The following is a 56,606-nucleotide window of genomic DNA, read 5'->3' on the forward strand; positions in this document are numbered from 1 at the left end:
GATTGGCGTTTCCTCGGCATAGTCGATCTTGCCCAGACGTGCGGCCTTGCGGGCGGCCAGATGGCTGGTGGCGATGACCAGAAACACCGGCTGGCCGATATAGTGGACTGTTCCGTCCGACAGCAGCGGTTCATCATGGATCGAAGGCGATACGTCGTTGGCGAAGGGCAGATCATCCGCAGCCATAACCATCACGACGCCCTCGGCAGCCTTCACCGCAGACAGGTCCATTGCGGTGATCTTGCCTTTGGCAATCGGGCTGAGGCCAAAAGCCAGATGCAAACTGTCCCTGGGTATCGGGATATCGTCCACATACCGCGCGGTTCCTGAAACGTGCAGCGGTGCTGCGTCGTGGGGGAGGGGTGTGGTCACGCTCATGCCGATACCTCCAGCACATTGGTCACTTCGCTCTGATCTTCCAAGAAGTATCTTTCGAGCATCGCTTTGGCGGTTTCCAGTCGATAGGTGGCCGAGGCGCGCATGTCCGTGAGTGGTGAATAATCGTCGGCAAAGGCAGGCAGCGCGGCGTCAATCGTCTCGCGCGCCCAAGGTTTACCGACCAATGCGGCCTCGACATGGGTTGCCCGTTTCGGGATGCCGGCCATGCCGCCGAACGCGATGCGCGCCTGCGTGACGATGCCGCCCGAGACGGTGATGTTGAAACACCCGCAGACGGCCGAGATGTCCTGATCGAACCGCTTGCTGAGTTTATAGGCCTTCAGGCGATCCAGCTGACGGGGGAAACTGACAGCTTCGACGAATTCACCGGGAACGCGGTCCTGTTTGCCATAGTCGATAAAGAACTCTTCCAGCGGAAGGGACCGGCGGGTGTCGCCTTTGCGCAGATGAAGGGTTGCGTCCAGAGCAATCAGCGCAGGCGGGTTGTCACCAATGGGCGAGCCATTGGCGATGTTGCCGCCCACCGTTGCAGCATGGCGCACCTGAACACTGGCATAGCGACGGATCATTTCGGCGTAAGAGGGGTGAAGATCGGCCAGAGCCTCACCCATCCGATTCATGTCGACCATTGCGCCAAAGCGAATTTCATCGTCGGTGATGGTGATTTGTTTGAGATCATCGCAACGGTTGAGGAAGATTACTGGATCCAGGTCGCGCAGTTGCTTTGTCACCCACAGGCCGACATCTGTTGCTCCGGCAACCAGCGTGGCATCCGGGTTTTCAACATATACAGCTGCCAGTTCATCGGAAGATTCAGGCAGCATGCGCGACGCAGCAGAAGATGCGAGTGACTTGTCTTTGACCCAGACTGGCACGGGACGGTCCTCGACCGCTTTCGCGGCGCGAATAATCGGTGCATAGCCAGTGCAGCGGCACAGGTTTCCGGCAAGCTGGGTGTCATGATCCGTGGCGCCCGTCGCATGACTGGCGACCATCGACATGACAAAACCCGGAGTGCAAAAACCGCATTGCGAACCGTGCAGGTCAACCATTGCCTGTTGAACGGGATGTGCTTCGCCATCCGGGCCGCTTGCCCCTTCGACTGTACGAACCGCTTTGCCATGCAGCTGGGGCAAGAACAGGATGCAGGAGTTCAGAGCTTTTGCACCGTCTTCGTCCGTCACCATGACCGTGCACGCGCCGCAATCGCCTTCGTTGCAGCCTTCTTTGGTGCCTGTCAGACCGCGATCTTCACGCAGCCAGTCCAGTAGGGTGGCCGTCGGATCGACATCCGGCAGCTCCACTGTCTCTCCGTTCAGAAGAAACGTGATGTTCATTCGAGAAACCCGTCGCGTTACCCGGTTGCGCCCGTTCGGCCCTCCTTCGATGCGACGTAGAAAGAGTGGCGGGCGGTAGCTTGCCGTCAGATGTTAGAAACAGCGTACCTTATCTGGCAAGAAAAACTGCCTATATGATACACCATTGCACCCGAGCGGCCCATGATTGTCGTGTATGTGTGAAGCTTAATAAATTGAAAATAAACACTTTTTGGGAAGGTGTGCGTTCCTGCGCCCGAAGCACCTTCTGAAAAAGCCGAATAATCACCGATGATTTTTTCGGCATTCGATGGTGCCGGTTCCCGCTTTTGCAACGTCGCTGGCTGAGATAGCTTAGCCTGCATGAGCAGTTCCCCCCGATTCATTCACCTCCGCGTTCACACTGAATATTCGTTGCTGGAAGGTGCCGTGCGGCTGAAGAAGCTGCCGGACCTGTGCCAGAAGATGGAGATGCCCGCCGTCGCAGTGACGGATACCAATTCAATGTTCTCGGCCTTAGAGTTTTCGGTCACCGCCAGCGGGGCGGGTGTGCAACCGATCATGGGCTGTCAGGTCGATCTCAGTTACGTTCAGGCGCAGCCGGGAGAAAAGCCAAAATCACCCGCGCCGCTGGTGCTGCTGGCACAATCCGAGGTGGGATATGAGAATCTGATGAAGCTCAGTTCCTGCCTGTATGTAGACAAAAGCGGGCAGTTGCCGCAGGTCACTTTGGACGAATTGGCGGAACGATCAGATGATTTGATCTGCTTAACCGGCGGTCCAGACGGGCCCGTAGGGTTGCTGTTACAGCAAGGTCAGCGCCCTGCTGCCGAGGCTTTGGTGGATCGTTTGTCCGCGATTTTCCCGGATCGCCTTTATGTTGAGTTGCAGCGTCACCCAGGCGAAGGAGGCCAACCTGAGGCCGAGCGCTTGACCGAGCGCGGTCATGTCGAGATGGCCTATGAAAAGAACTTGCCGCTGGTGGCCACCAATGACGTCTATTTTCCGACTTCGGACATGTACGAGGCCCACGACGCGCTGATCTGTATCGCCGAGGGGGCTTATGTCGACCAGCAGGACGGTCGCCGACGTCTGACCGCGCAGCACTATTTCAAGTCTCAGCAGGAGATGGTGACGCTGTTCGCCGATCTGCCCGAAGCCGTCGAGAATACGGTTGAAATCGCGCAACGCTGCGCCTTCATGGCCTATCGCCGCGACCCGATCCTGCCGAAGTTTGCAGATGATGAGGTCGCCGAACTGCGTCGCATCGCCAACGAGGGTCTGCAAAAACGTCTGGCCGTGATCCCGCACGCCGTGACACCTGAAGAATATCAGGAACGACTGGATTTCGAACTTGGCATCATCGAAGGGATGGGCTTCCCCGGCTATTTCCTGATCGTTGCCGACTTTATCCAATGGGCCAAGGATCATGACATTCCGGTGGGTCCGGGGCGAGGCTCGGGTGCGGGATCACTGGTGGCTTATGCGTTGACGATTACCGACCTTGATCCGCTGCGGTATTCGCTTCTGTTTGAACGGTTTCTGAACCCCGAGCGGGTTTCTATGCCCGACTTCGATATCGACTTCTGCATGGATCGCCGCGAAGAGGTTATCCGCTACGTGCAGCAGAAATACGGGCGCGACAAAGTGGGGCAGATCATCACCTTCGGTGCCTTGCTGTCGAAGGCGGCTGTGCGCGATATTGGGCGTGTATTGCAGATGCCATACGGACAGGTTGATCGCCTGTCCAAGATGATCCCGGTCGAAGGCGTCAAACCCGTTTCCATCGAAAAGGCGCTGAAGGATGAGCCGCGCCTGCGGGAAGAGGCACGCAATGAAGAGGTCGTGGACCGTCTGCTCACATATGGCCAGCAAGTCGAGGGGCTGCTGCGCAACGCCTCGACACACGCTGCCGGCGTGGTGATCGGAGATCGGCCGCTGGATGCACTGGTTCCAATATACCAGGACCCGCGTTCGGACATGCCTGCGACCCAATTCAACATGAAATGGGTTGAACAGGCCGGGCTTGTAAAGTTCGATTTTCTGGGTCTGAAAACACTGACCGTGATCCAGAACGCGATGGATTTGATCTTTAAGTCAGGGCGTGACCTTCACATAGCTCCCGATGGCACGGAACTCTATGAACCCGCCGAAGGGGCAATAAATCAGATCAACGCCATCCCGCTGGATGACGAGGCGACGTACAAACTCTATTCGGCGGCCAAGACGGTGGCGGTGTTCCAGGTTGAATCCTCTGGCATGATGGATGCGCTCAAGCGGATGAAGCCGGATTGTATCGAGGACATCATCGCCCTCGTCGCGCTTTATCGACCCGGCCCAATGGAGAACATCCCCAAGTTCTGCGAGGTCAAGAACAAGCTTAGCGAACGCGACACGCTGCACCCGTCCATCGACCATATCTTGGATGAGACACAGGGCATCATCGTCTATCAGGAACAGGTGATGCAGATCGCGCAGGAAATGGCGGGTTACAGCCTTGGGGGCGCGGACTTGCTGCGCCGCGCGATGGGTAAGAAAATTCAGGAGGCGATGGATGCAGAGCGGCCCAAGTTCCTCAAAGGTGCTGCCGAAAACAATGTGGATGAGGCCAAGGCGACCGAAGTCTGGAACCTGCTGGACAAGTTCGCCAACTATGGCTTCAACAAATCCCACGCCGCCGCCTATGCGGTGGTCAGCTATCAAACCGGCTGGCTAAAGGCGAACCACCCGGTCGAGTTCATGGCAGGTGTCATGAACTGCGATATCCATCTGACCGACAAGCTCGCGATCTATTTTGAGGAAGTCCGCAAGGGGCTGCAGCTGCCCTATGTTCCGCCGTGCGTAAATCGATCCCAAGCGACCTTTGATGTGGCCGATGGGCATTTGGTCTATGCGCTGGGCGCGCTCAAGAACGTAGGCGTCGAGGCAATGAATCTTGTGGTTGAGGGGCGTGGCGAAAAGCCTTTCGTAAACCTGTTCGACTTCGCCCGCCGTGTTGACCTGAAGAAGGTCGGCAAACGCCCGCTTGAGATGCTGGCTCGCGCCGGTGCCTTTGACGAGCTCGATAAAAATCGTCGCCGTGTGTTTGAAAGCCTTGATCCGTTGGTTCAGTATTCGGCGGCGATTCACGAGCAGAAGAATTCCAACCAAGTTTCCCTGTTTGGCGAGGCAGGCGATGACCTGCCCGAACCGCGTCTGTCCCCTTCGCCTGATTGGCTACCTGCCGAACGCCTAAGCGAGGAATTCAAGGCCATCGGATTCTACCTGTCTGGCCATCCGCTGGATGACTATATGCCGGCCCTGAAGCGCAAACAGGTGCTGACACTGGACCAGGTGACTGAAAAGGCGCGCTCTGGACCATTTATCGCTAAGATGGCCGGAGTCGTTGCAGGTCGGCAGGAAAGGAAATCAGCGCGTGGCAATCGGTTTGCTTTTGCGCAGCTCTCTGATCCGACTGGGGCATTCGAGGTCACGTTATTCTCGGAAACACTGGAGAAATCCCGAGAGTTTCTGGAAACCGGCGCACAGGTGGTACTGACGGCCGAAGCGACCATGGAGGCCGATCAGCTGAAACTGCTGGGCCGTTCCGTTGGTCCGGTTGATACAGTTGTGGCCGATGCGGGTGCGACGGGTTTGCGTGTGTTTGTCGAGGATTCGAAGGTTTTGCCGAACATGGCCACGGTACTGGAAGGCGCAGAGGCTTCAGCCAAAAGGGTGGCCAAGGGACCTGTTTATGTTTGCCTATTCGATCCCGGACTGCCAGGCGAGGTCGAGATGGATCTGGGCCGGGAATTTCCGATCAACCCAGAAATCAAAGGCGCGCTGAAATCGCTCGAGGGGATATCGGAGATCGAAGAAATCTGATCCCGAACCGTAATGTTGCCACACGCGATGGACCCCGCTAGGCTGGGTGAACATCCTCAAAGGTCATTTCACAGGAGGGTTCCGAAATGGCAAGTTCAGGCAATGTTTTCAGGATATTTACACTCGCCGCGGCATGTTCACTGGCATTGGCCACCGCGGTACATGCAGACGACAAAAAGAAGAAAAACACTCTTACCGGGGCCTTGGTCGGCGCGGGCGTTGGCGCGCTGGTCGGCGATGGTAAAGGGGCTGCGGTCGGTGGGGTGGCCGGTGCGATTATCGGACATAACTGGAAGTGAAGCTGATGCAGTCAATTCTCGTAAAATCTACTTTCTGTGCCACGCTCTTTGTCGTACCCACATTCGCGCTGGCTGACGATTCAGCAGAGCAGATGGTACAGGATGCCTTGCCTGTGATGCACTACACATGTGCGTCGATCGCAGAGGAGGCTGATGGCGACGAAGAATTTGTCGTGGCCGTTGTTGGAAAAATGACGGCCCTGTCACTCTATAACCGCCAGATCAATATCGAAGATCATGCGGCCACTGACGAGGAAAAGACCCAACTGCGCGAAGCCTTCATTGCTGCTCTGTCAGAGGGTTGTGCCGCCGACAAGAATGCCCTTCTGGGCGGTGTGGTCGATAACGCGGTGAAGTCGACGCTGGGGTTGTAACCCCTCAGTAATGCGGCGGGCGTTCGTCGCCGAACACAACGCCGCCTGAGCCTTCCTGCGCGCGTTCCGCCTCGCGTTGCAACAGCATCTCGACGCGGCGGGTCAGGCGGTCGATCTCGTTCTGTTGGTTTGTGACGACCGAGTTCAGCTCTTCGACCGTGCGGGTCAGATGGGCGATCTGCTCTTCCAGATGCTGCATGGGGCTCTCCTTATAGGCGTCTCATAGCGACCCTGTGACGCCCTGGCCAGAGAAACCCCGCCTTGCCCCGAAACAGACCATGGGATAGACCGCGCGCGGAACACTAAATCCCAAGGACGCCCCACATGGCCAAGCCCAAGAAACAGCCCCGCCCCAAGGCCGTAACGCCGAAAGGGTTCCGTGACTATTTCGGCGAGGAAGTCACGCAGCGCACCGAGATGCTGCGGACGATTGCAGGCGTCTATCATCGTTACGGGTTCGATGCCTTGGAGAGCAGCGCGGTTGAAACGGTTGAGGCGTTGGGCAAGTTCCTGCCCGACGTGGACCGCCCGAACGAGGGCGTATTTGCATGGCAGGAATTTGACGAAGGCGGCAATGGCGACTGGATGGCGCTGCGCTATGACCTGACTGCGCCTCTGGCCCGTGTCTATGCGCAGCACCGCAACGATCTGCCGACGCCTTATCGCCGCTATGCGATGGGTCCGGTCTGGCGGAACGAGAAGCCGGGGCCGGGGCGGTATCGCCAGTTTTATCAGTGCGATGCGGATACGGTGGGCACGGCCTCAATGGCTGCGGATGCCGAGATTTGCGCCATGCTGTCGGACACGCTGGAAACCGTTGGAATCCCGCGCGGTGACTATCTGGTGCGGGTCAACAACCGTAAGGTTCTGAATGGCGTGCTCGAAGCGATGGGTTTGGGTGAAGACGCCGCCGCCCGAGATAACGTTCTGCGCACGATCGACAAGTTCGACAAGGTGGGCGAGGCTGGTGTGCGTGAGCTTTTGACCAACGGCCGATTGGATGCCTCTGGCGCTTTTATCGATGGTGTTGGTCTTAGCGGTGATCAGGCCGAGCCGGTGATTGCCTTCCTGACTTCTAAAGCTGCAGATACCGCTGGAACGCTGGCCAACCTGCGCGCGGCTGTGGGTGACAGCAAGATCGGTGCGGACGGGATCGCTGAGTTGGAGCAGATTGGTGCGCTGCTGGATGCAGGCGGGTATGGTTCGGACCGGATCGAGATTGATCCTTCGGTCGTGCGTGGCCTCGGCTATTACACCGGGCCGGTCTATGAGGCCGAACTGACCTTCGAAATATACGACGAGAAGGGTCGCAAGCGGCAATTCGGGTCGGTCTCGGGTGGTGGTCGCTATGATGATCTGGTCAAGCGGTTTACCGGACAGGAAGTACCCGCGACCGGCATCTCCATCGGTGTTGACCGATTATTGGCCGCTTTGCGTGAAAAGGGGCGGATCGCGGCGCAGGCCACCGGCCCAGTGGTTGTGACCGTGATGGACCGCGATCGCATGGCGGACTATCAGGCGATGGTGGCAGAACTGCGCAATGCCGGTATCCGAGCCGAGGTCTACTTGGGCAACCCCAAGAACTTTGGCAACCAACTGAAATATGCGGACAAGCGGAACTCTCCAATTGCGGTGATCGAAGGCGGTGACGAAAAGGCAAATGGGATCGTGCAGATCAAGGACCTGATTCTTGGCGCCAAGATTGCCGAGAGCGCCACGCTTGAGGAATGGAAAGAACGGCCCAGCCAGTTCGAAGTGCCCCGCGGCGATCTGGTCGCTAAGGTGCGCGAGATTCTGGACAATCAGGACTGACCCATGCCGAACCGTTCCCAAATACAGGCCCGCGCCGCCATGATGCGTGTCCGGTTCGAGGCGGCGGGCGCGCAGGTGGTTGATACGCCTCTGCTGCAGCCAGCCGGGACGCTGTTGGACCTCTATGGAGAAGATATCCGCGCCCGTGCTTACGTGACCTCGGACGCGCTGCGGGGTGAGCAGATGCTGCGCCCGGATTTCACCCTGCCGGTGGTACAGATGCACATGTCCGATGGGGCTGAACCAGCAAGATACACCTATTCCGGCGAAGTGTTCCGCCGTCAGGAACACGATCCGGATCGTGCTAATGAGTATATCCAAGTCGGCTACGAAGTATTTGATCGCGAAGACCCCGCCGGAGCCGATGCCGAGGTATTTTCGTTATTTGCCCTGCAATTGCGCGGGCTGCCCTTGCGGGCAGCGACAGGTGATATCGGTATTCTGATCGCCGCTGTTGAGGGTCTCAAGACCACTAGTCGTCGTAAGGCTGCACTGATGCGGCATCTCTGGCGGCCTCGCCGGTTCCGCGTTTTGCTGGACCGATATGCCGGACGCAAAGCAAGTCTCGAGGGGCGCGATGCTCTGCTTGACGCGGTCGACCCATTGGCGATTGACGTGCCCATGATAGGCAAGCGCCGCACGCCCGAAATTCTCGAACGGATTGATGCCCTGCGCGAAGACCGCGCTGCGCCGCCGATCTCGGACAATGAACTGGCCGGTTTGGAGACGCTGCTTAATGTGCGCGAAACCATGCCTTTCGCGCTGGAACAACTGCGTGACATTGCGGTTGATCTGCCACAGATCACATCTGCTTTGGATCGTTTGGAAGCTCGTATCGCAGCCCTGCAGGCGCGTGGCGTGGATGTGGATACACTGGATTTTGAGGCGTCTTATGGCAGGACCTCGATGGAGTATTACGACGGGTTTGTATTCGGCTTTTACGCCGAAGGCCGCCCTGATCTGCCACCGGTTGCGACCGGCGGGCGCTATGATGCGCTGACCAGGCAATTGGGTGGTGGGGCCGAGATTCCGGCAATTGGCGGCGTGATCCGCCCGGACCTGATGCTCGAAATCGAGGAGGCTGCGCAATGAGCCTGAAACTCGGTGTGCCCTCGAAGGGCCGGTTGATGGACAAGACCTTTGCATGGTTTGAAAAGCGCGGCATTACACTGTCGCGCAGCGGATCAGACCGGGAATACGCGGGCAAGGTTGATGGGATTGGTGGCGTCTCGCTGATCCTATTGTCTGCAGGAGAGATTCCGCGCGAGCTGGCGGCGGGACGCATTCATTTGGGCGTGACCGGCATCGATCTTGTGCATGAAAAGCTGCCACGCTGGGAACAGCAGGTGGAAGAGGTTGCACCTTTGGGGTTCGGCAAGGCGGACCTTATCATTGCAACCCCAGCCTGCTGGGTCGACGTGGACACTCTGGATGATCTGGATGCGGCGGCGGCGGGTTTTCGTAGGGCGCATGGCCACCGGCTGCGGATCGCTACCAAGTACCACCGTCTGGTCCGCGAATTCCTGACCGAAGCGGGAGTGGCCGATTACACGCTGGTCGACAGCCAGGGCGCAACCGAGGGGACGGTGGTGAATGAGACAGCCGAGGCGATTGCCGATATCACCTCGACCGGGGAAACACTGCGGGCGAACCACCTGAAAATCCTGTCGGATGGGTTGATCCTGCAATCGCAGGCCACGCTGTGGCGCAGCCGCGTGGCCAAATACGATGCGGCTGAAAAGACGGCTTTGAATGAGCTGTTGGACAGGTTGGCCTAAAGCACCCCAATTTCCGCTAATGCGCGGTTCAGATCGTCGGGCAGGGCATCGTCCTGCTCGCGATTTTTAGGCAAGTCGGCAGGGGTGTCCTGAGGCTTGAGATACCGCCAGCCCTGGAATGGACGCTTCAGGGCGTTCTGCGTTCTGTGTACTTCGGGGTCCAGGACGATGGCGCAGCGGCGGATGCCATCCTCGCCTCGGACTTCATCCAGCCGCAGGATGCGCTGGCGGCACTGGACCACACCTTTGATCACCCAATAGATCGACCCGCCATTCAGAATTTCAGCGTCGCGCTTGGGCCACATGCGGGTGACGTGGCGCGGGTATCCGTCCTCATAGAGTGGTTTGCGGCTGTCTTGCCACGCCATCAGCGTGTCGACGCTTTCTGACCCAACCGAAAGTTTGATGAGGTTTACGTACTTATCCACAGCTTTCCCACAGAGTCGTCCCAAGGGTGATCCCTATATTGTAGCCCTCATGCGCTTGTCATCAAGGTGTTGTGGTTTAGATGTGATCTGGGCTAATCTGAATGCCTCTTTCAGCACAGGGAATCACCAATGAGCCGCTTTGCCGCCCCCATCGCCGAGCAGATCTGGGATATGAAATACCGCTTTAAACAGGCGGATGGTACGCCCATCGATCAGACAGTCGAGGACAGCTGGCGGCGCATAGCTCGTGATCTGGCGCGTGTGGAAGAAGACCCGGCGCATTGGGAAGAAAAATTCTATGAGGCGCTAGAGGATTTCAAATACCTTCCTGCTGGCCGCATCACCGCCGGGGCGGGCACCGCGCGACAGGTAACCCTGTTCAACTGCTTTGTGATGGGGACGATCCCCGACAGCATGGGCGGTATCTTCGACATGCTGAAAGAGGCCGCGCTGACCATGCAGCAGGGCGGGGGGATCGGTTACGATTTCTCAACCATCCGTCCGCGCGGCGCGGATGTGAAAGGGGTCGCAGCGGATGCCTCGGGCCCGCTAAGCTTTATGGACGTCTGGGACGCCATGTGCCGCACGATCATGTCTGCAGGCTCGCGTCGTGGTGCGATGATGGCGACCATGCGCTGCGACCATCCGGATATCGAACAGTTCATCACCGCGAAATCCGACCCGGCGCGTTTGCGCATGTTCAACATGTCGGTTCTGGTCACCGATCCATTCATGGAGGCCGTCAAGGCCGATGGACCGTGGGATCTGGTATTTGACGGAAAGGTCTATCACACCGTTCAGGCGCGCGATCTTTGGAACAAGATCATGCAGGCCACCTATGATTATGCCGAGCCGGGCGTGATCTTTATCGACCGGATCAATCAGGCGAACAATCTGAATTACGTCGAGACGATCTCGGCGACCAACCCGTGCGGAGAACAACCTCTACCGCCTTATGGTGCCTGTCTGCTTGGTTCGATCAATCTGGCACGGTTGGTTGCCGAGCCGTTCGAGGATGCCGCGCATCTGGACGAGGAGGCCTTGCAAGAGCTGGTGGCCACCGCCGTTCGCATGATGGACAACGTGGTGGACGCGTCGAAATTCCCGCTGGCCGAACAAGAAGCCGAGGCGCAGGACAAGCGCCGCATCGGGCTGGGCGTGACTGGTCTGGCCGATGCGCTGTTGATGTTGGGTCTGCGCTACGGCTCGGACGAGGCGGCGCGTCAGACCGAACGCTGGTTGCACGCGATCGCGCGCGCCGCGTATCTGGCGTCGGTCGATTTGGCGAGGGAAAAGGGCGCTTTCCCACTGTTTGACGCCGAGAAATATCTGGCCAGCGGCACCATGCAACAGATGGATGACGATGTGCGCGACGCAATCCGCGAACACGGCATCCGCAACGCGCTGCTGACCTCAATCGCGCCGACGGGTACGATTTCGCTGTATGCGGGCAACGTGTCTTCGGGGATCGAGCCGGTTTTTGCCTATGCCTACACGCGCAAGGTGCTGCAAAAGGACGGTTCGCGCACCGAAGAAGAGGTTGTGGACTATGCGGTGCAGATGTGGCGCGACAAGTTTGGTGACGCCGAATTGCCCGAGTATTTCGTGAATGCGCAAACACTAAGCCCGTCCGATCACGTAAAAATGCAGGCGTCGGCGCAAAAATGGATCGATAGTTCGATATCGAAGACGATCAACTGTCCCGAAGATATCAGCTTTGACGCCTTCAAAGACGTCTATATGCAGGCCTGGGATCAGGGATGCAAAGGCTGCACTACCTATAGGCCAAACGATGTGACCGGCTCGGTTCTGAGCGTATCGGAAAGCGACGACAAAGCGCCAGGTGAAAGCGCGGATGCCCCGCATGAGGTTGACGGGGGCGAGGTCGTTTATATGTCCGAACCGCTTGATCGCCCACAATCGCTGGAAGGGTCGACTTACAAGCTGAAATGGCCGGACAGCGAGCACGCAATCTATCTGACAATTAACGATATCGTCATTGGCGGACGCCGTCGTCCCTTCGAGGTGTTCATTAACTCGAAGAATATGGAGCATTATGCTTGGACGCTGGCTTTGACCCGGATGATATCGGCCGTGTTCCGACGCGGTGGCGATGTGTCCTTTGTGGTCGAGGAACTGAAAGCTGTGTTCGACCCGCGAGGCGGGGCCTGGGTCAAAGGCAAGTACATTCCGTCCATCCTGGCCGCGATTGGCGGCGTGATCGAGCAACACATGGTCAATATCGGCTTCCTTGAGGGCGAAGGCATGGGCCTGAAGTCCGATCCTCAGGCGCAGGTGGTCAACATGGACGCCCCACGTGGCAAGGCTTGCCCATCCTGTGGTCAGTTCGACATGGTGATGATCGAAGGCTGCATGACCTGCCGCAGCTGCGGTCATTCTAAGTGTGGCTGATTTGGCAGAAGAGGAATTGATGTGGTGCGTCAGGTGACACAGCCATTCCGGCCACTAGATGACCTTTTCTCGTGTCTTAGTAACGCAAAATTCGTTGCGACCTGATCCTAAAAGACTGGATGTGTTTCAGTCTTTTAGAAGGGCCCAGCTCTCGACACCTAGCCCCACTGCTACACGGTATAAGTTATCGACAGAGATGTTTTGCTCGGAACGTTCTACTGCACTTAAATAAGTACGGTTTAACCCTGCTTCTTCTGCCAGTCGCTCTTGAGACCAGCCCCGCTCGGCCCGAAGCTTGCGCATGTTTCGGGCGACAGTGTCTCTAAGAGGGCTTTTCGGCGTTCTTTTCACACACAATTCTATTGAGCAACGCCGGTTTTAACTCTACCTGTTTTAACATACATTCGTAGTTGTGTTACGCCGAGAGGGTGCATTTGTGAAAACACTTATCCAATCTTGTTGCAGAGCAATGAGCTCTGCTCGTCTTTGGCCCACAATCTCTTCTGTGGTCCTTGTTTTTGGCCTCTGCCCGATCCAGGCATTTTCAGATACAAAACTGCAACCACTGACATCAAAACCTGAGCGTAAGGCGACCTCATATTCGGTCTTGGATGTCAGCCCGGGTGATATGGCTTTTGAAGCGACGGAAACGATTCTTGCACGCTTCGGTCAACCACTTGTCGATGAACTGGTAACTCTTAATGTGCGTAGTTCGAATGGGCGTGAATTCCGATATGAGTATGCTCAACGGATGCTGTCACCATGGGTAACGCCAGTTTTGCGCTTGGGGCAGGAACCATATGAAGAAGTGACACTGTTTCTGGCAACCGGGGTTCTCGAAGGGCGGGTCTTGGAAGTGCAGCGAACCATCGTTGCAGTTGGAAATGATCGTCCGTCAGCAGAAGCTGTGTTTGTCCAAGTCAAAGAGATTTTCGGCCCACCGTCTTATGAGAAGTTGGATAGCTTTGAATCTCATCTCATCTATCTGCATAGCTCGGATGGGTTTATTTCAAGTTTGCAAGCTCTAGACGCTCAGATTGTCGCCCAATCTGGTATGGGTAATCTTCGCTCGTCGACTGGTGTGGCTGGCGGTCAGTTTGACAACGAAACACCTTGCGTCACAGCGATCGGTCAACCTGCAATCTATCAGTTCAAGTCACCACGCACTGATGATCCACTGGCTGGTTGCTATCTCGTGTTCCATGTGCAGGTGCAGACTGCAGGCGGAAAAACCACCGTTCGCATCGACTTAGTCGACTATGCGCTGGTTCGATTGAATCGCGACGAAACGGATCGCCAAATCTTGGAAGCACTCGAAAAACCACAGTCAGAAAGCAAAATCAAACTATGACGGCAAGAACAAAAGCCCCTATGCAGGACTTGGAGAGCAGGTTTGCATCCGTTTTTGCGATCAAGGCTGCAAGCAAGGTGTTCGATCCAGATGATCCCGTTTTGAACGCTTCGGAAATGCGCGCTGCCTGGAGTGCATTGAACGACGCAGTTCCTGCCGTGGTGGCTCATTGTCAGTGCTTTAGTACGAAGCCAGAAGATGACGATCAATCAGAGATGATTTCATTGTGGGATTTCATGAGCGGTCGGGAAGTGCTGATAAGCGCGAACAAGCGCGGCGGCTACGATCTGAGTGTTCGATCTGAGCATGGGGAATGGTCCGAAACCCGGTTATCGTTGGATGTTTTGTTGTTGAAGTTGCTAGCGCTGGATTATTTGCCCGAGCAATTTCGTGCTTTCTCCTGTTAGGCGCCGATGAGGTGGGTCGATGACGATCTGGTACACGGCCGATACTCATTTTGGCCACGAGAACATTCTTCGTTTCTGCAATCGTCCGTTCTCATCCGTCTCCCAGATGGATGCGACCCTATTGGATAACATGTGGAAACTGGTCAAACCTGACGATCACCTGTGGATTTTGGGTGATTTTGCTTTTGGTGCAAAGGCGAAAGACAGCGCTTATGTCGAGGCAATCTTCAATCAACTGCCGGGTGCAGAGCGACATCTGGTGATCGGGAACCACGATTTGGAGCCAACACTGGAGTTACCCTGGGAATCCGTTTCAAACTACAAGGAACTTCGAGACGGCCCGCAAAAACAGTTAAATACACTCTGCCACTATCCGATGATCACATGGAACCACGCCCGTAGAGGAGCGTTGCAACTTTTTGGCCATGTCCACGACAACTGGCATGGCTCGCGGAACTCGGTGAATGTTGGCGTTGATGTCTGGGGTTTCAAACCTGTTTCGTTCGATGATGTCGCACGCCGGGCGAAAAAATTGCCGGAAAATAGGCATTGGGCGGACGCGGAACCAAGACCTGCTTAGTTTTACCGGGGCACGTAAGTTTTTCCATTTAACAAAGAATACCGAGATCTGCGCGGCGTAACACATTGTTTTGCAAAATAATCGGCGGAAAAGGGCTTTGCGAGCTAGTTCTTGACCAACCTCCAATTCGAAGCATTAGAACCTGGGCTTCTGGCATCCGTAACATCCTGGTAAGTGACCTCCCGATTTCGTTGGGAAGAATTCAAATTTTTATTCTTTTTGAAAATGGTATGAAAATTAGCAGAGATAGCGTTCTTCTCGCTTTGTTTCTTACCCCCTCAAAACAAACAACCATGGATCTCCCGATCCTCAAGCGTGGTACAGAAACGGACGTTGGGGTGGCGTCGGTTTCCTGCGGATGGTGTGCATCCTTGGTGTGGCGGCCGACTTACTAACCAACCACAAGAGTTAAGTCGGCCGCCTAAAGCTGTACGGCAGGCGCATTATCACTTGGTACATGGCTTAAGAACTATATTAGCCGCAGCCGAAATGGAGGCTACGGCTAAATCTATGCTATCGGATTGGGCGCACCATCGATCTGTTTTGAAACGTGATGTAAGTTACTCTCCGTCCCGAATACAACTTCCGTGATCTTCCAGGTTTTCGGAACCGTGAGTAGACAACTCGTACTTCATCGTCGGGAAATGAAGAGTCAGCGTCCAGACTTCATTTGATGCGATGTGGATAAACGTCACACCATCAAGACCATGCGCAACCGTGGCTGCCCCATCTATATCATGGAACAAGACGTGTGCTTCGGAACCGCCTTCCGTTTGCGAAATGAAAATTTGATCCCCGGTAATGATTGAAGTGCACGTAAAATGTGCTTCGCTTGCAACTGCACCAGAAGCCATGAAGCTGCTCGCGAGAAGAATTGCTCTTACTAACATGTTTTTCCTCTTTTCTGCTAGGGTGTTTGGGCGAAGACGTGCGCAGAAGTCGCCGCAATATCTGATCCTGACATGAAGATAATCGTAGAGTGCCTAGGGCTTTCCGAAGCGCACGCAAACGCGCAAACCCGGTGCGTTGTCGTGCGCCGAAATCACGGCTCCGTGTCGTAACGCGACGGCTTTAACGAGTGCAAGACCGAGACCGTTGCCAGCCTCACTTCGGAAACCGTCAACGCGATAAAAGGCGTCAAAGATTTTCTCGAGTTGATGTCCTGGAACTCCGAACCCATTGTCTGACACCTCAAGGTCAACCGTCTCAGTCGTGGCTTTGACGGATACCCTTATCCAAGCTTCCGGCGGACAATATTTGATAGAGTTGTTTATGAGGTTGACCAGCAGCTGCTTGAGCATTTGCTCATCGCCTCGAACAAGAATTGTATCCGCATTAAAGTCGGCCGTTATATTTTGCTGCTGATCTTCGGCCACCGGTGAAAATGTCTCGACCACATCAGCCACCAAAGCGCTCAAGTTCACTGTCGAGAACTTTTTCCTGTACGCCCCGGCTTCAATTCTGGAAATCCTCAAAATGGTGTCAAAAACGGCGGAGAGCCGCTTCAACTCCTTTTCAAGTTCGTAGAGCTTAGGGCGTGGGTCACCACCATAGTCAAGTTCACTATACACCTGTTGTAGTGCTAAAAACCCATGTGAAAGGGGCGTTTTCAAGTCATGAGCGATCGTGACCGCAGTCGTTTGCGTACTGATCATCAGGCTGGACAACCTGTCTAGATGTCGGTTCATCAAACGCGATACTCTGTCAATCTGATCATTCACTTTAGAGACCGGAAGGCGGATTTCGGTATTGCCCTTGGACACCATGTCCAAAGTTCGTTCGATCCACTTAAGCTTTCGATAGGTCTGGGAGCTCACGTAATATCCAAGCCCCAAAACTGTTGCTGTTGTGGCAATAGTCAGCAACAACAAGCCCTCCCATAGCGTGGTCAAAGCCTGATTTAGCGAGGCCATACTGCGCGCGACCACAGTTCTGAAACCAAGGTGATCGGAGACTTTCAGTAAGTAGATCGGTTGTCCGCCGCTGATCTCAACAAAGTCGGGATCAACTTCGTGCCAGCCATTTTCTCTGGGGATAACAGATATCGATCCTGCCAATACGGAATTGTGCTTGTCAAACAAGGCAACCATATGCAGCCCCGTGCGGCTAGGGCTATTCAGGTGATCCACTGCGCGCTGTAAAGCATCCGTGCCACCCTCAAGCAATATCTCGTGAAGTAATAGCTCCTCTTCCAGGATTTGCTGCTCAAGGTTCGCGCGTAATGTGTCTTTTAATGCCAGATAAGCCGTATAGCCGAACAGCGCCGAAATTATCCAAACCACAAGTGCAGCGTAACATGCTGTTCGAAAAGGCGCGCCGGAAAATATGCTAGCGCGGTCCATGGAGGCTGTACCCAACATTTCGGATTGTATGCAAAAGACCAGAATCAAACGGCTTGTCGATCTTTGCTCTGAGGCGGCTGATATATGTTTCAATTACCGTCGAGTTCGGGTCAAAATTATAGTCCCAAACCTGTTCAAGGATCATGTTTCTTGTAACAATCCGATCTGTGTTGCGCATCAGAAGTTCAAGCAAAGCGAACTCCTTTGGCTTCAAATCAATCGTTTGGCCTTGTCGCTTAACGGTGCGCTTCAAAAGATCCATTGAAAGATCCTCGATGCGCAACTCTGTTGCCTCTACCTTGTCAGTTCGCCGTTTCAACACGCTCTGCAAACGTGCCAGAAGCTCCGAGAAGTGAAATGGCTTTACCAGGTAGTCATCGGCTCCCTCGGTCAAACCTTCGACCCGATCATCCACATCACCAATCGAAGTAAGGAACAACACTGGAGTTTGGTTTCTCGCCGCACGAAGCGCCTTCAACAGCGAGAGTCCGTCCATCCCAGGTAACACTCGATCCAGAATGACCGCTTCACATTGGTTGTAAAGGCAGTAAGAGAGAGCATCGCGCCCATCTTCGAACCATTCTGTGTTGAAACCATTGGCGCGAAGGCCAGAGATCACGAACTCAGCGGTCTTCTTGTCGTCTTCTGCAACTAGTATCTTCATTGTCCGGCTTTCCGTCCCGTTGCATCGGGCTAAACGCAATACTAAAGCAAACAGGCCCGGCATATGCGGTTCAGGCACAATAATGCGCCTGAACCTGGTTCTCGAGGGGGTCTAGATTAGAGACTTAGAGTCTCTTCAACGGCTTTAACTTGCAGTCGAGCAAGCCCAAGGTTCGCCACCTTTTTATCCAGTGCGACGTACACAAAGATGTTTGGGTTCTTTTCCAACGGCCTGATCAAATGAAACTGTTTTCCAAGCGTGATTAGTATGTCTTCAATAACGTCGTTGAGTTTCAACGCGTCGATTGCTTGGAGTTTGGCGCGAACAACTTCGACGTTGGCAGCGCCTGCCGTTTCAAGATCGAACTTTGCGCCGCCTTCAGTGGCGAGCGTAAGGCCAGTATCACTGTCCACTAGGCAAGCACCAACAAGCCCTTTGATTTCACTCAGTTTGGATATGTCCAAAGACATCATTTTCTCCTTCATTTCTTTAAGTTTGGCAGCCCGTCCGACGACAGAGTTGCCCGCTTGCGGCTCAGATTCATGGTTGGCAGGGAAGTTTGCTGGAATTGAAATGGTGTATTTCCGGATCAGTCCAAACCTCTCACCAAAGTTGGTTACGGTAGACACGACGTTTCCTTTGTGTTTCGCCATCGGATTGCTCATTTCTCACCTAGACTCCGGAAAACATGGACGACGAAAGTTGCGATGAAACCGGCGAGCTTGGCTGGTCAAGCAACGTAGAGGTGGCAATCACCTCTGAAGGAAAACGATCGTCATAACGTGATCGTTTTGCGGATCGTTGCCTTATGCCCCTAGTTTGCCGAAGCAGGTCTTCGATCAGAACTTCGCTAATCTGTGGAAGGCTTTTTTGCCTTTTTACTTGGCCAAACTTTGGAATAGGAACTGTTTCTGCAAACTCAGACTGAGATAAATGCTTAGTGAGGTTTGGTTTTATGCGAGGCCAAATTGCGCGCGCGGATTTCAGCATCACGGCTTGTTCTATCGACGTTTGATCAGCAAGACCCCAAACGGATTCGATTGAGTTGCTGCTTTCTAATACCATCCAAAGGAGCGCGCATTCGTATCCAATGTGTATCAAGACACAAAAAACCAAACCCAACATTTCACCCTCGACTCATACAGACCAGTAGATGAGTGAAGAGGCGACATTTAGTTTAAGTGAAATATTCAGATTCTTTAAAAGTTTGTAATAATCATCTTTTGAACATTCTATATAACAGAAGAACTAAAAAGTGCTTTGAAAATTTATTGCGTAGCATATTGTTTTTACATTATTTTGAGGCTGTTCGCGCTATCATCAAAAAACTGGATTACGTTGCGTAAACACTTTGTCGGTGCGATCTTTGGCTAAATGTTTCTCGCTAGATGATGGTGTTTTCGCTCTAACTCAGATCTCAAAAATAGAAGACTATTTTTTTGAGGATTGACTTCGCGAAAGTCCTCCAGCGCAAAAAAAGAAAGTGGCGACCTTTTCCTCCTAGTGTCCGAGTTCAGAAAAGGTCGCCAAGAGAGCTGACAGAAGCCAAGAGTGAGTGGCATTTCCAATGCCAGTGTTTCCCGGTTCGGGTGGGCTAACGATCTGTCAGCGTCTCTGTATGTGGCCACAACACCACCAGCCCTAATTTCCAAGTGAAGTTGTCATGAAGTATTCAGAAAGCTTAATTATGTGAAATACACTCCCAGGGAGTCGCCAAAAGACTGAGCGAGGAGAAAGACTCATCTTGCAAAGTCCGCCAGTTTCGAAACAACCAAGAATCTTCTGTGCGTCAGCCAACTCGTTAAACTAGTCGAATCACTCAATCCAATTGAGAACCGCTGTGGCGCAGATCAATCGTTTGTCGTGATCCAGGATTAGCGTGGCTGTACGGTTTCTCAAGACCAATACAACTAGGGAAGAGCCATCCCATTTAAGCTTTGGGTAAACTCTTGGAAAGCGCGTGCTTCTCGGCATTTCAAAACCGGCAGCACTGTTTCTGCAAAGTTCCCTTTGCTTGACTTCAATTCCGGAAACAGCCTGAAAAGTTCTTCTCGCGTTTCATCAGACATGTAGTTGATAGTTAAGTCTCCGGGAAAAAATGACTCAGACCAAACGCCTTCGACTTTGACCAATTCATGCTTGTCAAAAAGGATATGTATGTACTCAACACCGTTTTTCGGGCGTTCCTGTCTTATTGTTTCCTTATTCACGAGACCCTTAGCCGGAGCGAGCATGACGGAGTATTCGTGAAGTAACTCAAGGATGGGAGACGAGACCGCGATGCGATGTTGCGGAGAAACCAAAAGCTTTCTTAGCGGAAGGTTGTTTCCTAGACTTCCCGGTCGAAAGCCGATCGGGCAGTGGTCTCGATTCTGTTCTAGCTCCCGGAGTGTAAGCTGACGCCTGCCAATCCAACGCATTGTCTTGATACCTTCAGCGGTTACGACCTCATCACCTGGCACAAGCGTTTCAATGAGTCTTCTGCCGTTGGGAGTTTCGATCAAGGAACCTCCGGTGAAACAAACAAAGGATGGAAGTGTGTCAAAATCTGCAGGTGGAGCGGTGACGATAGAGTTGTTGGTGTCTTCAATGGTATCGCCGACCTGCGCTTGCCCAGATATCACAACTATGTACTGAGGATCGCTGAACTGCAGGAGCGTGAAGGTTACCGGATTGCCATTGATGTTGCCCGTGTAGGTTTCAAACACTTGGAAATCCGTTGTGTCACCTTGGAAACCGGGAACAGCGCTCACATCAAGCTGTGGGCTGCCGTCAGAATCTGGATCCTCCAAAGTATTGTCGTTGTCAACAACTGCCACTTGGAAGGATGCTAGAATTGTAACGTCCACATTGCTCAATGGATCTTCATCTATCTCAAGGATCGTTACAAACTTCATTATTTTGAGTCTCCTTGAAGAGAGGTTCCATCTGGATCAACGGGATGCTGACGACCCAAAAAACACTGGTGACAGCATCCCGCTACGGCACATCTCATCGTGCCGACGCGCACCACTGGGTAAAATTCGAGGATTGTTACGCGTGTTTGGAACTGTCCGGCTTTTTCTTTTCAGGACCTTTTCCCGTTCTTTACAAAAATGACGATTTTCAGAACCACTGGTTTGTGGAGGCGGCGGTTTTCACCGCCGCCTCCCGACTGGGCGAAGGGGGAGTTCACCCAGACGTTGCCCTCAGACCGCAACCGAAATCGAAGCGGGGTGTCGCTGCAGTTCTCAGTTTCCGGCACGAGGGGTCTAAAACCGGAAGCGAGAAAGTGAGTGACGTGCTGCAGCGACGCACTGTCTAAATCTGAGTTGTGGAGGGAAAATTAAGGGGAATAATCTGAATTCAGGACCATTTTTTATCTATCGTTCAAAAAAACAAATCGAGAGTTTTGTAAATTCAATAAGGTGTATAGATTGAGGCCTTTGACTTACAACAAAGTAATTAAAATGAAAAGTTTAGGTAATTTTTATAGAGTAATAGGGACAGAGTATCACCAGCAACTTGATCTATGGCAGATACGTTCGATGGGATAATGATTCCCAAGAAAACCTCCTAAAAAGAAGTTGAGGCCGTGCTTGTTTATGCGGCCTCAGCAACAGGAATTAAACTAGAGCCAAAGATAATTTGTCGTGAAAGTTATCGAAATTTTCAAATTTAACGCAGTGAGTTCAACCAGTCTCAAAGATAACGACACCGGAACCATCAAATCAGCGATATTGATGAAGATTATGGGGACTGTTGCATTAATGGCTGAAGCTGTGTCAGGCGCATCGCCTGGGGCCGAACTATACGCGGTCAAACAGGTTTGAGATGACGTCGATCTCTCCTCGAACACCGGGGTGTTTGTGATAAATGTGGCCGCGTTTGATGGTCTGGATCGTCTCTTTCCCACTCAGTGTTGCCTTCGCGGCTCGCAAGGATCGAAAGCTCTGGCGGTACCCAAGCATGCGCTTCGCCGCCGCATGGTCACTTTCGACCAAATTGTTCCGCCACTTTCGGTAGATATGTCTGATGCTGTCGAAATGCGGGTCGTATCTGTGGTTAATTTCACAGATGACACGCCGTTACGCATGGGCCTTGTCAATCACTAGTGTTGCAGGTCGGTACAGCCGGGCGCGTTCAATCGCCTCTTTCAGAAAGGCTTGGCAGCCTTAGCGTCTTGCCGAGCCGTGAGCTGGAAATCAACCATCTGCCCATTTGCAACGATCGCTCTCCACAAATAGCGCCATTTGCCGCCAACCCGAATGTTGGTCTCGTCCATATGCCAGTCTACGCTGGCCCGGTGTAAGTGCTTCTCGGCGCGTTTGATTAGTTTCGGGCTAAACTTCTGGACCCAGCGGAACACCCCCGAGCGATCAACTTCGATGCCACGTTCGGCCTGCAAATCGACAACATTTTGATACGAAAGTGGATACCGTAGGTAACGACGAACTGCGCAGAGAATGATGTCGCGCGGAAAGCGGTTTAGTTTGAAAGGTGATCTACGCGGCATAGGCAACCTCAAGGAAACAAGAATCCCCAAAAGGCGACGATTAATGCAACAGTCTCGATGCAACACCTACGTTTGATGGGCTCTTGAAACTCTTCTTCTATTTGATCTGCAGAATTTCGGCCAAACCAATATCTCCGTTTCGGCTTCTTGTCATTATTGTAAGTTGCCCGCCCAACTGTCGTCAGGCTTCAGATTTAGACAATGCGCGATGAAGCAAAATACAACCTATTTTGCGATAAGATTACTTAGGTATTGGAATGACAAATACAGATACTTCCGACATAGGTGACACTAAATTCGATCATTGCCTGAGTGGAAACACACTTTTACGCGGAATCTGTCGGAAATTCTCCTTAAGAAACGCCTCATATGCACATGTTGATGAACACAAAAAAGTTGTGTATGGATTCACAACTTACCCGCAGAAATGGGTCAATTATTACATAGGGCACAACCTTGCGGAACTAGATCCTCTTGTCAAACTGGGTGCAAAAACCATAGCTCCAACAGATTGGTCAGTGTACGCAGGCGAACCCGAATATCTAGGCCTATTCAAAGCAGCTGCTCAATTCGACATTGGAACCTCTGGTTTTTCTATTCCCGTAATTGACCCATTCGGAGTCAGAGGTCAGCTTTCTGTAACCGCCGATCATAGAGCTGAAGATTGGCCAGGCTTTGTAGAAAGGATACTTCCTGAACTCCGCCAAAAAGCCCAAGTTCTGCATTTGTTGGCGTTGAATGCCATCGACACTCGCTTGGTGCTACCCTCCGAGCCCCTTTCAGAAAATGAGATGAAAATTCTCAGAATGTTAGCAAGAGGATCTTTGCCTAAAGATATCAGCTCGTTTTTTGACGTGTCTCTTGGCACGGTAAAGCTGTTGTGTGATTCCGTTTTAACTAAGTTAAAAGCCGACAATATAGAACAAGCGATCGGACGTGCAGTCGCTCTTGGCGTATTAGACTGGTCGGAGTTCTTTCCGCACCCTGTTCTGGAAATTGTTGATAAGTCTAGCCAGTTGTCACTGGGCGGCATCGTTCGTTGGAAAGAGGCAGTTCACGAAGCAATTTCAATTAGCGATGGCCGTCAATTACCAAATCTGAACGGTTTCAGTCCAACTTCGATAGTAAGGCTCTCCGAGAATTTCTGCATCTCAGCAACGGACTTAGTAAGCGCTTTGGGAATCCGCGAGGATCAAGAAATCTTATCCCGTCAGTTGTGAGCCCGCAGCCCACCGCGAAATAACTATTCAAGGTATTGCCAAGTTGTTTAGGCTGAGTGATCTGGCTATGTCGCGCTTATGAACATTCCGACGAATTGGACGCACCTGAAGGGTTTTTGCTTTCCGCGTGCGTTCCGTAGTCCGGAAGATGCAGAGAACCTGATGACCCAGCTTAGACAGGCAGGGCGGCAATCCTAGCGTTGGGCAATATGCACGGCTGGGGTCTTGCTTCTGCTGTCAGCTAAGACGGATTTGCAAAGTCTTGGATTGAATGTCAGTCTGGTCTGACTTTGGTAGTACGACTAGCTCCCGTTCGAATTTGTTCAACGCAAATAACGATTGCGGAGTTTTTCCAGGTCCTCGTCCGTCAGTCCAAGCCCTTCGTGCAAGTAGTTGTCCACTGAGCCATAGGTTTCGTTCACGCTCTTGTAGAAATTGTCTAAGTACTCCATTCGAACGCCCAAGGATGGCCAAACAGCTTCTGGGGGCATGCTGGTGCCGTGTTCAGCATTAACTTGGTTGGCGATCTTCACAGACGCATTATCGGCATCTTTGAGGACATTGCTCATCATGAAATCAGCTTCTATGTCCTCTCGCGTGACACCCAGGGCGCTGAGAATCAAGGCGGTCGCAGCTCCGGTTCTGTCTTTCCCACCCGAGCAATGGTAAAGCACTGCCTCGCCCTCCGGCTGGTTAATCAAAACGTCGAACAAGCCCCGCAGCTCAGCGGTATAGTCAGTCGGGATGTATCCAAAGGCGTCGAAGAAAAGCCCGTCGGTATCTGCTTCTGTTGCAGTCCCAGATTTGATGGCCTGACGCATATCTTCGATCATCTGAGCTTCTTCTTCCATAACTGGGAAGTTGTAGCGTGCCGGACCTTGTCCCTCAGGCCACAGCAACAGACCTTTGTTCACTTCCAAAGTGGTTCTAAGATCAACTATGGAAGTCACTCCGAGATCCTCGACGAGGGCCATGCCTTCCGTCCCCATGTCATCGATTTCACCTGAACGAATGAGCTGGTCCGTGCGTACCGTTCGACCATCCGCAGTCTTGAGACCACCAAGATCCCTTGTGTTTGCTACGCCTTCAATGGGGATGGCGCGGTCTTCAGAAGCCGATGCATCGATGAAGGCTCCACCACAGAAAAGAGCGGCAGTTAGAATCAACGTTCGTACGATAGTCATTTGCTTGCTCCTCTTAAGTGATCATTAGATCCGTTCTCCGTTGGGCGGAGACTTTCGGTCGACGAAGCAACGGTGTTGATCTGCTCGGGTTTCAAAAATTGAACCTTGCGCCGACGAATGGACCGTCAAAGGTCAGATCCGAGATCGGTTGCGAATTTCCGATGTTCCAATCGAGATACCGATAGCCCAACACGAGATCCCAATTGTTAATCCTATAGTTCGCCGCCAGGCTTACTTGGGTTGTCAGGTCGCTGTCTCCGGTGCCGATATCGGCATAGTAGGATAACCCCCAACGGTCAGTGAACTGGCGTGTGCCGCGAAAGCCGATGACGGCATCCCAGTTGTTGATTTTTCCCGAAACACGTTGCGATCTTCCCGCAATTGCAATGTTGACCGTGTTTTCCAAGCTTAAGCTTCGTACTCCGCCCAATATTGAAAACCGCGCATTTTGTGTTTCCATCAGGTCGTACCCGACCGAGCCTGTGAACACTGTGCCCTTTACATCGACGTCTCCGGACACAGGGATGCCGGGGCCAGCGGTTGTAGATTGGTCATTGCCCAAGTTGAGATACAAACCATCAACAAAGACGGAGAGTTTTCCGCGCCGCGCTTCCACCGCACCCATTAGACCAAAGTCCAGGTTGTCCAACATCTCGCTGAAACTGATGTCGATGCTGGTTCCTGTTGTTGTTTCACCACTTAATGCGGGTCCCCAAAGATACAGGTAGCCGGTGAAATCCCATCTCGAACTGTCTGCACCTGCGGATGGGACGTGCCCCAGCCAAAATGCGCAAACCAATGCGGACAATTGCCATTTTTGATCAGCGAAAAAGGTAGTGTTCATTTCCTGAGCCATGTCATTGATCTACGTTGCGACGGGGGCGCAGAGCTCTTTGTCTCTACGCCCGACTGGAATGGTCTATTGCCAACTCATAAAGACGTCGCGCGCTTGCTCACTTTCAGGACGCAGGTTCTCAATGCCTTCGTAAGGAACACCTTTTCCAAGCGGCAGGTGAGGATACTTCTTTATCATCATCTCGTGCCGCTTGATCATGTCTTGAAAGGAAGCCCCAGACCAAAGCGAAGTCCCGATTTGTGGCGCCAATTCCCTTGGATCGCGCAATAGGTTAAACACAGGTGCAGCCGCGCCAGGAACTCCTGGAGGTGCCGTGTGCATCTTGTGGTCTTGTTTAACGACCGAGCGAAGATACGTGCCTTCATAGATGTACACATAGTCTCGGCGACCGTTGCCTTCGCCTTCCAGCAAAAGAGCAGTCTGATCGATGCCGTCGATCACCCGGTCTCGTGGGATAGATCCGGTTGCACCTGCAATGCGTGCAAGCGTGGTGTATAAATCCGAGACGTGAAAAATATCGCCTGCGTAGCTGCCAGCTTCGATTGCCGAAGGCCAGCGAATGAACGCGTCAACCCGGACGCCGCCTTCAAGATGATCCAGCTTGCCACCGCGATACAGCAACTCCTGCATCCCTGAGGTCGGCGAATACTGTTTGAAAATCCCGTTGTCTGCCATGAAGACCACAATGGTATTCTCGGCAATTCCCAGCTCCTCGACTTTGGCCAGCAGTTCGCCAAACCACTCATCGACGACCTCCACCTTGTCCGCCATGAAACCCCCATTTCGCGAGCGTGACTCTTCGGGGTAGACGAAATTGATTGGATACAACGGCCAATAGTTCAGGAAGAAGGGCTCGTCTTGCTCAGCTAAGTTTTCAAGTTGCTCAAGTGCCTGCTGCTGATAGCGTTCGTTCATTTCGTGGTAATGTGCCTGCGTCCATTCTTCGCCTGCTTTGAAATGCACTTCCCGTGCCAAGCCGCCAGCTTCGGCCTCTACACCCGTCACAAGACCAAATGGTGCAAAGTACTGGTCGATCTGAAACGCGTTGGACTGCCCGGCCGGGTAGTAACCGAGCATATTGTTGGCTTCCATTGCCTCACGCGTCATGAGTGAAAGCTGCGCCTGCTGATGAATTGGAAAGGCGGCCCAATCAAACCCCTGATTGTGAGGGTAGGCTTGTTCGATATCGCCTTGGTGCCACTTGCCTACATGTGCGGTATTGTACCCCGCCTCCTTGAGGATTTCCGGCAAGGTGACTTCCTCAGCACCCAGACCTTCGCCCACAAGCGCCACCTTCACTTCCTTAAGGCCGGTACGCACGGGATGGCGGCCGGTCAAAAATGCTGCGCGCGTCGGTGTGCAGGATGGTTCCGTATACATACGCATCAACGACATGCCTTCCGAAGCGAAGTCGTTGATGTTTGGTGTGTTGATTCCGGTCACATAGTTTAACGCTCTGTTGCCCATGATGCCGAAGCTCACATCATCGATCAGAACGTAAAGAATATTGGGTGCTCTGCCTCCATTCGCTTCACGGAGTTCCTGAAGCCTGGCATCAATATCGACATCTTGCGCGTCCCATTGCTCGCCCATTTGAGCCCGCAAAAAGCTAAATTCACCGTCATGAACAATTGGTTCGCTTTGCGCGGCCGCCTGTGCACCAGAAAGTAGCGTAAGAACGGCAATAGCTGATGCGACACCTTTTAAATTAGTCTTCACGGCAAGATCTCCTGTTGGTAGCGACTTCTTTCAGCGCCTCAGCAATCAAGTCGTGGCATTGGGCCGAAAGCGATTGTTCGGATTGATGCGCCAGTTCCGTGAGGCGTTGATACTCTGGCGGAGTGAGAAAGGTCACAACCCTCTCCGAACGAGCATCGGAGATGGGCAGGCGAGGCCGACCCATAGGTGGCTTGGGAACTTGATGTGACACTTGACTCAGTCCCTATCGGATTTGTTTTCTTTTCCGGTAAAGTGTCAGGATGCTGAAATGGACCACATCAAAAATCGGCCAAACTTGTCTCACACTGCAGACAATGCGAGTAAAAACAGTTCACCTGCGATCCGGCTCAACTTGATGCACCCAAATGATCTCGGGGAGATGACACCTTGGGAGATGGATTTTCGTCAATTGGACTCAGGTCCTTTGACAACACAAATTGCCGTTCGTTCAAGTCTAAATGCTTCTGTGTTGAACATCTCGTTAAGCGGTTCCGTACATCAACGCGGTGTTTCACCCGATGGCTGGAGCACATTTGGTATCTCCCGCCGAGGCACAGTCAATTCATGGCAAGGCTGTGATATGGCGCGTGACGCGTTCCTCACATTTGGGAACAACGATGGTTTTGATGGCGTGTCTACGGACAGTTTTTTTGGCAACGTTGTTTCGTTCAACACCCTTCGGTTCGAGAAACTTGCGCAGTCATGCGGATATGCTCTGGCAACCGATGACCCAGCAGTCAGATTGCTGCTTTCCAAAGACAACGCACGCAGAATGGATTGTTTGGAGCGCGAGATTGCGCATTTGTTGGGCAATCCTGAACGGCCCTGGACCGAGGGCGTCGACGAAGCTCTGATGCTTGAAGTGCTGACGATCCTGACAAACAGCGAAGCCCATCAAGACAAGAGTAAGGCTCAAACCAGACGTCGGGCTCTTGGCAGAGCTTTGGAAATAATGAACGACAATTTAGCGTCACCCGTTTCAATCGAAGAACTGTGCGTCCAAAGTGGAGCGTCTCTACGTACTCTCAACCGCGCATTTAAAGAAAACTACGGGCAAGGCCCGAAAGCCTATTATGTCAGGCTGAGATTGGACAGAGTTCGGGAGGCTTTGCTCAAAGAACCTCCTCCTGAGTCTATTGCCGATGCTGCCAACAATCATGGGTTTTGGCACATGGGTCAATTTGCGCGAGATTATCGCCTGTTCTTTGGTGAGTTGCCATCAGAGACACTGAAGAAGAACCACTAATAAACAGGAAGAAACCTACTACATTGAGAATTGCAAAGTCTGATTTCTAAGGTCCGGCTTGGGCTGCGATCCACCAAACATGCAAACTGTGGAGAACGGCAACATAGAGCCCAAACTTCCCAAATTCTGCGCCAAAGACCAATGGCCACTTTTCGGCAGCAGACGGCAGAGGCCAGGCTGTGGCCTCTGCCCTTAAGATCATTGTTTGAAGAATTCAGCGGCAGCGTCACATGACGCTTTGACAGCTTCCGGTTTCCAGTAGAAGTCAACGTGGCTGAACTCATCGAAAGCTCGAACATCTGGGTTGTTCGTCAGCCGATCAATGAAGTTCGTTGAACAGATCGCCGTCGCCGCGCTTGTTCCATAGATGACCATCGTGGGTTGCGTGATCTTATCTGCATAGTGTTCGGCAATGGAAATCAGCGACTGCATAGACTGATCGCCAATGTGTTCGGCGGTGAAGTTCTCGACCTTGCCATGGCCAGCGACGCCATCCTTGCCGTAGTAGTTGTAGGTATCATCTGACATTGGAATGCCCAATGCGTTGAACTCTTCCCGTGTCATGGTGTCGTTCAGGACAATTGGCCAAGTGTAGTCTGCCTCTCCCGTTTCATACATCTTCTGTTTCGAAGCATTGGCCGCCGCGATTGTCTGGTCGGCAATGCCACGATCCCCCCACTGGAATGCATCGGCTGCCATCATGCCGGACACTGTGACGATCTTCTTGATCCGATGATCGGTAACAGCGGCGGAGGAAATGATTGAACCGCCCTGACACACCCCGAGACCATAGATTTCTTCGACGAACGGAAGCGTCCCTAGGTAAGAAACGGCATCCCATGTGTTCTCGATCAGCCGGAACATATAGCGGCTCTTCATATACTCGCCGGGCAATGCGGGGCTGTCACCCATGCCCAGATAGTCGAAGCCAAGATAGATGAAACCACGCGCCGCCATCTCCGGCCCGTAAGTCCCAGGGATTTGCCCCCTCACTTGAGGGAAAGGGCTCGCGCCAACGAGCGTCTTGTACTTCTTGTTCGGATCAAAGCCGTCGGGGAGGTACAGGTCGCCTACCAAATCCACGCCGAAGGATTTGAAGGTCACTTGGTTTTTGCCTGCGTAGAAAGTTTGGGTTGCCATTGTCTTGGTCCTTTCGGGTTGAAGGCGCTTTGCCTTGCAAAAGTAAATCGTTCAGTTTACATATGGGTGAGCGAGGCATTTGTAAACAAGTCTTTTTACTTTTGGGGCGGAATCCGTGAAACGGACTGAAAAAAAACGGAAAGATATCATCGACGCGGCTATCGATGAATTCAAAGAGCAGGGTTTTCTGGGGGCGAAGACCACTTCCATCGCCAAGAAAGCGAACGTATCGAGTCGTACGCTCTACAATCACTTTGAAAGCAAAGAGGCGCTGTTCGACGCGATCTCAGAGATCATGTTGGAGCAAAACTGGAGCATGGAGACGGTGTCCTACAACCCAGATCGAGACTTCGTTGAGCAATTGAAGGACGCACTGTGGCGGTACATCGCGGTCATAACTGATGAGACGGCCATCGGGCTAAATCGCATGGTCTTGTCGGAGCTGATCCGCGACCTTGACCGGTCCCGAAAGTTTTTCACAGAGACCGAAACCCACGATTACCCGATGACACGGTTGATCGGCGAAGCCATGGACGCAGGTGTGATCCGCAAAGCCAATCCGGTTTTTGCGACCAGCCAGCTTCTGGCGCTGGTGAAGAACTTCTTCTTCTGGCCGGAGTTCTTCCTTGGCGAGAACCCGACGCCCAAAGACGTGTTGGACGATTGCATCACGATGTTTTTAACGCACTACAAAGCGGAAGTTTGATCGGTGATCACGAACGGCAAGAAAGCCCGCGTCCTGCCAATTCGTCGATAATTCAGGGAACGTCTGGTGGGGTTCAGCCTACCACTCGTCATTTTCGCACCTTGAAATTCCCAACAAAGATGGTTGCGATGGTTGTGATCGTCGCTACGAAAATCCCGATGCCAGCGATTGTGAAGATCATCGTGAAGACCTTGCCGCCCGGAGTGGTTGGGTAAACGTCCCCGTAGCCAACCGTGGACATCGTGATCACCGAGAAATACGCGGCATCCAGTATGCTCCAACCCTCAACAAGCACGTAAAACGTGCTGCTCACAACAACCAGTGAGGCTGACATGGCCAGGAGATGGAGGGATCGGCCGTCGAAGATTGCTGCCGCCAATGCCCGAAACAGGTTGAAATAGTTAAGCAGGAAGTTACCCATTGCGCCAACGACCTAGGTCGATGTGCGAAGGTAACTCAGTTTCCTGTCCGTCCTTCTCCTGCCTGCTTTTCAACCATTTCCGGATGTCGGCAAAATCGAAATAGATACCGAGAATGCTGGGAAACACAAAGATCACCAGCAGCGTCGAGGCCAGGAGACCAAAGGCCACGGCGGCTACAAGCGGGACGAGAACTTGTGCCTGTGGGCTGGTTTCGAACAGCATCGGCAAGAGGCCCGCAAAGGTGGTGGCAAAGGACAGGATGACCGGTCGAAACCGATGCCGGACGGCTTCCACCGCAGCTGTCAGATAATCGTCCCCTTCGATCTCAGCCTCAAAGAAAGTCAAAAACAGAATGGCGTTGTTCACCACAATCCCAGCGAGGGAGGCAAAGCCGATAAAGCTGGGCATGGAAATATCGAGACCCATCGCATAGTGGCCCAGGATCGTGCCAATCAGCGCGAAGGGGATGCTCAGCATCACCATGAAGGGTAGCGTGTAGCTGTGAAACTGGAAGGCAAGGATCAGGTAAACGCCCACAAGTCCCATGAGCAGGGCACTGGAAATCGAAGACTGTGTTTTTTGCTGCTCTTCTGTCGCGCCGCCGATCCCGATGCGCACGCTGGGATATTGCATTTGCAACTTTGGACCGATTTCGTCAGTGATCAACGCCGAGAGGGCTGTCGAGGTGGTGGCCGAACGGTCAATCTTCCCAATGATGCGGGACACGGCCTGACCGTTCTTGCGGGTGATCTGCGCGTAAGCCCCTGTCAGCTCAATCTCGGCAACAGATGCGAGGGCCATCTGTTGCCCTCCGGCGACTGTGATGGGGAATTGCTCCAGATCCGCCAGCGTTGGTACCGTGTCCCCCAACTCGACGCGCACGCTGATCTCCGAGTTTTGCTGGCGGAAGCTGTCGGTCTCTGTGCCGGAAAAGGCCGCGCGTAGTTGCCCTGCAACCGCTTGTGGCGTCAGACCGCTGACATATCCGAACTCGGTCAGCGAGAGCCGGATCTCTGTGCGGCCTTTTGCGAAATCCTGATACGCCTCGGTCACATCGTCTCGCAGGATCAGCGTTTCCAGCAGGGCATTGCTGGCAGCTTCCAAGGCCTCCAGATCTCGTGAGGTGAGCTCCACATCCAGATCATCCCCACCCGGGCCCGCTGCGATCTGGGTAAAGTTGATCTGCACGATATCCGGCATCGGGCCGGTTGCCTGTTTCCAATGGGTCAGAACTTCATTCGCGCTGATGTTGCGGAGATCACTTTCCAACAGATCTGCAGTGACTGTCGCAGTGTAGGGCCCGTTGTCCTTGACGTCCTGATTGACCGAATACTGCACAAGCACACGCTCAACCAATGGCTGCCCATCTTCTGTGTTGGGCGTGAGTTCTCGGTCGATCTGTTTGAGGCCAGCCATAATCTGGTCAACTGTGTCGCGGGTCCGCTCGATGGGCAGGCCGGAGGACAAAGCAAACCGGACCTCAACGGTATCCCCCTCGGTCTCTGGAAACCCGACCACCTTAACCAAACCGGAAGCCAGAAACCCGATGCTCAGGATCAGGATCGCGAAGACCGTACCCAATGTGGCATAACGCCATCGCAGTAAAGCAGCCGCCGTAGGGATGATGACGCGGTCCCTGATATGATCGAGCCATCTTGGCACAGCCCGCTGGGCGTTTTTCTCAGGATCAGATTGCGTATGGCCCATATGGTTGGGCAGGATGAGAAAGGCCTCCACCAGGCTGGTGATCATGGTCAACAGAAGCACAATCGGGATGACCTGAAGGACCTTGCCGGTCTCTCCAGACAGAAACATCAGGGGCCCAAAGACACAGGCGGTGGTCAGGAACGATGATATGACGCCGGGCATGACCTCCGTCGCGCCTTTGACGGCGGCTTCCTTTGCCCCGAGCTTGCGCCGCCATTTTGCGATGTTGTCGGCAATGACAATGCTGTCATCCATGATGAGGCCAATCGCCATCAGCAATCCGATCAATGAGATGGTGTTGATCGTGACCCCAACCAAGCTCATCAGGAAAATGCCGCCCAGGAAGGAAAACGGCAGCGAGAAGGAAATCCAGATCGCCTCTGACAGGGAAAAGAACAGGCACATGACCAGCACGACCAGCAAGAGGCTTTGAACGGCGTTACTGAGAACAAGGTTGATCCGGGTTTCCACGGTTTCGGTCAGATTGTTCACAACTGAGATGCGAAACGGGTCCGGGAATCGTGCTCTTTCTATGGCGATCCGATCCGCAACCTGCGCAAAGGCTTTGATGGCATCGTCGGTCTTGGTCTTGCTGACCTGAATAATCGCTGCGCGATCTCCATCGATGTAGGATTGCAGTTCAGGCGTCACCTCTGTCAAGTGCACTTGGGCCACGTCCAGCAAGCGCACCATGCCCCCATCCGGGTTTTCCAGCAGGATGAGGTTTTCCAGATCATCAATCGAGCGACGCGCATCGAAATAGCGCAGGGTTACGTCACGCCCGGTGGTGGAAACGGTCCCCAGTGGCGCGCGCAGGCTGCGGGCCTCAACCGCATCGGCAACGTCCTTGGGACTAACTCCAAAACGGCGCAGGGCAAGCTGGTCAAAGGAAATCAGATATTCCGCGTCCGAGATACCGGTGACTTCGGCAGTTGCGATCATAGGCAGGGCCGCAAGATCATCCGCAAAGGCATCCGCGTATTGGATCAGTGCGCCTTGCGTGTCGATCCCCGAAACGGCGATGGACGCGATAACCTCGGTTTGTCCGAGGATCGAAACAGAAGGAAGCTCTGCCTCATCGGGCAGGTCATTGATGCTGGAGACTTCAGAAGAAATATCGTTGTAGAACTGACCAATGTCGCCGCTTTCTGCCATTGTCAGCGTTGCCGTGGCCAGATTTTCCACGGACAGGCATTCAAAGTCTTCCAGATCGTTAACAGCGCCGAGGGCATCATCGAGGACAAGGCAAACCTGTTCATCCACATCGCTGGCCGAGGCACCGGGATATTCGACGGAGACAGCGACTTCGCTCGCCGTGAACTCGGGAAAGCTCTCGCGCTCCATTTGCAGCAGGGATGAGATTCCCACAAAGCAAACCGCCAACAAAACCAGGTTTGCAGCAATCGGGTGATGTGCAAAATACCGGATCATGAGCCCTGACCTGTCCCGGTGTCCAGTGGCTCAAGGAGCATCCCAAGTACGGCGGGCCTTGGGTCGGACAGAACGATCTGATCACCCGGCATCAGCCCTGAAACAACGACAACAAACCCATCCTGTACGGAGCCAGTCTCAATTGAGCGTCGCTCCAGCCGCGACTGATCATCAATGGTATAGACAAAGCTACCATCGCCGTCGGTATGAATGGCGGATCGCGGCAGGCGCAGCGCGGTGACGGGTTCCGGCGCTGATAAGCGCACCTCTACAAACATGCCATTGGTCAATGGCGGGCCACGCCGGTCCGGATCAGGTCCACCGGGGTTCTCGATCCGGACCACCAGCCCAACAGTCCCGGTGGTTGGATCTGCGCTGCCGTCAAAACGGACGAGCTCAGCGGGCCAGACATAATCTTCGCCACCTGTCGACATCACCACCTCTGCGCGCAGGTCAAACCTTTTGAGCAAGGCAAAGGCGTCGGCCAGATTGAGGTCGGGGTTTGCCTCCAGAGGGCGGATACCATCCAGAACGGTAAACAGGTTGCCCAGCATTCGGGTCTGGAATTCCGCTGTGACCTCTGAGGCTGCGGTGGTTTCGAGTGTGGCAAGGGTGTCACCGAGGCGGATGAATTGCCCCGGTGACACCGATTTGGCGACCACGCGTCCTACGAGGGGAGTCTTGACGGACGTGTTCGCCAACGCGCGCTGTGCTTCTTCGATTTCCACAATGCGCGTGTTAATTGTCGCTTCGAGGGATGCGCGTTGTGCCGGCAATAGCCGCAAAGCGTTTTCAAGATTCAGAACCAGCTTTTCCTGCGACAACAGATCCCGGATGGCTGTGTCCACAACGGCCTGCGACGCGCTTCCGCGTTGCAACAAGGTTTCCTGCCGTGACAACTCGGCCTGTCGCACGTCTTTGATCCGACTTTCGAGCGCGATCGAGGCTTTGGTGTTGGCTTCCGTCGCCTCCAACTCATCCAATGCCGCCTGCGCGGTGTCTCGTGCAGCGCTCGCACGGGACAGGCCGATCTCGTAATCGCGCGGGTCAATCCGAATGATCTCCATGCCCGCCCGCAAAACACTGCCAACCGTCAGGTTGTCGTCAACAAAAACCGCGCGCCCCTGTACCTGTGAGATGGCCTGCCAGGTGTCTTCGGCGACAACCCGGCCATACCCGGACGCAGAGGGCACCGCTTCGGTAGGGGCCAGTGTCATGGCGCGCACGACCGTCACGGTCTCCGCCGGAGGTGTCTGGGCCGTTTCGTTCGGACGAGTCATCCACATGAAGGCACCGACGCCAAGCGCGATTGGAGGCAGGAAAAGCAAGGGACGAAGATTCATGGCAGACCATTCCTCATGTCAGACGTGTCGGTGCAGTGTGATCGGCTGTGGTTTCAGGCGACCCCGGCGGCTTGAGCGCGTTCAGCTTTGGATATCCGCGGCTTGAAGGCCGCCATGAGCATTTCTGTGATCAGCGGGATCACGTTGGACATCCCGACCAGTTTTTCTCTGTTCTCCAGCGCGATGAAGGTTTCGCTTAGTTTGCCATCAGGGATCGATACCTGCGCCAATTCAAGAAGCTGGGGCATCATCGGCACAAGAAAAACAAAAGCGTTGATGGTCAGGAAAGCCGTCATCGCCAGTTTGATCCGCATCCACCAGGCGCGTTCGTTGAATCCGAAGAACAGGATCAGGTCGATCAGGATCTTCAGACCCAGACCCGGAAGGATCAGGATGTAGGCACTTTGCAGTTTATAGTCATAGATGAACGCCGCCGTTTCGGGCGTCGGGTGTGCGTTGATCGCGCCAATGACAATGTGAGACAGGATACCGCCCACATACATGATGGTGCCGATCTCGGCGATGAAGGAGAGAAGCTTTTTCATGATATGTTTGCCTGCAACTACGCGTTAACGGAACTCAAACGCCTCAGTGTGAATCTTGCGGCGAGGCACGCCTGCCGCTTTGAGGTCCTTCATGATCCCATCGACCATGGGTTTGGGGCCGCACATGAAGTATTCATAACTGTCCAGTGGATCGGGCAGTTTTTGCTTCATCATATCGACGCGGGCAAAATTGCCTTCATCCGAGAACAACGGCACCAGAGTGACGTTGCCCAACCGTCCAGCGTGGTCCCGAAGCTCATCCAGAAAAATGGCGTCTTGTGCTTCGCGCGCGGCATAAACGAGATGAATCTGACGCTTGTCATCGGGTTGCATCGCACGGATTTTTGACAGGAACGGTGTCAGGCCGATGCCACCTGCCAACCAGATCTGTTTATCCCCCGCATTTGCCGCATCGAAACGGCCATACGGTCCGCGCACCTTTACATCCACACCAGGTTGCAACTCTTCACGGACCTTCCTGGTCCAGTCTCCCAGCACCTTCATGGTAAAGCGCAATCGGTCTTCGCCTGGCGCGCTGGAAATTGTAAAGGGATGGGGTTCGCTCCACCCTTTGCCAGCGATTTCAACAAAGGCGAACTGGCCCGGTTTGAACTCCAGAGACTGACCGGCTGGCTTCAACACAACCTCAGTTGCCCGTTCCAGTGGGTTCACCGCCTCGATGCTGAAGGGAACAGCCGTGCGCCGGTTCATGCCAAACACCGAGTAAAGCATTGAGAGAATGCCCACGATTCCGGCCGCCAGAAGCATAAGGCCAGAGGGGCTGAATTGAGCGACAAAGACGGGCGGGGCTGTGAAGAAGTGGCCAAAGACGAGAATATAGACCATTCCCATGATCTTGTGCGTGGGCCGCCAGAAGGAATAGCGGATCTTTCGGTTCAGTGCGATGAAGAGCCCGATCACCAGAAAGATCAGGCTCAACATGCCAAGTGGGGCCGATGGAACCAGCGCGTTCAAGGCCGGATCAGCGCCCTCAGGCAGGGCTTTTGGGACGCCGAAGAAATGTACCAGCGCAAACAAGGCGGCCAATACGCCGACAATGCGATGCACCTGATACATCCGGTCCAACCCGCCAAACCAGTCCTCGAAAATGGGCGCGCGCGTGGACAGGACGATCGAACATGTCATCAAGAGAAAGGCGATGCCACCCAGAAACGTCGTCCCTGTTGTCCTCGAACTGTGCTCCTCGGGCGCAAAACCCAGATGCAGGACTGCAAATAGCGCAATCAAGCCAATGATCGCAAAAATACCGTGCCGTTTGAGCATGTCATCAACTCCCCCTAACGGTTCAACTCATCAAAGATCGGGATCAAGGGCGGCGCGCAGGGCTACCATCACAGGAAACCCGTCAAGGAACTCTCGCTCTGTCAGGATGGCGTCACCGTTCAGGTCCGCGCGCTGGAAATCGAAATTCATCGACTGACGGTGCTCTGTCTTGCTGATCTCTCCGTTTCCATCCCGGTCGCGGAAGGCAAAGATGATCCTCAGAGCCGTCTCGTAAGCATCGACCCGATCGCGATCTTCAGCAACCGATGCCATGCCGTAATCCCAGGCCAAATACTCTTCGAGAGAGATCTTGCCGCTGTCATCACTGTCCATCGAGACAAACACATCCGTCCCGAAATTGGTGAACTCGCCCATATCGATGAACCCGCGATCTGCACTGTCGACAGAGGCAAAAGCAAGTTCCGCAAGCCTGCGGCCTTCATTCTCGTCTGCTGCGACAGTCATTGGAGTGGCAAAGAACATGCAAAATGACAGGGCGGCCAGTTTTTTGGTCATGGCGAAAGCCTTTCGAATAATCCGACTCAAAGGTATGCTTGACTTGTAATCGCAATACTTGCAGATACAAGAATTGTAAATGCAAAACATATGCAACACTTGTACGCTGCAAGCTTCGGGGTTATTGCCATGATCAGGGGTGCATTCCTGATGACGCAGATCAAAAGTACAAAGCACATTCGGGAAGGGAGTTTCGGCTTCCTGATCCAAACGCTTGCGCGCGACATAGATACGAAAATGAAGCTTGCGCTGCAGGAGGTCGATGTTGACATCAAAATCTTCGCAAACCTGATGTTGTTGGCAGATGAAGACGGCATCAATCAGCGATCACTCGGTCAGAAGCTGAATTTCCCCGAGTACTTTACCAGCCGAAATGTGGACGCGTTGGTCGAAGCAGGGTTTGCAGAGCGTCGCCCTGACCCCAGCAGCCGACGATCGTTTCTGATCTATCTGACGGAAGCCGGCCGCAAGAAGGCGTCGGAACTACCCCGGATCGTGAAACAGGTGAATGACGATGTTCTCGCAGACCTATCTGCAGATGAACGCAAGCAGGTCATTAAACTGCTGCAAAAAACTGCGGGGATTGTGCCGAGAAAAAATGAATGAGCATATAGCTCATTATTCAAACAAGTTCTCGGACGAGTACTCCACTCAGATTGCAAGAGTTTTGCTAGGACATTTTTGAGTTTCGACCAAACGGAGGTATTCGCGTTTTAGCCGAAGTTTCCCAACTATACGCTCAGCCTCCTAAGTCAGTGCGGCAATCTGAACAGGGCTCAAGCAAAAATCGCATGAGAACTAGCATTTCGGGCCTGTTGCCGCCGAATGTACCTGAGCCCGAGGGGAAAATAGCATCAAAGTACAACGATTTGGGTGAGCGGTGCCGACGGCAACAGGTTACACCAACCCAATGAGTCGGGTTGGCAGGTGGCTAGAAACTATTAGGCCGAAGCTGCCTCGCAGGTCCCGTGATCTTCGAAGAGTTCAGATCCATGCACGGAAAGCTGGTAGGTCATATCTTCCGTGTTCAGTGCGAGTGTCCAAACGTCCTCGCCATTGATATGCAGGAATGTCACCCCATTCAGCGCGTGCAAAACCGTGGCATCACCGGAAGTCGCATGAAATACGACATGCCCCATCTCGCCCTCTGCGGGAAGTTCGGCAGTGATCTGTTGACCATCAACTGCGGATACACAAGTGAACACTTTCTGTTCTTTGGCAACTGCAAAATTGGCGATCAGGACTAAGCCTGTAGTGAGTAAGGATACTTTCATTTCCGGTCCCAAGTCTAAGTGTTTGATTAGCTTAAGAGGTGCAACGCCGTGTTCGGCTCGATTCGGTTGTTACCGAGCGTTGGCGACGGAGCTCTGCCCTCTGAAGACGAATGGCATCGGTCTCAGTGAATTGATCGTGGTCACCTGCGCCGACAACATTCGAATGATCGCAATAGTCGGGGATGCTGATACGAATTCTTTGCCCCCGAAGAGGCTTTTTAAGAAACGACCACATATTCATTTGACCAATCCCGAGCTACTTTGAATGTGTCGCGGATATACGTGCCTGTTTTATGGGCACACAGGGGGAACCAGGCTTGGTTTTCGTCAAAACTCTAATGCGGCTTTTTGAGGGTGTTGGTAACTATTTGTTTCCCATTGGAAAATGCGAAAACGCAAAACAATAGCCTTATTTCAATACGTTACGTCAACGTGGCGCAAGACTTTAGGCTTCGCGGCGATCCTAACTAGCGCCAGTATTAAGGCTGCCAGAACACCATTCGACAAACAAGGGCCCACCGCCCGTCAACGCTCCCATTCGCTATCAGTTTGGTCTCCGGTAGCTAATCGCAATTAGCTACCGGCAAACAATGCTGCTCTATCGAGTATAAACCGCAGTCAACTTTGCTGTGGCAATGGTGTGGAAGTGCGTCATAAACCCGATCAAAGCTGGAGTTGCGTCTTCATCAACATCCAGCGTTTCGACATTCAATGCGTGTACACGAAATTCGTAACGGTGAACCTCGCCGGGCGGCGGGCACGCTCCACCAAAGCTCTTTTCACCGAAGTCATTGCGCGCCTGAATTGTGCCTGCAGGCATACCGGTTTCTGTTCCAACCCCGGTGTTCAAAGAGGACACGTCAGCGGGGATGTTGAACGCAACCCAATGCCACCAGCCAGAGCCTGTTGGCGCGTCTGGGTCAAAGCATGTCAGGACAAAACTCTTTGCCCCTTCTGGTGCGCCGTTCCAGGTGAGTTGGGGAGAAAGGTTGTCACCATTTCCGCCAAAGACGTTCAGCTCGTGTTTCTTTCCAAGGCTTTCACCTTCAGCAATGTCAGTGCTGGTCAGCACAAAAGACGGGGTGTTGTTGGGGATGTCTTGTTCTTTTTCACTCATTAGACCATGCCTATTCACTGTCTGTCGGCAATCGCTTTCACGAAGCCAATGTTAAGAATTAGTCCAGCCGCCCGGAGATCCGGGCGACTGGAGCCGTGAGTGGCTTAGCGCGTGTAGACAGCTGTGATTTCAGCTGAACCCAGAGAGTTCGCGCCGGTCATGAAGCCCACCAGAGCAGCGCTGGCATTCTCGTCGAGGCCGAGGCTTTCAACGCCCAGGGCGTGAATGGTGAACTTGTAGCGGTGTACTTCGCCCGGAGGAGGACATGCGCCGCCAAAGCCGGTGACTCCAAAGTCAGTACGGCTCTGGACTGCGCCGTCAGGCATGTTGCCGCCTTCGGAACCTGCGCCTTGGGCCAGCGCATTCACATCTGCCGGGATGTCAAAGGCAACCCAATGCCACCAGCCGGAGCCAGTCGGCGCGTCTGGGTCGTATGCAGTGACGACAAAGCTCTTGGTGCCTTCGGGAGCGTTGCTCCATTCCAGTGCGGGCGAGATGCTGTCGCCCTCACAACCAAAGGCGTTCAAGACGAATGTGTTGTCGAGCTGCTGCCCTTCGGCGATGTCAGGGCTGGACAGGGTGAAAGCTTCGTCTGCAAAAGCCGGGGTAACGAGGGAAGCAACCAGTGCAACCGTTGTGATCAGGTGTTTCATTTTCGATCTCCATCAGAAGTATTTCGGATGATCGTTATGTGCCACTCTGGCCGCTCCTTTTATCTCCGGAATCGATCAAGATTTTACGCTTTTCGCTCAAGTTGAGCCTCAGACGCCCTTAGTTTTCCCGGTGTGATATCGAATCGTGCTTTGAATGCTTCGCTAAGGCGCGATTGAGAGCTGAACCCGCATTCAAAAGCGATCTCGGCCAATGAATGCTGTGTTGTTTGAATGCGCATCAGCGCAAATGACAGACGGACATCGCGCAGCATTTCGGTGAACCCGGTGCCTTCCTTGCTGAGCGTCCGGCGCAATGTGGCTTCGCTCATACCAAGCTCTCGGGCGGCTTGCGGAGCCTTCCAACTGCGCTCCAGGTCACCCTCAAAGAGCATCCGCAATCGATCCTTCAGACCTTCACAACAGTGAATTCGGTGCGCGGCACCCTGCAGCTGCAGCCACATGAGCAATTCCTGCGTTCGATAAGATAAGATGCCATCACTGAGATCGGGATCATCCAGGCTTGCGACAACGCGCGAGAAGGCGTCGTTGAAGCGGTTCGGCATGATCCCTTTTCTGACTTCGCGCGCAGTGCTTGGGTTTGGATGCAGTTGCAGGAAATCAGAGATAACGCTGTCGTCAATCACCAGGCCTTCCGAGAAGTAGAGGCCAGTATCACCGATGATATTCCCGATCGTCAGGTTTTCGCCACGGCGCAGATAGACAAACTCGCCTTGTTCAACTGTTGTCTCAGCACCCGTAAAAGTCCGGACTGTTTTCCGCCCGGAGCGGATACGCAGGATGCAGGTTTTGGAGATGTGGAGTTGATGAAAATCGGCGCTGCAGCGTTGACGGAATTCGACATACCCCACAGGCCGGTTCGCCATATGTGTCTCGGGCAGATGTGAACCGTCCATTCGGATATCTCCTTGCAGCGCAAACTGCCTTTTATTCGTACACTGATATCTCGACCAGGTTCTGATCTGGATCGCGCAGATACACGGACTTGATGGGTCCGGTTGCGCCTGTGCGCGCAACGATACCTTCTTCAATCTCGACGCCACAGTTTTCGAGATGCGCAACAACTTCAGCGATCGGGACAGCCGAGATCAGGCAAAAATCGCCGCTACCCGGTGTCGGTGTCAGGGATTTGGGCTCAAATTCGTTGCCATGTTGGTGAAGGTTGATCTTTTGCGCCCCAAACGAGAGCGCTTTGCGCCCACCCGCAAACTCCGTCACCACCATTCCCAGAACCTTTGAATAGAAATCGCAGGTTGCATCGATCGAGGCGACTGTCAGGACGAAATGATCCACGCGATCAATTTGCATTGCTAGGTCTCCATACTTTTGCAGACAAAATAGGTGTTTGCCCTCGTCCTAAACCATTGATCAATGACGACAGACCCCATCTCAATCCCAGATGCCGGGATTAAGAGACCTCGGGGAACTCACTGGTCAGATGGACCATGAGCGATCTAATGGGCCGCGACAGTGCTTCAGCATCACGCACGGCCACCTTCAATGTGCGTTCAGCCCAGCTATCCGCCACAGGGGCCATCCGCAGGTTAGAGGCCGTCAGGTACGGCTCCACGGCTCCAAGCGGTAATATCGCGATGCCAAGACCCGCTTCGACCATGCGTCGCACTCCATCGAAGCTGAGGACTTCAACCCGTGTTCTCAGCTCCAACTCCTGCTCTGCGGCGCGCTTCTCGATGAAGGCCTGCAGAGAGCTTCCCTTCTGAAGGCCGACAAGATCATGTGTTGAGAATTCGTTGAACGAAACTGGCCCATCTGTCCCAAGCGGATGACCTTTCGGCGTCAGGACAACAAGCGTATCCCTGCGATAGGTGAACACGTCGAGATCCGGGTTTGGGATCATGCCGGAGAAAATGCCGACATCTGCAATACCATCGCGCACGGCCATCACAATTTCATCTGACGTTTGCTCGGTGAGATCGATCCGCATATCGGGATGATCAGCTACAAACAATGCCAAATCCTCGGGCAAAAACTGTGTAATCGCAGACGTATTGGCCGCGATCCGCACAGTTCCACGCAAGCCTTGCGCAAAGTCGCACATATGATCGTCGATACGATCTAACAGACGCTGCAGGTCTTTGGCATGGCGAAGCATTTCTTCGCCCGCTGGTGTCAGGGACACACCTTTTTGCTGTCTGTAAAAAAGAGCCGTGCCAACCTGGGCTTCAAAATCGGATATCCGCTTGCTGATGGCTGAAGCGGCGATGTTTTCAGCTGCAGCAGCTTGCGCAATGCTCTTCGACGTGGCGACGGCCACGAAGAGTTCGAGGGTTACAAGATCAAATCTTTTCCGCATGGCTCGCATACTCACTTATCTCAATGAGATTGCCGTCCGGATCGTACAAATACAGCGAGAGGATTGTGCCTTGTGCGCCGACGCGCTCCACCGGTCCTTCTTCTATGCGGAGACCTATCTCTTTTAATCGGGATTCTACATCAGAAAGGCCTTGCTCGACCAGCAAACAAATATTTGCAGACCAAGACCTTCCAGCATTATTGGGCGGCCCATAGTGCCGGTTGTTGGGCTGAAGGTTGAGCTTGCAGCGCCCGAACGTCGCTTCGATACGGCCATCATCCAACCGGTTGATCGCCATGCAAAGCCCGCCGCCATAAAAGGCGACGGACTTTTCGATGTCGGCGCAAGTGATCACTGCGTGATCCAGTGCTGCCCACGCGATACGATGTCGCTTCCCCATCAGAACAGGCTTGGCAGGATCAAGACGATCTGCGGGAAGAACAGCACCAGCAGGATGGTTGCAAGGATCGGGATCAGGAACGGCAGGACTGATAGAACGACCTTTTCAAACCGCATTCCCGTGATCGGAACCAGAATATAGAGGACTGTTCCGAACGGCGGCGTTATCACCCCAACCGATAGTGTGATGACCATGAACACACCGAAAAACAGCGGTTCCACTCCCGATGCGGCGACGGCCGGGACCAAAATAGGTGTCAGGATCAACACACTTTCGATCACCGACATGAAGCAGCCGACCAGGACGAAGAACACCATCAGGATCAGCAGAAGGATAGTCGTGTGCATATCCATGGCGACCAGACCGGCAGCTAAAGCTTGCGGCACCTGCAGGCGCACCAGCAGCCAGCCATAGAACCCTGAAATCGCGATAATCAGCAGAATGACGGCACTGAACTCCATGCTTTGCACAAAGACCTGGAACAGCTCTTTGATCTTTACATCGCGGTAGACAAACACACCGAGCGCGATCGCGTAGGCACAGGCCACCGCTCCGGCTTCGGTCGGTGAGAATATGCCACTCCATATGCCTCCCACGATGATTAACGGTGTCAGCATCGGAAGCACGGCTCGGTGGCCGGTTTCAAACACCTCTCGCGCAGTTGGCAGCGGGCGCGTCGGCATGTCGATCTTGTAAGACATGATGAACGTCGTCGCCATCAACAGCACAGCCATCAGCACACCAGGTACAAAGCCCGCAAGAAATAGATCTCCGACGCTCACATCCGCTTGCCAGCCGTAGACAAGCATGGCGACGCTTGGCGGAATGATCGGCCCGATCACGCTGGATGCAGCCGTTATGCCCGTGCTGTACTTAAGGTCGTACCCTTTTTCCCGCATGGCCCGGATTTCCAACGCGCCAAGGCCTGCAGCGTCAGCGGACGCTGTGCCAGACATGCCGGCGAAAATCATTGAGGCTACCACATTCACGTGCCCCAGCCCCCCACGCACAAACCCGACCATGACATTGGCAAAATCGAAAATCCGTGTCGTCGCGCTGCCTCGGTTGAGCAGGTTTGCTGCAAGGATGAAGAGCGGGATTGCCAACAGTGGGAAACTGTTGAGCGTCTGCGTAATCTTCAGAGACATCAGCTCCACTGGTAAGCCACCGGACGCGGATGTCATCGCCAAGGCGAGAAGACAGGTTGCCCCTAGCGCCACAAAGACTGGCAGACCCAACGCCATGAAAAAGATCAGGCCACCAACAAATGGTAAGAAGATTTCCATGATCTCTACCCTTCCTGTTTTGGCTTGCCGAAAAATTCACCGGCAAGACGGAGAAGGGATGCAAAGACCATGCCTGCGAAGGCGAGCAGCAGTCCCCCATAGTAAATCGAAAAACTCATTGAGAGAGCCGTTGTGCGGTTGTTGGCGCTCCGCTGCATCATCTCGGCGGCTCCCCATGCAGCAAGCACGAGGAATACAATCGACAGGATTTGCAGAAAGAACGCATAGCGCGAATGCCAGACGCCTTTTATGGCCATAGGCACCAGCTCAACGGCGATGTGGGCCCCGCGAGACCACGCGCCGATCGAGGCGAAGGCCACAGCGTAGATCGTGATCAGCGTGGCGATTTCTTCGAGCCACGGAACGGGAAAGCGAATGACATCGCGCGACAGGATCGACAGGACCAGCAATCCAACAAGCCCCATCAGCATGATGCCCGAGAACAGATCTGTGATCTGCACCAACTTCTTTTCGACACGTCCCACATTGCGTGTCGGGATCGCCGCAGCGTCCGTGTTTTCATATTCAAGCTGCATGTGGTTTCCCCCTGCGCTTACAAAAAAACGCCCGCCATGAAGACGGGCGTCCAGTTTCAGGGAGGTTACGAATTTGCTGCGATCGCGTTTTGCACGTCTTCGATCACACCGTCAGCCAGCGATGACATTGCATTGTCGATAGCGGGCTGTGCCTTGGCCTTGAACGCCGCCACATCAGGCTCAACCACGGTCATACCTTTTTTCTTGAGCTCTTCGAGATAGAACACATCCTTCTGTGCTTCGACAGCAGTGCCTTCAGTACGCGCAATCTCGACGGCCGCACGGACGACGGCCTGGTCTTCTTCGGACAGGCCTGAGAACCAGGAGTTCGATGCAACCCAATGCCAAGGGAAATGCACGTGGCCGGTCATGATGAGATGTGATTGCACCTCATAGAGCTTGCGCGAGAATGGCGAGACGAGAGAGTTCTCGTGGCCATCGACCTGACCGGTCTGCATTGCAAGGTAAATCTCCGTAGCGGGCACAACGACAGTTTGCGCGCCCAGACCGCTCCATACATCGACCCAGACAGGAATGCTCGGCAGACGCAGCCGGAACCCGTCGAGGTCGTCTGGTGTCGTAATGGCCTTGTTCGAGGTCATATGGCGCGGTGCGCGCATCTGTGCGCCCATCTCTACGATACCACCCTGATCGATGCCGCGCTGCTGCAAAGCCTTGCCAGAGTCACTGGCCATGAAGGCTTCGACAGCCGCGCCGTTCGGGAACAGGAACGGGATCGAGATCGGATCATAGTCAGGTGCGTACTGAGCGCGCCAGTTGCCACCTGTCAGTGAGATCTGGGTCTCACCGATGTTCAGCAGTTCCAGGACGGCATTTTCACCGCCGAGCTGGCCACTCAAGAACGGAACAACCTCAAATCGGTCCGGAGCCAGCTCCTCAAGCGCGGCCTTGAAGCGCGTGATACCGGCTTCTTCTGAGCCGCCCGGTTTCATGGTCGTATTGACCTGAATGGTGATCTTGTTTTGCGCGAGAGCAGGCGTTGCCAATGCAGCTGTAGCCGTCGCTGCAGCAAGAGTTTTGAGCGCAGTGCGTCGTGTGAATTTCATGGTTTCCTCCCGAGAATTCTATGGTCTCAGGAGGATCAGGCGAAACCTGTTATCTGCCCAGAATTGGTTCGATAACGGAGCCATCGCGTTTCGCGATGAACGTAAGCTTTGTTTTATTAGGGACTTTTGGAGCTGATCAGGATTGCCTCATTCATGCCAGACTAAAGCACGGCCCCGATGATCAATTGATCCCGTTGGCCTGCTGTAACTCTCGAATGTAGGCCGTGATCATTTTAACATCGCCGCGTGTGAGACCATCAATTGGCGGCATATTCCCAAAAGGCCAGTGGTGGCTTCTCACTCCCATGGCAGCCGCCCGCTGGAAGCTTTCGTCGCTATGGTGACTTGGCTCGTAGATCCTGTGTACCAGAGGTGGCGCCAGGCCATCTTGACCGACCGCGTTAAGACCATGGCACGCCGCACAGTTTGCCTCAAACCCTCGCTTACCAATTTGAGCGTTTGAAGACAAAGTGTCAGGCAAGACAATTTCCACCAATGCTCCGCCCGGCGGAGCAACTTCAGAATGTTCCTCCGGCGTTGAACCTTTGCTCGTCCACAATGTGTAACCAATGATACCAACCCCGAGGGCTGCAGCGACTAAGATGATAGATTTCATAGTTTCTCTTTGATATTACCGCATACTGACTGGCTACGTCTTCCAGCCAGTGGAAGGTCAAGAGGTTTTGCCTTGTGAATTTTCACAGCGGGCAATGGCATCGTTTAACCATGAGACGTTCATCTTTGCCGCGCCAAAGGCTTGGTCGTACTCTTCAAAAACGGCAGCGCTATGGTGGCCTATGCTATACCAACCTCGGCCATCTTCTGGATCTCTTCGAAATTCATCGAACCCATACGTACCGTCTGGGCGCAGAAAAATGTCCACGCAAATTCTATCCCCATCCAAGTTGATTGAGCGAATGACTTTGTTCGTGTGAGCCATTTTAGTCTCCCCGTTCAGGTTAGGTTTGCCGGGTTCATAAAACCAACTGAGGTTCTGGATTTGATTAGGACACCTGCGCACCCCAAATCGGAACCTCTACATTCCAGTATGGTGGCTTTGGTCCACTGATGGGAGCGTCAAAGACCGGAAGTGAATTGCCCAGCAAATTGCCACAAACAATCCGGTCTCGTTTCTCACCCACAAAGGCCAGGCTGGATATGTTCTGAAGCACCTCGGCAGGCGAACTGTCAAAGTGCGCTCGATCCATTGTGTGATCATCGAGCGCGGCTTCAACGCTTTCTACCCAAGCGTCGTCGCGTTCACCGACGATTAGTGTGGGCTTTGCTTCGGGATCAATGTGATAGAGCTCGCTCGATACGATACAGGCCGCATAAAGACCACCTGACCCGTCCAGTTCGATGCCATCTACGAACGTGCCGGGCCCAAACTGGACGAAGAGTTCCGGCTCACCATGCACACCCTTTTCATCTAGGCGCACGCGCGAGATCTTCTGCCCGAAGGTCTCTGCTATATAGAGCCATCCCCCCTCATAATCAGGCCGCACTTCGTTCGTATAATGAAGTCCCTGCAAGATCACAGAAAACGAATTGTCAGCATTGATCAAACCCACATAACCATTTTTTACATCGCGGCGATACGCCCGCGAGCGGGGACGGAGTTTCGACGACACCGTAATCCATGTTTTGCCGAGTTGGTCTACATAGACAAAATTGACCGGTGGCAGTGTCGAGCCGCCCGTGGAGACCGCGTGTGGGCGCAGCCCATCTGCGTCCAGTTCCAGAACGCCTCCTGCGTCAGAGATATTAGCGATGAGGAACGAGCCGTCAGGTCGCAGCGCAATCCCATTCGGCACGACCGGCATACCGCCGAAGCTCGACGGCTCTTGCAAAAGAAACTGACGGCCGTCCGGGCATATGCGCATGACACCATGCCCGTTATGGGAGCAGAAAGTATCACCAGTCTTGGTGCTGAGGACGCATTCAGGACGGCTTAGTTGTTTTCCAAGAAACGATATGCTGAGATCCGTGGTCATGCAGCGAGGTTCTTCGAAATGCTCGCTTCGACCTCGCGTCGCAGGCGATAGGCATCCGTATTCGTGTCCGCCTGCACGTCACTCCATTTGACCGGCTGACCTTCAGGAACGTCTCTGATCAAGGTGACATTGTGCGCAAGGCCGAGTGGGACGTACCCCTCAGCAACAGAAATCGATGCTGGGCGAAGACCGCCGGCCACGGTGTACCCGCCCTCGCCATCAAGGATTTCGCCCTTCTTCAACTCGCGCTTCGAAATAGCCGCAACGTCGGCTCGGAATTCATGCGCCGCCCCTGTGGGCTCCTTGCGAATGCCCACTGATGCGACCGAGATCCCGAGCTCCAGCCCGATCAGGTGCCAGCGCTTGTAGTTGCACATGTAGCGTCCGCTGTCGTCGGTCACGACTTTGTACTCTTCAAAGCAATTGCGCAGATACTCGGTGTCCCCTTCAAAACAGACCCAGACGCCTTTCCGAATGTCATGTGGGATCTGCTCGCCCTCCGGTGTCAGGCAAGAGATGACATCCACCATGCCCTTATGATCCAGAACCCCGCCCTCTGAGCGCGGCCGCGCCAGATTTGGAACGTCGTCGATCCCACCTGAAGGGAAGACCAGGCCATTTTCTGGGGCATCCAACCCGCACACATTGGCGATGGCCGCACTTTCAATGGCGGGTTTCGAGCCGTCCAAAAACGCATTGAACATTTTGGGGTTCAGCCGACCGCGCTCCGCTTGTTCTCTCGTTAGGCCCCAATGATCCCACACGGTGTCAGGTGTCGATTGCCGGTAGTGCGGCATCCACTTGTGGCCACGACCGGCTGCAACGACATTGAAACCGCAGCCCCGCGCCCAATCAACCAGGTCACTGGCAAGCGCCGGTTGATCTCCATATGCCATGCTGTAGATCACACCGGCTTCGCGAGCCTTGTTGGCCAGGCCAGGCCCAACAAATGCGTCTGCTTCAACTGTTACATTGATGATGTGCTTGCCATTCTCGAACGCCTTGAGGCAGTGCGTGACGGCTGCGATCGGGTTCCCGGTGCATTCAATGATGATTTCAATATCCGGATGCGCTGTCAGCGCTTCCCAATCATCACCGACAAAGGTTGCGCCAGAAGTTGCCGCATCATCCAGGCTCGATGCTGAGTAAGCCACTGCATCCCAACCAACGAGCTTCATGTTGGACTTGGCCGCATCTGGTCGCAGATCGACGACACCAACGATATGAATCCCCTTCAATCGAAGTGCCTGCGCAAGAAACATAGTGCCAAACTTGCCTGCGCCGATCATTCCAACACGAACCGGCTGACCACTCGCTGCGCGCTCCTGAAGTTTCGTAAAGAGGTTCATTCGGCGTTCTCCTTGGACCAGCCTTCTTGCGTGAGGAAATCGAAATCGCAGCCTTCGTCGGCCTGCAGAACCGTCCGGCTGTAAAGCCCGCGATAACCGCGATTTTGCAGCTCCGGACGCTTGTGTTGTTCGAGACGGCGGGCGATCTCGGTGTCATCGACCAGTAGATCGATACGCTTGTCAGCGACCGAGAGACGTACACGATCTCCATTCTCGACTGCAGCCAATGGCCCGCCAACCGCGGACTCGGGTGACATATGGAGAACGATGGTTCCGAAAGCCGTGCCAGACATCCGCGCGTCGGAAATTCGCACGATATCCTTGATACCTTTTCGTGCCAGTTTCTTTGGGATCGGCAGATACCCGGCCTCCGGCATTCCCGCAGCCACTGGTCCCGCGTTCTTCAGAACCATGATGTCATCGGCCTCAATGTCGAGGTCCGGGTCATCAACGCGCCGGGCGAGATCTTCGAGACTGTCGAAGACCACGGCACGGCCTTCGACCTCAAAAAGCTGTGGTGTCGCCGCAGCGCGTTTGAAAATGGCTCCCTGCGGGGCGATATTCCCATAAAGGCTGATCAACCCGCCCTCATTTGAAACAGGATCATCAAACGATCGGATCACCCGACGATCAACCCAATCAGGTTCGTCGTCCAGACGCTCTGCCAGGGTTTGACCTGTTACATCCACCGTATCGAGGTGCAGTAGATGGCGGATCTCGCGCAAGACTGCTCCGACACCACCAGCGGCATAGAAGTCTTCCATGTACCCTTCACCGACTGGCTTCAGATCAACCAGTACCGGCGTTTCATCCGAGATTTCATTGAGGCGTTCGGGTGATATCCGGATGCCGAGACGACCCGCAACGGCCGTAAGGTGAACGATGGCATTGGTGGACCCGCTGACGGCCATCAGCACGCGGAAAGCGTTCTCTACCGACTTCTCGGTGATGACCTCACTTGGTTTTCGAGGGTTCTGGATCAGATCAACGGCCAGTTTGCCGCATTCTTCAGCTGCGACCAGCCTGTCAGCGTGAACAGATGGTATGGCCGCCGTGCCAGGCAAAGACATCCCTAGCGTTTCGGCAATGCACGCCATGGTGCTAGCTGTTCCCATAACTGCACAAGTGCCGGCCGTTGTCGCCAATCGGCCCTCGATCTCCGCTATCTCTTCCCCTTCGACCTCACCAGCGCGGAACTTACCCCAAAAACGGCGGCAGTCAGTGCAGGCGCCCAGGCGTTCGCCCTTATGACGACCGGTCATCATCGGTCCAGTCACAAGTTGCACGGCGGGAATGTCAGCGGACGCTGCGCCCATCAGTTGGGCCGGAACTGTCTTGTCGCAACCACCGATCAAAACCACTGCGTCCATTGGCTGCGCACGAACCATCTCCTCAGTGTCCATGGACATGAGGTTCCGGTAGACCATGCTGGTCGGGTTCAGAAAGACCTCGCCAAGTGACACTGTTGGAAACGGTCGCGGCAAAGCTCCTGCAGCCAGCACACCGCGCGAGACAGCTTCGACGAGCTCAGGCATCGCTCTGTGGCAGTTGTTGAAGCCCGAAGGGGTCATCGCGATCCCGACAATCGGTTTGTCGAGCATTTCCCGCGACAGACCCATCGAGCGAGCAAAAGATCGACGTAGGTACGCGGCGAAATCCTTGTCGCCGTAGTTTGTCAGCCCGCCCTGAATACCTTTTCCTTCAGCCATCGTTACCCCTCCTTCCGGCAATTGATGCCAAGCAACCGTTCATAAACGAGCACCATCGCACCCTTGTCTTTGTCCCCGTGGCCTTCAAGAAGTGCCTGCTGATATGTGGTTGTCGCAGCGGCCAACACAGGTGCCGGGATCTGATAACGGGCTGAGATTTCAGCACCGCTGATCAGATCCTTGTAGGCCGCTTGTAGTGGGTAGCCGGTGTCAAACTTGCCTTCGAGTATCTGGGGAATGAAATATTCCGACGCATAGCTGCGGCCGGTCCCTGAGTTCACCACCTCGGCGGTGTTTTCCGGATCAAGGCCCAGCTTCTTTGCCATCGGCAGGATTTCGGCCAGAGCCGCCACGTTTATATCGAAGAGAAGCTGATTGATCAGCTTGGTGAGCTGGCCTGAGCCAACAGCGCCAGTGTGCAGGATGCGGTTCGACATTGTTGCCAGGGCTGGCCGCAGCGCCTCGACAATCTCACCGTCGCCTCCGATCATCATCGTCAACGTGCCCTCTTGGGCTCGCTTCCACATGCCAGAGACGGGCGCATCGAGAAAACGCATCCCGAGGGCTGAAAGACGCTCGCCAATGCTAAGCGTCAGTCCGTATTCTATGGTTGAGGTATCGATGACAACCGTGTCGGCTGAAAGATGCTGTGCAATCCCATGTTCTGGGTCGAACAATGACTTTTCCACTATCCCACCACTCGGCAAGCAGGTGATCAGCACGTCCACGTCCGAGAAATCTGCAGCACTACCAGCCTTCTTGGCGCCTGCTTCAGCAGCGGCATTCATGGCGTCTTCGCTGAGATCAAAGACCATTACATTGTTTGAGCTGGCAAGGTTCACCGCCATTGGCGCACCCATTTGACCCAAACCGACAAAACCAAATCGCATGTCGATCTCCTTCCCTTTGATTAAAGAAGAAGTATCACTGCACAGGTTTCATTCGGGCATTCTGAATCGAGAACACCCCGGTCGGGATTCGCGTGGTTGTCATAGGTTGAGAGGGCCATGTGCCCCACGGACCTTTACTGCTGTCTATCCAACACACCAGAGCAGCGCTGCAGCTTTCTCAAGCTGGACATCCTATTTTGCTCATTGAAGTGATGAAAATTGATAGGAGGCTGTATGTTCAACGGCGTCAGTAGTTTCGCAACCTTGGTTCGATCAAGTCGTCGAGCGGCCTGCTAAGGTTACTAGGTCGTCAACGAAGAGGTTTATTTCGCCAGTGTCCAATTCAATTCTTTCAAAAAAAACTGCCCCGGGCACGCAAGGAGATTGAGTTAATCGACAAGTGTTACCTTGGGTTTTTTTGTGCTTACACTTAGGGAAAATGTATAAGCACGGCCGAGTTTGCCTGTGTCTTTGTTTGTAAGTAGGCGCACTCGATAGTCTAGATCGTGTTCAAGCACCAAGCTCTGTATTTGGTCCGAGATATCTTGTGAGGGCCATTCATTCAGATGCGCATACAGGTCTCGCATGTTGACCTGCTTTTTCTTACGCAGTCTCTCTCTCAAAAACTGCTTTAGTTCTTCAGTTGGCTTAGTTTTGAGAAGATCTTGAGGTGAACGGCCGTTTGCATCTACCAGACAATACCCGATACCTAACTCCCCAAGCGCCTCTTCTGCTGCTCGAGCCTTCGCTTGTACAAATGAATCCGCAAGCATTACAGGCGATTTGATCTCCACTGCTATCGTAAGATCATCCGTGGTCTTGATCAGAAGGTCGACAAAGTACTTTCTTTTCTTGCCACTATGAACGAATTCGATCTCTATAGGTTGCTCTGCAAATTCCGAAATAATGCTACTCTGATCCAGTGCGCTGATAAAACGTTTCTCCCCCTGGCTTTCCCATTGCACAAATCTGCCTAAGGTTTCGGAGAACAACTGCCTGTCACCAGCGCAGGAGCGCAGACGTGGTAGACTCAGTAGTCTCACGCCTTCTGCTGCGAATGCCCCGCTAAAGGAGGCCTTTCTTAGAACGTTTCCTACATAATCATCCGCCATCTGACGCTGAATTCTCTGTTTTCTTGCCTTTGCAGCATCGATCTTGGCTTGTTTTTTTGATGCTGCCGCGAATACGGCGTATGCGTTCAGAAGCTTTGAGACTTCGTCGGAGGCAAGTCCATCAATTCGTCCCATTGCAGCAAGAACAAATTGAGCAAATGAAATTGTAGTCGCTCTATTGTTCAGCTCCCCCATGAGTTTAGAGTAGAACTGAGTGTTGTTTTGCTCATCGAAGGTGTTGCGGTGGTCCTTTAGCACCGCATAAGACCAGCCTCTGCGGCCGCGTATTCGTGCTGTTAGTAGTCGACTTCCGTTAGCGGCGATCTGCCGGACTCTCTCACGAGAAATATTGTAGATGTCACCGAGTTCTTGAAGAGTGGCCGTTTCGAATTGTGCGTCTTCTGGCGAAAGGCGCGAAAGAACTACGTGTATGTTCCGATCACGGATATCGCGCTCTTGTTTAGGGAATAGATGCCTGATGTCGTTCTCCATTGCGGCCCAGAGACGGTCGATGAGATCCGGGTGTCTACTTACGAATTTCTTCAGTGCCTCACTGCTAACTTCATTTTGCAGACTTGTCGTTGGTGATGCGTTTTTTTTGGGAGCCTTGAGAATCGGTTTTGGTTTGTGAGTAGCTGTTTCAATTTTCGTCTCTTTTTCACCTACGCGCGGCTCTGACCTTGCTCGGACAAATGGCTTGAATGGTGGAGGTGGTACTACAATCTTGGAAGTCCGCTTCTCCCTCAAGCCGAGGCGTACTTGTCGAGCCTTTATTCCACCATTGGTTCTTTGATGCGCTTCGCAAATTTCAACGAGGTCTTTTCCGGAAACTGTCAAATCATAAAGTTTGCGATCTTCTTCTGCCGTCCACGGTTGGCCCTGCCGCTGAATAGAAGGTGACATTGAAAACAACGACTCTCTCGATTACCGGGGACGAGAATACCAGCCGGAAGCTCGCCATCAAGCACAACTATGAGTTCAGGGCGTCATGCAGGGATACCGTTTTGGGCGTATGAGCGAGAACAGAATTTTTGCGAGGCCCTCAATCATAACATGTAGCTTCGCGGCCTTGAGATTTGTTTTGGCGCCTCTTGATGCGTTTTCGTTGCCGAGAGTTTTTGCCCAGCTTGGACCAACGGTAGACCGGAAACTGGTGCCACAGTGATTCGTACTTATCTTTTCACCACAGAACAACTTGCAGCCGGCCCAATCGAATAGCTCAGACATTTTGTTTTCATGGATACAAATGTGGCGGCAAACAGGCCAAGCACCTCTTCATTCGACGCGAGTTGCCACATTGAGGTCACAGACCAAAGGTGTGTAACTTTTTAGTGAAGTTCGACATGATTTTCCCCCTTAACGTGTGCTGTGAGCTTTGTTAGCGAGAAGCTAATATAATAAACAAAAGGTTATGGAATGGGTATTTTGAGGACCGCTTTTGGCGGAGCAGTATCTGCATCTATCGCGTGTGCTGCATATGCCGACGTTCCTGCGGGCATTGCTGCTCTTGAAGCTGGTAATGTTTCGGGCGCAGTCGAAGAGTTTCAGGCTGGGTTTGACGACGGTGACGCGGATGGTGCGTTCTTCATCGGGCGCCTGTTTGAGATGGGTCTGGGAACTCAGCGCGATATGCGCCGTGCTGTCGAGCTCTACAGTGCGGCCGCTGATCAGGGTAGTGCGCTGGCGCAGAACCGGCTTGGTTTGATGTACCTGAACGGTGAGTTGGTCTTGCAGGATTATCAGCGCGCCGCGGATCTGATTTGTGCGGCTGCGGAGTCCGGCGATGCCAACAGCGCGTTCAATTGCGGGTTACTATTCGCGGATGGGCAAGGTGTCGACCAGGACGCAAACAAGGCGGTGAGCTACTGGCGGCAAGCCGCAGAGCAGAACCACGTGGCCGCAATCAATTATCTGGGTCAGGCCTACCGCGATGGCACAGGTGCAACGCAGAATTATGAGACCGCTTTTGAGAATTTCTCGCGCACCGGCGGAGCTGGCAATCCTTTGGGGCTCTTTGAACTGGCCAAAGCCTATCAGTCAGGCAACGGCGTGGATCAGGATCTCATCAAAGCGCATGGCTATGCCAATTTGGCGTCCGCGCGTGGCATGGACGAGGCTCGCGCTCTCCGAGATACACTGAATGCACAGCTGGATCGTGATGATCTGGAGGCAGCTCAGAGCTTTGCCCGCGAATGGACAGCAACGCCGCTGGATCAGGCTGCGCAGTAGCGCGCTTTCAGGAATTTGATTTCTCGCCAGTTCAGATTGGTTTCGCTGCTATGAAAACCCCTCATTTATTCACGGTTGCTGTTCTATGTCTCCTGAGCGGGTGTTCAGGTACATCGCCTGAGCGCCTGAAAGAAATCTATAGCGTCTCTCCGTCGAGCATTGGCGGCTTTACGGCCTCCATAGAAGTGCGCTCAAACCATGCCGATCAGCAGGATAAGTTCAGCCAGAACGCATTCAACGAGATTTGTGCGGGACCCGCGACCATTTTGTCCCGCTCAGTGTCGGCCCCGTTCGACAAACAAACCACATACACACAAAAGACATGGAATGCTGCTGCCGGGCAATTGGTCCAGACTGCGAGCTTCCCCGTAAACACGCCGCATGTTCGCATAACCTACAGGTTTGAATGCGCATGAGGAGCGGATCTCTATACCGGCTGGCGGTGAGTATAGGTCTCGCCCTCTTCCAGTCGACGGCTTTGGCGCAAGTGGCTGAGCCCCAATCTACGGAGGAGGTGTTTTCGGACTGGCGGGTATTGTGCCAACCGGTGGATCAGGATGTCGCCTGCCAGATGATGCAGAGTGTCGCCGCCGAAGAGAATGGCCCTCCTGTATTTCTGCTGAGCGTGTCTGACGATGAAGACACGGACCAAAGCTATGCAGTCATAACGGTTCCTGTTGGCGTCTATCTGGCTCCGGGCATCGAGTTGCACGTGGACAAACGCCGTCCCTTCAAAGTCTTGTACGAGGTCTGCGATCAGCTTGGCTGCCACGCGGGGTTTCGGATGAACGGCGATGTCCTGGCGGCATTCCGGAGGG

General features: G+C 53.8%; 56 protein-coding genes and 1 pseudogene (2 of these 57 cut by a window edge). 18 read left to right on the plus strand and 39 right to left on the minus strand.

Translation table 11 applies throughout. From position 1 onward, the window contains the following. The 3 genes from xdhB to ACR0EN_RS17390 form a co-directional block, all read right to left on the minus strand. A protein-coding gene (gene xdhB / locus ACR0EN_RS17380) for a xanthine dehydrogenase molybdopterin binding subunit (protein WP_170819296.1) crosses the window boundary here: on the minus strand, positions 1–378 show its 5' portion. 2,025 nt of this gene lie to the left of the window's left edge; the window shows 378 of its 2,403 coding nt (coding positions 1–378); its start codon is at positions 376–378; its stop codon lies off the left edge, out of view. After that, positions 375–1,736 (minus strand): xanthine dehydrogenase small subunit, encoded by a 1,362-nt coding sequence (gene xdhA, locus ACR0EN_RS17385; protein ID WP_480587984.1) that lies wholly within the window; start codon positions 1,734–1,736, stop codon positions 375–377. The genes xdhB and xdhA overlap by 4 nt, the downstream gene beginning before the upstream one ends. A gap of 86 nt (positions 1,737–1,822) precedes the next feature. After that, complete coding sequence (locus tag ACR0EN_RS17390; RefSeq protein ID WP_170733013.1) at positions 1,823–2,080, minus strand: hypothetical protein; 258 nt, start codon at positions 2,078–2,080, stop codon at positions 1,823–1,825. Here ACR0EN_RS17390 and dnaE point away from each other — a divergent pair. The 3 genes from dnaE (at position 2,079) to ACR0EN_RS17405 (ending at position 6,252) form a co-directional block, all read left to right on the plus strand. Next, positions 2,079–5,579, plus strand: a complete 3,501-nt coding sequence (gene dnaE / locus ACR0EN_RS17395; RefSeq protein WP_480587986.1) for a DNA polymerase III subunit alpha — start codon at positions 2,079–2,081, stop codon at positions 5,577–5,579. The two genes, ACR0EN_RS17390 and dnaE, sit on opposite strands and share 2 nt — an antisense overlap. A gap of 86 nt (positions 5,580–5,665) precedes the next feature. After that, positions 5,666–5,878: a YMGG-like glycine zipper-containing protein gene (locus tag ACR0EN_RS17400; RefSeq protein ID WP_170392486.1), complete on the plus strand. Its 213-nt coding sequence runs from the start codon at positions 5,666–5,668 to the stop codon at positions 5,876–5,878. Between the two features lie 5 nt (positions 5,879–5,883). Then, positions 5,884–6,252 carry a hypothetical protein gene (locus tag ACR0EN_RS17405; protein WP_170392485.1) on the plus strand — a complete coding sequence of 123 codons (369 nt, stop codon included), beginning with the start codon at positions 5,884–5,886 and terminating at the stop codon, positions 6,250–6,252. Between the two features lie 4 nt (positions 6,253–6,256). Here ACR0EN_RS17405 and ACR0EN_RS17410 read toward each other — a convergent pair whose 3' ends face one another. Then, positions 6,257–6,451: a SlyX family protein gene (locus tag ACR0EN_RS17410; protein WP_170392484.1), complete on the minus strand. Its 195-nt coding sequence runs from the start codon at positions 6,449–6,451 to the stop codon at positions 6,257–6,259. 125 nt (positions 6,452–6,576) lie between these two features. On the opposite strand from ACR0EN_RS17410, the gene hisS reads away from it, so the two are divergent. The 3 genes from hisS to hisG are packed head-to-tail and all read left to right on the plus strand — an operon-like array spanning position 6,577 to position 9,842. Continuing rightward, complete coding sequence (hisS, locus tag ACR0EN_RS17415) at positions 6,577–8,064, plus strand: histidine--tRNA ligase (protein ID WP_170392483.1); 1,488 nt, start codon at positions 6,577–6,579, stop codon at positions 8,062–8,064. 3 nt (positions 8,065–8,067) lie between these two features. Continuing rightward, positions 8,068–9,156 carry an ATP phosphoribosyltransferase regulatory subunit gene (locus ACR0EN_RS17420; RefSeq protein WP_480587988.1) on the plus strand — a complete coding sequence of 363 codons (1,089 nt, stop codon included), beginning with the start codon at positions 8,068–8,070 and terminating at the stop codon, positions 9,154–9,156. Beyond that, positions 9,153–9,842: an ATP phosphoribosyltransferase gene (hisG, locus tag ACR0EN_RS17425; RefSeq protein ID WP_170401909.1), complete on the plus strand. Its 690-nt coding sequence runs from the start codon at positions 9,153–9,155 to the stop codon at positions 9,840–9,842. Before ACR0EN_RS17420 ends, hisG begins: the two co-directional genes overlap by 4 nt. Here hisG and ACR0EN_RS17430 read toward each other — a convergent pair. Next, positions 9,839–10,270, minus strand: a complete 432-nt coding sequence (locus ACR0EN_RS17430) for a DUF1489 domain-containing protein (RefSeq protein ID WP_170819292.1) — start codon at positions 10,268–10,270, stop codon at positions 9,839–9,841. The two genes, hisG and ACR0EN_RS17430, sit on opposite strands and share 4 nt — an antisense overlap. Before the next feature lie 129 nt (positions 10,271–10,399). Between ACR0EN_RS17430 and ACR0EN_RS17435 the strand changes: the two genes are divergently transcribed. Next, on the plus strand, positions 10,400–12,682 hold the full coding sequence (locus ACR0EN_RS17435; protein WP_480587990.1) for an adenosylcobalamin-dependent ribonucleoside-diphosphate reductase: 2,283 nt from the start codon (positions 10,400–10,402) through the stop codon (positions 12,680–12,682). 126 nt (positions 12,683–12,808) lie between these two features. Here ACR0EN_RS17435 and ACR0EN_RS17440 read toward each other — a convergent pair whose 3' ends face one another. Next, positions 12,809–12,985, minus strand: coding sequence for a helix-turn-helix domain-containing protein (locus ACR0EN_RS17440; protein ID WP_480587991.1), 177 nt, complete (start codon positions 12,983–12,985; stop codon positions 12,809–12,811). A 133-nt stretch (positions 12,986–13,118) separates the two neighbouring features. On the opposite strand from ACR0EN_RS17440, the gene ACR0EN_RS17445 reads away from it, so the two are divergent. The 3 genes from ACR0EN_RS17445 (at position 13,119) to ACR0EN_RS17455 (ending at position 15,020) form a co-directional block, all read left to right on the plus strand. Then, entirely contained in the window at positions 13,119–14,033 is a 915-nt protein-coding gene (locus ACR0EN_RS17445) for a hypothetical protein (RefSeq protein WP_480587993.1), read from the plus strand. Positions 14,034–14,110: 77 nt separating this feature from the next. Then, positions 14,111–14,440 carry a hypothetical protein gene (locus tag ACR0EN_RS17450; protein ID WP_480587995.1) on the plus strand — a complete coding sequence of 110 codons (330 nt, stop codon included), beginning with the start codon at positions 14,111–14,113 and terminating at the stop codon, positions 14,438–14,440. 19 nt (positions 14,441–14,459) lie between these two features. Beyond that, positions 14,460–15,020, plus strand: coding sequence for a metallophosphoesterase (locus tag ACR0EN_RS17455; RefSeq protein WP_480587997.1), 561 nt, complete (start codon positions 14,460–14,462; stop codon positions 15,018–15,020). 560 nt (positions 15,021–15,580) lie between these two features. Here ACR0EN_RS17455 and ACR0EN_RS17460 read toward each other — a convergent pair. The 5 genes from ACR0EN_RS17460 to ACR0EN_RS17480 all read right to left on the minus strand — a co-directional run bounded on the left by ACR0EN_RS17460 (position 15,581) and on the right by ACR0EN_RS17480 (position 20,923). Further along, a complete protein-coding gene (locus ACR0EN_RS17460; protein ID WP_480587999.1) occupies positions 15,581–15,910 on the minus strand; it encodes a hypothetical protein in 330 nt (109 codons plus the stop codon). Positions 15,911–16,003: 93 nt separating this feature from the next. Next, the gene (locus tag ACR0EN_RS17465) at positions 16,004–17,362 is read right to left on the minus strand and encodes a sensor histidine kinase (RefSeq protein WP_480588001.1); all 1,359 of its coding nucleotides are present in this window, start codon (positions 17,360–17,362) and stop codon (positions 16,004–16,006) included. Continuing rightward, complete coding sequence (locus ACR0EN_RS17470; RefSeq protein WP_480588003.1) at positions 17,349–18,026, minus strand: response regulator; 678 nt, start codon at positions 18,024–18,026, stop codon at positions 17,349–17,351. The genes ACR0EN_RS17465 and ACR0EN_RS17470 overlap by 14 nt, the downstream gene beginning before the upstream one ends. A 116-nt stretch (positions 18,027–18,142) precedes the next feature. Then, a complete protein-coding gene (locus tag ACR0EN_RS17475) occupies positions 18,143–18,691 on the minus strand; it encodes a roadblock/LC7 domain-containing protein (RefSeq protein WP_480588005.1) in 549 nt (182 codons plus the stop codon). Between the two features lie 1,245 nt (positions 18,692–19,936). Next, the gene (locus tag ACR0EN_RS17480) at positions 19,937–20,923 is read right to left on the minus strand and encodes a Hint domain-containing protein (RefSeq protein WP_480588007.1); all 987 of its coding nucleotides are present in this window, start codon (positions 20,921–20,923) and stop codon (positions 19,937–19,939) included. 44 nt (positions 20,924–20,967) lie between these two features. Between ACR0EN_RS17480 and ACR0EN_RS17485 the strand changes: the two genes are divergently transcribed. Together ACR0EN_RS17485 and ACR0EN_RS17490 are read left to right on the plus strand one after the other, a co-directional pair. Then, the gene (locus ACR0EN_RS17485; RefSeq protein WP_480588009.1) at positions 20,968–21,330 is read left to right on the plus strand and encodes a hypothetical protein; all 363 of its coding nucleotides are present in this window, start codon (positions 20,968–20,970) and stop codon (positions 21,328–21,330) included. A 328-nt stretch (positions 21,331–21,658) separates the two neighbouring features. After that, positions 21,659–21,838, plus strand: coding sequence for a hypothetical protein (locus ACR0EN_RS17490; protein WP_480588135.1), 180 nt, complete (start codon positions 21,659–21,661; stop codon positions 21,836–21,838). On the opposite strand, the pseudogene ACR0EN_RS17495 reads toward ACR0EN_RS17490, so the two are convergent. Beyond that, positions 21,815–22,521 (minus strand): annotated as a pseudogene (locus ACR0EN_RS17495) (IS6 family transposase). The gene ACR0EN_RS17490 and the pseudogene ACR0EN_RS17495 sit on opposite strands and share 24 nt — an antisense overlap. Positions 22,522–22,778: 257 nt before the next feature. Between ACR0EN_RS17495 and ACR0EN_RS17500 the strand changes: the two are divergent. After that, complete coding sequence (locus ACR0EN_RS17500; protein WP_480588011.1) at positions 22,779–23,741, plus strand: helix-turn-helix transcriptional regulator; 963 nt, start codon at positions 22,779–22,781, stop codon at positions 23,739–23,741. A 323-nt stretch (positions 23,742–24,064) separates the two neighbouring features. Here ACR0EN_RS17500 and ACR0EN_RS17505 read toward each other — a convergent pair whose 3' ends face one another. The 3 genes from ACR0EN_RS17505 to ACR0EN_RS17515 all read right to left on the minus strand — a co-directional run bounded on the left by ACR0EN_RS17505 (position 24,065) and on the right by ACR0EN_RS17515 (position 27,500). Continuing rightward, positions 24,065–24,925 carry a tyrosine-protein phosphatase gene (locus tag ACR0EN_RS17505; protein ID WP_480588013.1) on the minus strand — a complete coding sequence of 287 codons (861 nt, stop codon included), beginning with the start codon at positions 24,923–24,925 and terminating at the stop codon, positions 24,065–24,067. 91 nt (positions 24,926–25,016) lie between these two features. Then, on the minus strand, positions 25,017–25,769 hold the full coding sequence (locus ACR0EN_RS17510) for a porin family protein (RefSeq protein ID WP_480588015.1): 753 nt from the start codon (positions 25,767–25,769) through the stop codon (positions 25,017–25,019). Positions 25,770–25,844: 75 nt separating this feature from the next. Further along, positions 25,845–27,500, minus strand: coding sequence for a sulfatase-like hydrolase/transferase (locus tag ACR0EN_RS17515; protein ID WP_480588017.1), 1,656 nt, complete (start codon positions 27,498–27,500; stop codon positions 25,845–25,847). A 268-nt stretch (positions 27,501–27,768) separates the two neighbouring features. Between ACR0EN_RS17515 and ACR0EN_RS17520 the strand changes: the two genes are divergently transcribed. After that, entirely contained in the window at positions 27,769–28,746 is a 978-nt protein-coding gene (locus ACR0EN_RS17520; RefSeq protein WP_480588019.1) for a helix-turn-helix domain-containing protein, read from the plus strand. Positions 28,747–28,944: 198 nt separating this feature from the next. Here the strand turns inward: ACR0EN_RS17520 and ACR0EN_RS17525 are convergent, their stop codons facing one another. After that, positions 28,945–29,886 carry an alpha/beta hydrolase gene (locus tag ACR0EN_RS17525; protein WP_480588021.1) on the minus strand — a complete coding sequence of 314 codons (942 nt, stop codon included), beginning with the start codon at positions 29,884–29,886 and terminating at the stop codon, positions 28,945–28,947. Between the two features lie 115 nt (positions 29,887–30,001). On the opposite strand from ACR0EN_RS17525, the gene ACR0EN_RS17530 reads away from it, so the two are divergent. Continuing rightward, complete coding sequence (locus ACR0EN_RS17530) at positions 30,002–30,592, plus strand: TetR/AcrR family transcriptional regulator (protein WP_480588023.1); 591 nt, start codon at positions 30,002–30,004, stop codon at positions 30,590–30,592. 88 nt (positions 30,593–30,680) lie between these two features. Here ACR0EN_RS17530 and ACR0EN_RS17535 read toward each other — a convergent pair whose 3' ends face one another. Genes ACR0EN_RS17535 through ACR0EN_RS17560 form a run of 6 tightly spaced genes read right to left on the minus strand, consistent with a single transcriptional unit; the run spans position 30,681 to position 37,840 of the window. Beyond that, complete coding sequence (locus ACR0EN_RS17535) at positions 30,681–31,013, minus strand: ion channel (protein ID WP_480588025.1); 333 nt, start codon at positions 31,011–31,013, stop codon at positions 30,681–30,683. Then, on the minus strand, positions 31,006–34,152 hold the full coding sequence (locus ACR0EN_RS17540) for an efflux RND transporter permease subunit (protein WP_480588027.1): 3,147 nt from the start codon (positions 34,150–34,152) through the stop codon (positions 31,006–31,008). The genes ACR0EN_RS17535 and ACR0EN_RS17540 overlap by 8 nt, the downstream gene beginning before the upstream one ends. Beyond that, the gene (locus ACR0EN_RS17545; protein ID WP_480588029.1) at positions 34,149–35,495 is read right to left on the minus strand and encodes an efflux RND transporter periplasmic adaptor subunit; all 1,347 of its coding nucleotides are present in this window, start codon (positions 35,493–35,495) and stop codon (positions 34,149–34,151) included. Before ACR0EN_RS17545 ends, ACR0EN_RS17540 begins: the two co-directional genes overlap by 4 nt. Before the next feature lie 53 nt (positions 35,496–35,548). Beyond that, positions 35,549–36,040, minus strand: coding sequence for an enoyl-CoA hydratase (locus ACR0EN_RS17550; protein ID WP_480588031.1), 492 nt, complete (start codon positions 36,038–36,040; stop codon positions 35,549–35,551). 24 nt (positions 36,041–36,064) lie between these two features. Then, positions 36,065–37,324, minus strand: a complete 1,260-nt coding sequence (locus ACR0EN_RS17555; protein ID WP_480588033.1) for a ferredoxin reductase family protein — start codon at positions 37,322–37,324, stop codon at positions 36,065–36,067. Positions 37,325–37,354: 30 nt separating this feature from the next. Next, positions 37,355–37,840, minus strand: coding sequence for an EF-hand domain-containing protein (locus tag ACR0EN_RS17560; protein ID WP_480588035.1), 486 nt, complete (start codon positions 37,838–37,840; stop codon positions 37,355–37,357). Positions 37,841–37,990: 150 nt separating this feature from the next. On the opposite strand from ACR0EN_RS17560, the gene ACR0EN_RS17565 reads away from it, so the two are divergent. Continuing rightward, on the plus strand, positions 37,991–38,446 hold the full coding sequence (locus ACR0EN_RS17565; protein ID WP_480588037.1) for a MarR family winged helix-turn-helix transcriptional regulator: 456 nt from the start codon (positions 37,991–37,993) through the stop codon (positions 38,444–38,446). Positions 38,447–38,781: 335 nt separating this feature from the next. Here the strand turns inward: ACR0EN_RS17565 and ACR0EN_RS17570 are convergent, their stop codons facing one another. The 17 genes from ACR0EN_RS17570 to ACR0EN_RS17650 all read right to left on the minus strand — a co-directional run bounded on the left by ACR0EN_RS17570 (position 38,782) and on the right by ACR0EN_RS17650 (position 54,462). After that, positions 38,782–39,114, minus strand: a complete 333-nt coding sequence (locus ACR0EN_RS17570; protein WP_480588039.1) for a hypothetical protein — start codon at positions 39,112–39,114, stop codon at positions 38,782–38,784. Between the two features lie 598 nt (positions 39,115–39,712). Next, positions 39,713–40,231: a YbhB/YbcL family Raf kinase inhibitor-like protein gene (locus tag ACR0EN_RS17575; protein WP_480588041.1), complete on the minus strand. Its 519-nt coding sequence runs from the start codon at positions 40,229–40,231 to the stop codon at positions 39,713–39,715. Between the two features lie 104 nt (positions 40,232–40,335). Next, positions 40,336–40,884 (minus strand): kinase inhibitor, encoded by a 549-nt coding sequence (locus ACR0EN_RS17580; RefSeq protein WP_480588043.1) that lies wholly within the window; start codon positions 40,882–40,884, stop codon positions 40,336–40,338. Between the two features lie 83 nt (positions 40,885–40,967). Continuing rightward, on the minus strand, positions 40,968–41,798 hold the full coding sequence (locus ACR0EN_RS17585; RefSeq protein WP_480588045.1) for a helix-turn-helix transcriptional regulator: 831 nt from the start codon (positions 41,796–41,798) through the stop codon (positions 40,968–40,970). Positions 41,799–41,829: 31 nt separating this feature from the next. Beyond that, the gene (locus ACR0EN_RS17590) at positions 41,830–42,210 is read right to left on the minus strand and encodes a VOC family protein (RefSeq protein ID WP_480588047.1); all 381 of its coding nucleotides are present in this window, start codon (positions 42,208–42,210) and stop codon (positions 41,830–41,832) included. 100 nt (positions 42,211–42,310) lie between these two features. Continuing rightward, on the minus strand, positions 42,311–43,216 hold the full coding sequence (locus ACR0EN_RS17595) for a LysR substrate-binding domain-containing protein (RefSeq protein WP_480588049.1): 906 nt from the start codon (positions 43,214–43,216) through the stop codon (positions 42,311–42,313). Continuing rightward, entirely contained in the window at positions 43,200–43,616 is a 417-nt protein-coding gene (locus ACR0EN_RS17600; RefSeq protein ID WP_480588051.1) for a VOC family protein, read from the minus strand. Before ACR0EN_RS17600 ends, ACR0EN_RS17595 begins: the two co-directional genes overlap by 17 nt. Next, positions 43,616–44,902, minus strand: coding sequence for a TRAP transporter large permease (locus tag ACR0EN_RS17605; RefSeq protein WP_480588053.1), 1,287 nt, complete (start codon positions 44,900–44,902; stop codon positions 43,616–43,618). Before ACR0EN_RS17605 ends, ACR0EN_RS17600 begins: the two co-directional genes overlap by 1 nt. A 5-nt stretch (positions 44,903–44,907) precedes the next feature. Then, complete coding sequence (locus ACR0EN_RS17610) at positions 44,908–45,438, minus strand: TRAP transporter small permease (RefSeq protein WP_480588055.1); 531 nt, start codon at positions 45,436–45,438, stop codon at positions 44,908–44,910. A 65-nt stretch (positions 45,439–45,503) separates the two neighbouring features. Beyond that, positions 45,504–46,505: a TRAP transporter substrate-binding protein gene (locus tag ACR0EN_RS17615; protein WP_480588057.1), complete on the minus strand. Its 1,002-nt coding sequence runs from the start codon at positions 46,503–46,505 to the stop codon at positions 45,504–45,506. A 181-nt stretch (positions 46,506–46,686) separates the two neighbouring features. Then, positions 46,687–47,121, minus strand: coding sequence for a c-type cytochrome (locus ACR0EN_RS17620; RefSeq protein WP_480588059.1), 435 nt, complete (start codon positions 47,119–47,121; stop codon positions 46,687–46,689). A 57-nt stretch (positions 47,122–47,178) separates the two neighbouring features. Beyond that, positions 47,179–47,445 carry a hypothetical protein gene (locus ACR0EN_RS17625; RefSeq protein WP_480588061.1) on the minus strand — a complete coding sequence of 89 codons (267 nt, stop codon included), beginning with the start codon at positions 47,443–47,445 and terminating at the stop codon, positions 47,179–47,181. 64 nt (positions 47,446–47,509) lie between these two features. Continuing rightward, the gene (locus tag ACR0EN_RS17630) at positions 47,510–48,499 is read right to left on the minus strand and encodes an SMP-30/gluconolactonase/LRE family protein (RefSeq protein ID WP_480588063.1); all 990 of its coding nucleotides are present in this window, start codon (positions 48,497–48,499) and stop codon (positions 47,510–47,512) included. Further along, positions 48,496–49,848, minus strand: a complete 1,353-nt coding sequence (locus tag ACR0EN_RS17635; protein ID WP_480588065.1) for an NAD(P)H-dependent oxidoreductase — start codon at positions 49,846–49,848, stop codon at positions 48,496–48,498. The genes ACR0EN_RS17630 and ACR0EN_RS17635 overlap by 4 nt, the downstream gene beginning before the upstream one ends. Further along, entirely contained in the window at positions 49,845–51,557 is a 1,713-nt protein-coding gene (locus ACR0EN_RS17640) for a dihydroxy-acid dehydratase (protein WP_480588067.1), read from the minus strand. The genes ACR0EN_RS17635 and ACR0EN_RS17640 overlap by 4 nt, the downstream gene beginning before the upstream one ends. Before the next feature lie 2 nt (positions 51,558–51,559). Beyond that, entirely contained in the window at positions 51,560–52,447 is an 888-nt protein-coding gene (locus tag ACR0EN_RS17645) for an NAD(P)-dependent oxidoreductase (protein ID WP_480588069.1), read from the minus strand. 389 nt (positions 52,448–52,836) lie between these two features. Further along, complete coding sequence (locus tag ACR0EN_RS17650) at positions 52,837–54,462, minus strand: Tn7 transposase TnsA N-terminal domain-containing protein (RefSeq protein WP_480588071.1); 1,626 nt, start codon at positions 54,460–54,462, stop codon at positions 52,837–52,839. Positions 54,463–54,975: 513 nt separating this feature from the next. On the opposite strand from ACR0EN_RS17650, the gene ACR0EN_RS17655 reads away from it, so the two are divergent. Both ACR0EN_RS17655 and ACR0EN_RS17660 read left to right on the plus strand, forming a co-directional pair. After that, the gene (locus tag ACR0EN_RS17655) at positions 54,976–55,788 is read left to right on the plus strand and encodes a tetratricopeptide repeat protein (RefSeq protein WP_480588073.1); all 813 of its coding nucleotides are present in this window, start codon (positions 54,976–54,978) and stop codon (positions 55,786–55,788) included. A 412-nt stretch (positions 55,789–56,200) separates the two neighbouring features. Then, positions 56,201–56,606: the 5' portion of an invasion associated locus B family protein gene (locus ACR0EN_RS17660; protein ID WP_480588075.1), read on the plus strand. 116 nt of this gene lie beyond the right edge of the window; 406 of the gene's 522 nt are visible here — the first part of the coding sequence; its start codon is at positions 56,201–56,203; its stop codon lies off the right edge, out of view.

Source organism: Ruegeria sp. AB7 (genome assembly GCF_056542625.1).

Bases quoted from the DNA above. Each gene is read 5' to 3' on its own strand.
- ACR0EN_RS17545 (WP_480588029.1), bottom strand. From the start codon at position 35,495: ATGAATCTTCGTCCCTTGCTTTTCCTGCCTCCAATCGCGCTTGGCGTC.
- ACR0EN_RS17555 (WP_480588033.1), bottom strand. From the start codon at position 37,324: ATGCTCAAACGGCACGGTATTTTTGCGATCATTGGCTTGATTGCGCTA.
- ACR0EN_RS17390 (WP_170733013.1), bottom strand. From the start codon at position 2,080: ATGCAGGCTAAGCTATCTCAGCCAGCGACGTTGCAAAAGCGGGAACCG.
- ACR0EN_RS17520 (WP_480588019.1), top strand. From the start codon at position 27,769: ATGGACCACATCAAAAATCGGCCAAACTTGTCTCACACTGCAGACAAT.
- ACR0EN_RS17510 (WP_480588015.1), bottom strand. From the start codon at position 25,769: ATGAACACTACCTTTTTCGCTGATCAAAAATGGCAATTGTCCGCATTG.
- ACR0EN_RS17480 (WP_480588007.1), bottom strand. From the start codon at position 20,923: ATGAAGTTTGTAACGATCCTTGAGATAGATGAAGATCCATTGAGCAAT.
- ACR0EN_RS17565 (WP_480588037.1), top strand. From the start codon at position 37,991: ATGACGCAGATCAAAAGTACAAAGCACATTCGGGAAGGGAGTTTCGGC.
- ACR0EN_RS17580 (WP_480588043.1), bottom strand. From the start codon at position 40,884: ATGAAACACCTGATCACAACGGTTGCACTGGTTGCTTCCCTCGTTACC.
- hisS (WP_170392483.1), top strand. From the start codon at position 6,577: ATGGCCAAGCCCAAGAAACAGCCCCGCCCCAAGGCCGTAACGCCGAAA.
- ACR0EN_RS17505 (WP_480588013.1), bottom strand. From the start codon at position 24,925: ATGACTATCGTACGAACGTTGATTCTAACTGCCGCTCTTTTCTGTGGT.
- ACR0EN_RS17590 (WP_480588047.1), bottom strand. From the start codon at position 42,210: ATGCAAATTGATCGCGTGGATCATTTCGTCCTGACAGTCGCCTCGATC.
- ACR0EN_RS17485 (WP_480588009.1), top strand. From the start codon at position 20,968: ATGCTGACGACCCAAAAAACACTGGTGACAGCATCCCGCTACGGCACA.
- ACR0EN_RS17440 (WP_480587991.1), bottom strand. From the start codon at position 12,985: ATGCGCAAGCTTCGGGCCGAGCGGGGCTGGTCTCAAGAGCGACTGGCA.
- ACR0EN_RS17420 (WP_480587988.1), top strand. From the start codon at position 8,068: ATGCCGAACCGTTCCCAAATACAGGCCCGCGCCGCCATGATGCGTGTC.
- ACR0EN_RS17540 (WP_480588027.1), bottom strand. From the start codon at position 34,152: ATGATCCGGTATTTTGCACATCACCCGATTGCTGCAAACCTGGTTTTG.
- ACR0EN_RS17655 (WP_480588073.1), top strand. From the start codon at position 54,976: ATGGGTATTTTGAGGACCGCTTTTGGCGGAGCAGTATCTGCATCTATC.
- ACR0EN_RS17595 (WP_480588049.1), bottom strand. From the start codon at position 43,216: ATGCGGAAAAGATTTGATCTTGTAACCCTCGAACTCTTCGTGGCCGTC.
- ACR0EN_RS17465 (WP_480588001.1), bottom strand. From the start codon at position 17,362: ATGGACCGCGCTAGCATATTTTCCGGCGCGCCTTTTCGAACAGCATGT.
- dnaE (WP_480587986.1), top strand. From the start codon at position 2,079: ATGAGCAGTTCCCCCCGATTCATTCACCTCCGCGTTCACACTGAATAT.
- ACR0EN_RS17550 (WP_480588031.1), bottom strand. From the start codon at position 36,040: ATGAAAAAGCTTCTCTCCTTCATCGCCGAGATCGGCACCATCATGTAT.
- ACR0EN_RS17635 (WP_480588065.1), bottom strand. From the start codon at position 49,848: ATGAACCTCTTTACGAAACTTCAGGAGCGCGCAGCGAGTGGTCAGCCG.
- hisG (WP_170401909.1), top strand. From the start codon at position 9,153: ATGAGCCTGAAACTCGGTGTGCCCTCGAAGGGCCGGTTGATGGACAAG.
- ACR0EN_RS17570 (WP_480588039.1), bottom strand. From the start codon at position 39,114: ATGAAAGTATCCTTACTCACTACAGGCTTAGTCCTGATCGCCAATTTT.
- ACR0EN_RS17630 (WP_480588063.1), bottom strand. From the start codon at position 48,499: ATGACCACGGATCTCAGCATATCGTTTCTTGGAAAACAACTAAGCCGT.
- ACR0EN_RS17525 (WP_480588021.1), bottom strand. From the start codon at position 29,886: ATGGCAACCCAAACTTTCTACGCAGGCAAAAACCAAGTGACCTTCAAA.
- ACR0EN_RS17605 (WP_480588053.1), bottom strand. From the start codon at position 44,902: ATGGAAATCTTCTTACCATTTGTTGGTGGCCTGATCTTTTTCATGGCG.
- ACR0EN_RS17460 (WP_480587999.1), bottom strand. From the start codon at position 15,910: ATGTTAGTAAGAGCAATTCTTCTCGCGAGCAGCTTCATGGCTTCTGGT.
- ACR0EN_RS17620 (WP_480588059.1), bottom strand. From the start codon at position 47,121: ATGAAATCTATCATCTTAGTCGCTGCAGCCCTCGGGGTTGGTATCATT.
- ACR0EN_RS17400 (WP_170392486.1), top strand. From the start codon at position 5,666: ATGGCAAGTTCAGGCAATGTTTTCAGGATATTTACACTCGCCGCGGCA.
- ACR0EN_RS17650 (WP_480588071.1), bottom strand. From the start codon at position 54,462: ATGTCACCTTCTATTCAGCGGCAGGGCCAACCGTGGACGGCAGAAGAA.
- ACR0EN_RS17475 (WP_480588005.1), bottom strand. From the start codon at position 18,691: ATGAGCAATCCGATGGCGAAACACAAAGGAAACGTCGTGTCTACCGTA.
- ACR0EN_RS17470 (WP_480588003.1), bottom strand. From the start codon at position 18,026: ATGAAGATACTAGTTGCAGAAGACGACAAGAAGACCGCTGAGTTCGTG.
- xdhA (WP_480587984.1), bottom strand. From the start codon at position 1,736: ATGAACATCACGTTTCTTCTGAACGGAGAGACAGTGGAGCTGCCGGAT.
- ACR0EN_RS17560 (WP_480588035.1), bottom strand. From the start codon at position 37,840: ATGACCAAAAAACTGGCCGCCCTGTCATTTTGCATGTTCTTTGCCACT.
- ACR0EN_RS17535 (WP_480588025.1), bottom strand. From the start codon at position 31,013: ATGGGTAACTTCCTGCTTAACTATTTCAACCTGTTTCGGGCATTGGCG.
- ACR0EN_RS17435 (WP_480587990.1), top strand. From the start codon at position 10,400: ATGAGCCGCTTTGCCGCCCCCATCGCCGAGCAGATCTGGGATATGAAA.
- ACR0EN_RS17625 (WP_480588061.1), bottom strand. From the start codon at position 47,445: ATGGCTCACACGAACAAAGTCATTCGCTCAATCAACTTGGATGGGGAT.
- ACR0EN_RS17585 (WP_480588045.1), bottom strand. From the start codon at position 41,798: ATGGACGGTTCACATCTGCCCGAGACACATATGGCGAACCGGCCTGTG.
- ACR0EN_RS17645 (WP_480588069.1), bottom strand. From the start codon at position 52,447: ATGCGATTTGGTTTTGTCGGTTTGGGTCAAATGGGTGCGCCAATGGCG.
- ACR0EN_RS17455 (WP_480587997.1), top strand. From the start codon at position 14,460: ATGACGATCTGGTACACGGCCGATACTCATTTTGGCCACGAGAACATT.
- ACR0EN_RS17610 (WP_480588055.1), bottom strand. From the start codon at position 45,438: ATGCAGCTTGAATATGAAAACACGGACGCTGCGGCGATCCCGACACGC.
- ACR0EN_RS17615 (WP_480588057.1), bottom strand. From the start codon at position 46,505: ATGAAATTCACACGACGCACTGCGCTCAAAACTCTTGCTGCAGCGACG.
- ACR0EN_RS17600 (WP_480588051.1), bottom strand. From the start codon at position 43,616: ATGGGGAAGCGACATCGTATCGCGTGGGCAGCACTGGATCACGCAGTG.
- ACR0EN_RS17575 (WP_480588041.1), bottom strand. From the start codon at position 40,231: ATGAGTGAAAAAGAACAAGACATCCCCAACAACACCCCGTCTTTTGTG.
- ACR0EN_RS17500 (WP_480588011.1), top strand. From the start codon at position 22,779: ATGACAAATACAGATACTTCCGACATAGGTGACACTAAATTCGATCAT.
- ACR0EN_RS17405 (WP_170392485.1), top strand. From the start codon at position 5,884: ATGCAGTCAATTCTCGTAAAATCTACTTTCTGTGCCACGCTCTTTGTC.
- ACR0EN_RS17640 (WP_480588067.1), bottom strand. From the start codon at position 51,557: ATGGCTGAAGGAAAAGGTATTCAGGGCGGGCTGACAAACTACGGCGAC.
- ACR0EN_RS17410 (WP_170392484.1), bottom strand. From the start codon at position 6,451: ATGCAGCATCTGGAAGAGCAGATCGCCCATCTGACCCGCACGGTCGAA.